The sequence below is a fragment of the Mammaliicoccus sp. N-M50 genome (assembly GCF_022386995.1).
GTDB lineage: Bacteria > Bacillota > Bacilli > Staphylococcales > Staphylococcaceae > Mammaliicoccus > Mammaliicoccus sciuri_A.
In genome coordinates, this window is the sequence record NZ_JAJNJA010000006.1 from 1 (window position 1) to 57,671 (window position 57,671).

Below are 57,671 nucleotides of genomic sequence, written 5' to 3' on the forward strand. Positions count from 1 at the left end.
ATTAATTTATCGGCCCGGAAACCACAATTTCGGGTCGCTAAATTTATTTATCGGCCTGGAAATCTCATTTTCGGGTCCCTATTATATTTTTATCGGCCTGGAAATCCCATTTTCGGGTCGATAATTATTTTTATCGGCCTGGAAATCCTATTTTCGGGTCGCTATTTTATTTTATCGGCCTGAAAACTCCATTTCCGGGTCTCTATTTTTATTTATCGGCCTGAAAACTACAATCCTACCTCCTCACTTTCTGCCCACACCCACATTCCTACATCCACCCATCCCAAATATCATTATCTTTGTGACTTTTACATGGAAAGTATACAATTATATTTAAAGAATGATTCATTATTTATAAGGGGATGAACAAATGGATACTTCATTTAATACAACAAAAGAATTTGCCGAAGCTTTGGATAAAGCGGATGTGTTACATCATGTTCGTGATCGATTTTATATACAACCTAACGAAATTTACATGGATGGGAATTCTTTAGGTCTTGCTTCTAAAGATGCTGAGGCATCATTACTCAATGCGTTAGAAGATTGGAAAAAAGAAGGCATCAAAATTTGGAATATTGAAGACAGCAAATATTATCATTATTCTAAGCACATTGCTTCAAACATGGCGCCATTAATTGGTGCGAGTCCTGAAGAAGTTGTAGTAGTTGGTAGCACGACATCCAATATACATCAAGCTATTAGTACTTTTTACGAACCGACTAAAGATAAATACAAAATATTAGTTGATGACTTAAACTTCCCTACTGATCGTTATGCAGTAGATAGTCAAGTGCGTCTAAAAGGATTAGATCCAAACGATGCAGTTAAAGTTGTTAAAAGTTCAGATGGTGTATTCATTGATGAAAATGCCATTATTGAAGCAATGACGGATGATATTGCACTTGTTCTATTGCCTACTGTACTCTATCGAAGTGCTCAAGTATTAGACATGGCAAAAATAACAATGGCTGCGAAGGAACGTCAAATCATCATTGGATGGGACTTATGTCATGCAATCGGTGCGATTGAAATGGACTTAGCCCAAATTGATGCAGACTTTGCTGTATGGTGTACATATAAATATTTATCAGGTGGACCTGGTTCAACTGCTGGCTTATATATCAATAAGAAACACTTTAATCGCAGTCCTGGTACTGCCGGTTGGTTTGGGAATAAAGACGAAACACAATTCCAACTTAATCATACATTTGAACATCAACGAGATGCTTCAGGGTGGCAAGTTGGAACACCAAATATTCTATCTATGGCACCATTAGAAGGTGTGCTTAACATTTTCAACGAAGTTGGTATGCATGCTATTAGAACGAAATCACTTCATATTACGTCATACTTAATGTATTTAATTGATGAAAAGTTAACTGACTATGGTTATTCAGTTGGGAACTTACGTGATGATTTTAAACGAGGTGGACATGTATGTTTAGTACATGATGAAGCATATAGAATCAGTTTAGCGTTGAAAGATAAAGGTGTGATTCCAGATTTTAGAGAACCGAATGTGATTCGATTAGCACCTATTGCTTTATATACATCATATGAAGAAGTCTATAAAGTCGTTGAGATTTTAGAAGAAATTGCACAAGATCATTTATACGAACAATATAGTACTAAACGTGGCCTGGTCGTATAATAAATTGCGTACTTAAGGAGTAGCTATATGTCCAAGAAACACGGAGAAATCATTCGATTTATACTTGTAGGTGGCATCAATACAGTTAATTATTACTGGATATATTTATTATTATTAAAAGTGTTCGACATTCAATATTTAGTGAGTCATATATTGAGTTTCATAATAAGCTTTATCATTTCATTTTATTTGAATTGTTATTTTGTTTATCGTGTTCAACCTACCGTAAAAAAATTCATTCAATTTCCTATTACACAAGTTGTAAATATGGGATTACAAACATTATTATTATTTGTGTTTGTACAGTTACTTCATGTAAACGAAACTTTTGCACCATTTATCGGATTAATTTTTACAATTCCAATAACATTTATATTATCTAGATGGATTTTAGTAGATAAATAAAACGAAAAGCGCCTGTAACATAAACATGTTACTGGCGCTTGTCATTTTTTCTATAATAAGAACATAACAAAGAATGGAACGACTGCTACGACTACGATACCAACAAGAACGAGTGAAATACTGGCCATTGATTCTTCTACTTCACCTAATTCTTTTGCTGCTGCGACACCGAGTGTGTGTCCACTTGTACCTAAGGCTAATCCTCTTGCAATCGGATTTGTAATATTAAAGAGTTTCAATAATTTATTTCCTAATGCCATAATAATAACGGCATTTAAAATCACGGCTAATGATGTGAGTTCTTTAATACCTGAAATACCTTCTGAAACTGGCAATGCAATTGCAGTTGTTGCTGCTTGTGGTAACATTGATGCGATAATATCATCACCAAATTGGAATGCTTTCGCTACAATATAAATAATAACAAGTGCTGCTACTGTTCCAATTGCAATACCACCCATGATATGATGCCAATGTTTTTTAAGTACTTCACGTTTTTTGTATAAAGGAATTGCGAAACAAATTGTTGCTGGTTCTAGGAAGAAATTAATAATATCTCCACCTATTTTGTAATTTTCATATGGTATGCCTGTCGCTTTTAAAAATACAATGCCACCAACCATACTGAAAAATAATGGCGCAAACAAGAAGAATCCATTTGTTTTTTTAAATAAATAAGTACCGACTAAGAATAATATTACAGATAATCCGATACCGAAATATGGTGTATTAAGGCCTAAATGTTCCATCATGCATAATCACCTGCCACGCGTTTATTGTTAATTTCTTTCGTACGTTTAGCTGATTTTTCACTTGGTTTAATGATCATTTGTGAAAAGATACCCGTACAAACAAGTAATAAAATTGTAGAAATAATAATTAGTAATATGATAAGTATTGGACTCGTACTTAAAATACCTAATGAGTTGATCACTGAAATACCCGCTGGAACGAATAAGAATCCGATATTATTCGTCAATGCTGTACCAACCGCTTCTACTTGTTCTAACTTGATAATACCTGTTGTCAATGCGATAAACATTAGTACTAATCCGATAACTGATGCCGGCATTGGTATAGGCATAAAGCTTTCTATGACATGTGAAATTAATAATACAATTGATATTGTTAATACTTGATGAAAGAAGTTATTGACTTTTTTCATTTTGACAACCTCCCGAAGTAATCTCTTAAGGTTATCTTAATATGAAAATCATTTTTTAAAGCGTTTTCAATGCGAAATGCAATAATTGACCTCTAAGTTACAAAATCTATGCTCTGAAAATTATACTAACCCTATTTCTGATTTAAACGACTTCATATATGATCGACTGACTTGTAATTTGATATTCCCCGTCAACGTCACTTGATACGTCGAATTAAACCAATGTTCAACCGATTGTATATGCCATTTATTAATAATACTTGCGCGATGAATACGAATAAATTTAGCGTGACTGAGCTTTTTCTCGTAGAAACTGAGTGGCTCGTTTGTCGTATATTCATTGTCAGTCGTATTAATCGTCGTAATACCTTGATTGACAGATATCGCAATAATATCATCTACATTCAATACATAAATACGATCATCAATTTCAATAGGCAAGACTTCATCGTGATTGACCGGTTTCGGCTCAACTGATTGTTGTGTTTCGATATTCGTAATTTTATTAATCGCTTGTTCAATTCTTGCTTTCTCAAAAGGCTTCAAAATATAGTCTGTTGCTTCTAATTCAAATGCTTGTACAGCATATGTGTCATGAGCAGTCGCAAAGATAATATGCGGAACATGTTTCATTTTGTTGATTTTCTTCGCTAAATCTAAGCCACTTTCTTCCATCAAATTAATATCTAAAAATATAACATCAAATTCGTGCGACAATAGTTGTTCCAAAGTTTCTTCAACATTTTCTGCTTCTTCAATTTGACTAAATGAACCAATTTGATTCAATAAATATTTCAGTTCATTACGTGCTAATGGTTCATCATCAACAATTAACGCATGCATTACATTTCCTCCTCTCGATATTTGTGTGGAATAATCGTACATACTTTCGTTCCTTTATCACTTGAATCAAATTGTAATTCTGCATGATTTCCAAATAATCCTGTTAATCTTCTATTTAAATTCTCTAACGCACTTCCAGTTCCTGACTGAGAGGCAACTGTTGTCTTACCTAAAATAGCAATTTTATCTTCATGTATTCCTTGCCCGTTATCTCTTACACATAGTTGAATCGATTGATGATTACGACTCACTTTAACCCAAATGCGATTGTCTTCTTTTCTACTTGTAAAGGCATGTTTAATTGCATTCTCTACTAATATTTGTATAACAAAAGGTGGCACAAGTGCAGAATAATGTTCTTCGGGTATATCAAATTCAATTTTGAAGTGATCGGGATATCTTGCTTGCTCTAAAGCAATATAAGCGCGTACTTGTTCTAATTCTTTTTCAATTGTAATCGTATTGTTTCTCGCACCTTGTAAATTCGAACGGAAGAAATGACTCAATTGTAATAACAATTGACGTGCTTTCTCATGATCAATTCGAACTAATGCTGAAATCGTATTAATCGAATTAAAGAAGAAATGCGGATTAACTTGAGCTTGTAACGACTTAATTTCAGCATCTTGTAATAATTTTCGTTGTGTTTCAACAGCACCGAGTTCTAACTGACTAGAGAATATTTTAGCTAAACCTTCAGCTAGTTGTTTCTCTACAAATGTTAAATCATGATGATCTGTAAAATACAACTTCAATGTCCCTACAATATCATCATGTACATATAATGGAATAACAATCGCCGCTTCAAGAGGACAGTTCGGATGTTGACACCCTATATCTTTACTAGAATAGACTTCTTTTTGTTGACCAGTTTCAATAACTGCTTTAGATAAATCAGTAATGATGGTCTTATCAGGTGTGTGATGATCACTAGCTACACCAACATGCGCCAATATATGCGTCTTATTTGTAATAGCAACAGCAGAAACTTTCATGAGATCTTTGATAACTTTTGCTGATTGATGTGCAGATGATTCTGTTAATCCTTCTTTAAAATAAGGCAATGTCTGATTGACGAGCTTTAATACATCATGCGTTTGGATGGCTCTCATTTGTTCTTCTTGTTTAACTGTCGAAATAATTATAGACATAAATATCGCAGTACCTAATCCATTAATGATAATCATCGGCAATGCAATAAGTTGAACAAGTTCCCATGCATCTGCTTTTTGCGATGAGAATATCAATATACAAATCATTTGAATAACTTCCGTAGATGCACCTACTAATGCACTTTGTTTCACGGATAAATAACTTTTTGACTTCATTGCTTGTGCACCAAAGTAACCTGCGACAAGTCCAATGACGATAGATGATATTAAATATGTATATGCATCAGCACCGCCAATATAAACTCTAAATATACCTGATAGCACACCTACGAACAGACCTACAAATGGTCCACCTATCAACCCTGAAACGCCTATTGTTAACACACGTGTATTCGCAAGTGACACTTCTGGTCCGAGATGTAAATAAATCATACTCGATACAATTTCACCATTATGAATCGCGACACCTGTAAAATTAGATAGCAATGCAAATGATGAAAATACAATGATCAATCGCCATTTTACATACCATTTTTCGCGTTCACCCATCATATTTTTAAAATACGTGGTATTCATTAATATGTAGGCAACGAGTATAATTAAACCAACACGTTCTAATAATAAGACAAATAAATTTAACATATAAACACCTATCGTTTCTTTACTTTTCTATACGTTCATACCAACAAATATTTTACCATATGATTGTTAGAAATCTCGGAATAATGTTTAAATGATATAATAAGGAGAACCATGCAGAAAGGGGATAATATCATGAATTTACAAACTGCATCACCAGAGGAAATTAGAGCAAGTATAAGACAAGGCGCATTAACACGACCAACTAGTGGGATGGCTAAAGGGTATGTCCAAGCAAATGTCGTCATCTTGCCTTCTAAATATGCTTATGATTTTTTGAAATTTTGCTTTAAAAATCCGAAGACATGTCCATTACTTGATGTATCCGAAGTAGGATCGCCGTCATTTAGTAAATATGGAAAAGAAGCGGATATTAGAACAGATGTTGGATTGTACAGACTTTATAAAGATGGCAAATTCGTACAAGAATACGAAGATATTAAAGCGTTGTATACAGAAGATATGGTCAGCTTCTTGATTGGATGTAGCTTTACATTTGAACATGCTTTGCTTGAAGCGGGCATTCCAGTACGTCATATAGAAGAAAATCATAACGTGCCGATGTACATCACAAATATACCAGCTGAACCAAGTGGTACTTTTAAAGGAAACATTACAGTAAGCATGCGACCTATGACGATGGCAGAAGCAATTAAAGCTACTGAAATCACAACACATTTCAAAGAAGTACACGGTACACCAATACATATTGGAAATCCAAGTGAAATCGGTATCGGAAACATTGACCAACCTGATTTCGGTGAAGCTGTAACAATTAAAGACGGAGAAGTTCCTGTATTCTGGGGATGCGGTGTAACACCACAGTCTGTCGCATTAGATGCCAAACCAGACATCATGATTACGCACGCACCAGGACATATGTTTATAACAGATGTTAAAGATAGCGAAATGAGCTAGACTTAGAAGGACTTTAAAAGCAGAAAGCTGAGGCAACGGTCATTGCCTCAGCTTCATTTTTGTTTCTGGACCGGTAATTGATTTTATAGGTCCATATTTTTCATTTCTGGACCGGTATTTATTTTTATCGGTCCATATTTCTCATTTCTGGACCGGTAATTTTATTTATCGGTCCATATTTCTTATTTCTGAACCGGTAATTTTATTTATCGGTCCATATTTTCTATTTCTGGACCGGTAATATTTTTTATCGGTCCATATTTTTCATTTCTGGACCGGTAATTTTATTTATCGGTCCATATTTTCTATTTCTGGACCGGTAATTTATTTTATCGGCCTGAAAATCCCTACACTCCTATTCCCAACTTATAATTCTGTACGCAATTCCCACAATTCTGGGAAGAAGTTCTGGTCAATAACCCGTTTTAAATAATTTACTCCTGAACTTCCACCTGTTCCTGTTTTGAATCCTATTATTCTTTGTACGGTCTTCATATGTCTAAATCGCCACTGACTGTATCTATCTTCTACATCTGTTAATTTCTCTAGTAGTTCATACAATTCAAAGTATGCGTCTGATTGTAAATATATTGCTTTAAAAGCTTCTTTCACTGAATCATTCCGCATATAATTTTGCGTAACTTCCCTATTTAACACTTCGGAATCTATGTTAAATCCTGCTCTATGTACTGCTTTAATTGTTTCATCATAAATACTTGGTCGTTCTAGTTGTGTTTTCAACTGCTGATATATATTTGGGTCTTTTTCATAGATTTTTAAAGCGTGTGTTGTTTTATATCCTAAGCTATATTCAATCATTCTATTTTGAAAAGATTGAAATCCTGAAGAATTCCCTAAGTCATCTCTAAATTTCAAATAATCACTTGGTGTCATGGTTGATAATACTTCCCATACTTGAATGAGTTGTTTTTGTATATTACCTACACGAGCTAATTTTTTAAATGCTTGTTTATATTGATCAGATTTAATATCATCACTTGCAGAATTTAATTCATGAATAATTAAGTTCATCCACAGTTCTGATACTTGATGGACAATTATGAATAATTTCTCATCGTGCGCATCTGTTAATGTATGTTGTGCTGATAATACTTTATCTAAACCTAAATATTCACTATAAGTCATGTCCTTCGAAAAATCCGTCTTCACACTTTCCCCTTTAAGTGATTCATCTTGAAATTCGCTCACAACTACTCCCCCTTTTTAGAAATGATCGCTCTTATTGGCGAACCGTCTGCACCTACTATATTTAAAGGTAATCCAATGAAGTTATAATAACCTTCTGATACATTTTCTAATAATAGATTTTCAATATTAATGATGTCGTATTGATTAAATGCATGATGATTGTCTAAAGTTTTAGAGTCGATATCATCTACTGATGGCACATCAATTCCAAATACTTTAATCCCTATTGAAGATAAATATTGAATGGCATCTTCTGTTAAGACAGGTACTGACTCTGGAAACACTTCAGAATGTGCTTCTGTTTTAGTCTTAATCATTATAATCGTCCCTTTAATCTCATATTTCTTGAGTATTTCCTGGGTGATTAAAGTTTCATCCATAATTTCAATCAATGTTGCATCGCCAATTAAACGATTGACGTCAATTTCATGAATCTTGATACCTTCTTCATCAAAGTGATATGGCGCATCCATATGTGTGCCTATATGTGTGCTTGTTGAAATACTACCAATATTTACAGAACCCGTTTCTTCTTTAGTCGCTGAAAGTTTAAAATGAAATGGCTCATCACCTGGCCAGTGTGCAATATTGTTCGTCAATTGTTGTGTAATATCAATCCACATAATCATGCTCCTTTATTAATGTAATCGCTACCATATTACCTTTTAATCCAACTTTTGTACATTAATTTGTAATAATGAAAAAAGTAAAAGCCGAGACATATTCGTATGTCCCAGCCTTTTTTAAAATTATACAATTAAATTGACGATTAATATTAATATCAAACCTAATACAGAAAGTACAGATTCTAGAAGTGTCCATGTTAAGAACGTTTCTTTAATTGTTAAACCAAAGTATTCTTTGAACATCCAGAATCCTGCATCGTTTACATGTGAGCAGAATATACTACCTGCACCAATCGCAAGTACGACAAGTGAAATATTCACATCTGATGCTTGTAATAATGGTAATACAATACCTACTGAAGATATTGCTGCTACTGTCGTTGAACCAAGTGCTACTCTTAATAAAGCAGCAGCTAACCATGCTAGAAAAATTGGTGACATTTCTGTACCGTGGAATATTTCTGAAATTGTGTCACCAACACCACCATCAATGAGGATTTGTTTAAATGTACCGCCCCCACCAATAATTAAAAGTAACATTGCTATTGGTCCAATAGCTTCTTCAAATGATTTCATAATCGTTGTCATATTCTTAGATTGTTTAATACCCATTGAATATATCGCAAATAATACAGCTAATAACATTGCTGTAACAGATGAACCAAGTAAGTACACGATAGATTCAAACCAGTTTGTTGGTTCTTGATCATGACCAGTTATAAGTTGGACTACTGTAGCAAATAACATTAAAATAACTGGGAATAATGCTGTTAATAAACTAATACCAAAGTTCGGTAATTTTTCATTACTAAAATCATTCATTTTACCTATACTTGCTGTGTTCCCTTTCTTTTCAAATGCTACAGGTGCAATAGCATAAGCAAATTTAGGGAAGATACCACCGACTACGATTGCTAAAGATACACCAATGATAAGACCATACATCAATACTTCTCCAATATTGGCATTAACCGCTTCTGATATCGCTACTGGACCTGGATGTGGCGGTAGAAATCCATGCGTTACAGCAATTGAAGTTGCCATTGGAATACCAACTTGTAAATTAGAAATTTTCATTCTTTTAGCCAACGTAAACACTAAAGGAATTAATAATACAAATGCAACTTCTAAAAATAAAGATATCCCGATAATAAATGATGCAATAATCATTGCCCAAGTTACATATTTTTTACCAAACGTATTAATCAGTGTATCTGCAATTCTTGTTGCACCACCACCGTCAGATAATAACTTACCTAAAATCGAACCTAATCCAAAAATAATCGCAATATGACCGAGTGTATCGCCCATACCTTTTTCAATGGTTTCCACAATTTTATCAAGTGGCATACCTAAAATAATACCTGTTAACATTGAAGTGATAATTAAAGCAACAAACGTATTTAATTTAAAGTACATAATAAGCGCTAATAAAATTAATACACCAATTACAACACTAACCAGTGGCCAGTACTCTCCCAACATTTAAATCCCTCTCTCTTTATATATTTAACGATTTAATTCATATACACTGCTTAAAGTTTCTTCATCTCCGACATTTCCTGGGAATATAACATAAGGTATATTTTGATATTTCGCTTCAGGACCTGTTAGCCATACTGGAACCCCTTGTGTAATTTGACCGATGACTTTTGCTTTTTCAATTTTTAATCCTTTTGTCGCAACATCGCTTGAAGTTATACCACCTTTAGCGATAATAAACTTCGGTTGTACATCTAAATTTGAAACGATTGATACTAAACTATTTGAAATAGCAGTAGAAATACTTAAATTATGTTGCAAGTTCTCAGTTCTAATAACATCTCTTGACGTATAAATGACAACATCTTCTCCGTTATCAATATATCGCTCAACGAGTTGTGTAATGTCATCAACATAAGCTTGTAAATTGGATGACGCTATTTGCGTAACGTCAAATTCTATTTCACTAATAAATGAATGGTCTAATAAATATTTCAGTTGGTCTGATGACTTTTTAACATGTGAACCAACAACAATAATGCCACCATTATCATTTTCTTTATAAGAATTTAAATTGATAATTTCTCCAGGTGTTTCACAAATTGCTTTAACAAAAGATGCCGCTGTTCTAAAGATAAAGCGTTTATCATGTTGTGCTAAAAATTCAGTCAGACAAGCTACAAAGAAATCCATATCCTCATCATTTACAGCATCTACTACGACTTGATCAAAGTCATTTAAATTTGAAAATACATTAAAAATCGTTTCTTTATCTCTTTGTCGTAAATATTCTAATGTGATGTGATAAACTTCGTCAGATTGAACTTCGCCATAACTTTTTTCGCTTATAAAGTCATTCATATGTTTAGACTTAAATCCAAATGTTGTATCTTGTGCAAATTCACTTTCAGATACTGGGATATATTGCTCGCCTTCTTTAAGGTAATGAATGCCTTCATATGTATATCTATTGCCTTCAAAGAAAGCTGGAATATAGAATACAGCATCAAAATCTTGGTCACTAGATTCACTTAACACTTTAGGTTCTAAATAGAAATGACCTCTTAATGTAGAATCTCCTCTACTAATAATTAAATAAGGTATATCCAATTTATTAGCTACTTTTTGTATGTTAGCGCTTACCTCTTGGTGTAAAGAAATCGTCTCTTGTTCATTTAACGCTCTAGAATTCGTCAAAATGTAAAACATATTATGGGATTGAAGAAAACCATCTTCAATCCATTCCTCAGTCCACTTCGTATATACAGGTAAATCTTTAACTGTTTGAGTGCCTGTAGGATCATCATCTAGTACAATAATTTTATATTTTAAATCTGGTAAATGTTTGTTTATATCATCATGTTTAAATTCATTTATTAAATCTTTTGTTAACATCATTATCACCTACATATTATTGATTTTTTCGAAGTATTGAATGATACCTGAATGGTCATTTAAACCATTACCTTGTGCAACTTCTGATTTATAAATTTCTTTAATTTGATTAACAACTGGTAAAGTTAAACCTGCTGTATCTGCTGTTGACGATACATTTTTTAAGTCTTTTAAATTAATGTTTAAAGTGCCACCTGGTTTATAATCTTGTTCAATCATTTTAGGGAATTTCGCTTCCATAACTGCTGAACCTGCTAAACCATTTTTGATTGCTTCATGCATTTCTGTCAAATCTATATCAAATTTCTTAGCGAGTACAACCGCTTCAGACAATGCTGCAATATTTGTATTCACGATAATTTGATTCGCCAATTTAACGACACTACCAGAACCAACATGACCAACTCTTACAACAGATCCAGCAATTGGACGAAGCACTTCTTTAATATCTTCTAATAAACCTTCATCACAACCAACCATTACAGCTAATTCTCCTGTAATCGCAAGTGGTTCTCCTCCACTAACTGGTGCATCTACATACTGAATATCTTTTTCTTCAAGTACTTTACTAATTTCTAAAGATTCATTAGGTGTTAAAGAACTCATATCAATAACCATTTTGACATTAATTTCACTTTGGTTTAATACGGTCGTTTCACCACTGTATAAAACTGATTTAACAATAGCGCCATTAGGCAACATTGTAATCATCACTTCGGCATCTCTAGCCATTTCTTCAATAGTTACAACTTTCGCACCTAATGCTTCTACCTCTTTTTCAGCTTCTTTATTTAAATCATTCACTAATACTTCTTTATTAGCTTTGATTAAGTTTTTCACCATTGGCTTACCCATAATACCTAATCCAACAAATCCAATTTTCATTTTTATGCTCCTTTTCTGTAAACGTTTACAGGTATTGTATACCAAAATTTAATAAATGTATACATTTTATTTCAAATTTTTTTATAGTAAGATGAAGTTAACGAGGTGAAAACGATGGCAAATAAGGAATTATCCATATATCAAAAAATAAGAAATGACATTATAAATGGTGACTTAACGCAAAATGAAAAAATAACAGAAAGTAAACTTGCACAAAGATATAATGTTAGTAGAACACCGATAAGAGAAGCTATAAAACAACTAGAATTAGAATACTTCATAAGAGATGGTTATATTTATGTACCAACAGTAGAAGAATATCGAAATATCTTTGAGATGCGTATTTTAATAGAAACACACGCAATCAAAAAAGCGAGTATCGTATTCACACAAGACGATATCGAAGAATTAAAAAGTTACGCAACAATCGGAGACGACAAAACAGAAGAAGAAATCATACAAATCAACGATCAATTCCATCAAAAAATCATGAGCGCCACAAAAAATAGTTTTATAATAGATACGTATAGTAAATTAAAAAGTTATATATACCTATTCAGCAAAACAGTTATCAATAAAAAACGCCCATGTCTTATAGAAGAACATCAAAAAATAGCAGAAATGCTAGAAAAAAGACAAACCGAAGCGGCAATAGAACTCATGAAAGAACACTTATTAAACGACTTAGAATTCAGTCTATACTATTTGAAATCGTAGGAAGATGTAGTGTGGGGAAGGGAAAAACAATATTCAACTATATTAAAATGAATGGAGTGCATCATATGACATTAAAAGAATTTAACATCATTGAAAATCAACTCATTAATGAATATGCAGGTTACTTTGATAAAAAAGAACTTATAACACAATTTCCATCTAAAATTTCTAATATTAGTGAAGAAGAATTTTATTTTTACATGACTAAATATTTGAATAAATTTCACGATCCACATCTTAAATTAGTTGAACTTAACGGACTTTATCCAAATATTAGAGTTCAATTACATAATGATCAATTATATGTGATAGACTCCAGAAATTCACAAATTCCTACGGGTACTGTTATTCATAATTTAGGTTCTTACTCAATCAAATATATACTTGAAAATGATCATGATTTATTAAAATCCAGTAACCCAGAAAGAATGGAATGGTCAGACGTACTTAAAAAATATAAATATATCGTATCCGATTCTAAAGAAATATCTATTTTACAAAAGGATAAACCGGATTTCTTTGAACAATCATACATTATCGAAAATAAACATACCTATATTTATTTAAAATTTACCGACTTTATTGATCATTTAAAAATCTCTAACTTAATAGATAAGCATAAAAAACTACTTTTAAATGCGAAACAAATCATTATTGATGTGCGAGGTAATCGCGGTGGTTCAGATTTAGCTTATTTAAAGTTATTACCTTATTTAACAAGCGAAAGTATTACAATAACTGATGATACGCCTTATTATCATAGATTTACAAAAGCATATTGCGATGAAAGAATACATGCAATTTCTGAACTCATAAAACAGATACCAGATTCAGATGATCTTGATGAATATAAATCATTTTTAAAATTATTTAAAGATAACTACGATAAAGGACTTGTTAATATCAATAACAATCCAGAACCTGATACGATTAAAGGCATTCAAGAAAATTGTCCAGATGTAAAGGTACTAGCGGACTTTGAATGCGGCAGTTCAGGAGATAACTTTGTAAAATTTGCACATGAATTTAAAAACATTGAAATTATAGGTAGACCTACTAAAGGTATGAACGATTATAGTAATGTTATGTTTGTCGATATTAACGGTAAATATAAATTAAGCGTCCCACACTCTAAAGACGGAAATGTAGATTTAGGTAAGAGTATGGGAAAAACAGGTATACCAGTAGACCACTATATTCCATGGACACCAGAAGAACTTGAAAAAGATATCATCTTAGAAACAGCAATAAATAGATTTACTTCACATTAAAGTTAAATGAAAAATGTTGCGCTAACGATCTTGTTTTATTGAAACATAAAATAAATGGTTGAAAATGATCAGTCTCTTATATTAATTATTAAGAGTTATTCATTTCCAACCATCTTTTTATGTCTTTTTATAAATACAAATGTAGCTAAAATTATGGTAATACTATTTATAATAATTGCAGCGTAAACTATGTTTAATATATCGACTAAGTAACTAAATATCATAACTATTATTGGAGGTGGTATTCTTAGTGCTAGTGACCTAAAACTACTAACTCTACCTATAAACTCATTACTTGTTTCTCTTTGAATAAAGGTATTAATAAATATGACACTTAAACTTGAAGTTATACCTGTTAAAAATATTAATAATATTACTAGTAATGTATTAGATATTAATACTGTAAATATCACAAATACTGAATACATCACGATTAATAAATAATTAACTTTACTTTCTTCTACTATTTTTAAAATATATGATGCGCAAATTGTTCCTATTATTGAGCCTATAGAAAAACTAATCATTAAAACAGATAAACCTATTGATCCTAATTTTAATTGATCAGACATTAAGACAAATATTAAACTAATAGGAGCAACAGATATATTAATAATGATTAAATAATATATAGATTGTTGTAATAAATTTGAACTTCTTCTTAAGTAACTAAAAGATTCTGATATACTTCCTTTAATTTTTTTATCAATGATTTGTTGAGAAAAAATTGGAATATATGCTATTTTCATAAGTATTGCTCCACCTAAAAATAATATGCCACCTAGAAAAAGTGTGTTAATTAATCCTAGTGAATCAACAAGTAATCCCCCTAATAGTAATCCGAAAATATTACAAATATGTTTGATAAATTCAACCGAGCTATTAGCATTTATAAGTTTTTGATTACTTATCGTTTTCTTAATTGTTGCTTGGAAGCTTGGAAGATAAAAAGAAGTTAGTATAGCCAAAATAAAAACTAATATGTATAACAATATAATGTTTAACAAATCACTTTGAATAGTATAAAAAAGTAGTCCTGATACCATTAAAAGAACAAAGCGTGATAGATTCGTTATAATTAAGATCGATTTATTATTATAATAGTCAGCCAGTGCACCAGAATAAAAAGAAAAGATTATAATTGGTAAAACTTGAAAAAGTGTTAATAAGCCCACTAAATACACTGAATCTGTATAAACATATAAGCTCCACAATACAGCTATTCCTAATAAAGATTCACTAATTCTTGTAAGAGCTAAAGAAGATAATATCAAATAAAAATCATTAATTTTTAAAAATTTCTTCATATATACTCGCTCCCTTTCTGATAAAAGTAAGTGTTACCAGCCTGTTGAATTCGTTAGACTTCTCTGTATTCCAACTATATATTTAATTTTACATATACGTTTGAATATAGCATAAAAAAATTATTTGATTATACATAAGCATATAAAATCGTTACTTCTTAAAAAATATAATAGACTAGAAACATGATTTGTTCAAATCATCTTAGAAACAGCAATAAATAGATTTACTTCGCATTAAAGTTAAACGAAAAATGTTGCGCTAACGATCTTGTTTCGGTTTCTTGAGCGTTAGAATTTCTAACGATCTTGTTTTGCAGTCTTGAGCGTTAGAGCGACATTTTTTCTGTTTTTGCGTTGGTTCGCATGAGCTAACGATCTTGTTTCGGTTTCTTGAGCGTTAGAATTTCTAACGATCTTGTTTTCCACTCTTGAGCGTTAGAACGACTTTTTTTCTGTTTTTGCGTTGGTTCGCATGGGCTAACGATCTTGTTTCGGTTTCTTGATCGTTAGAATTTCTAACGATCTTGTTTTCCACTCTTGAGCGTTAGAGCGACATTTTTTCATTTTTTGCGCTGGTTTACGTGCGCTAACGATCTTGTTTTCCACTCTTGAGCGTTAGCGGGTGCAAATTCGGCCCAAAATCAGATACAAAACCTATATATAATATGAAAAGCGACGCCTTTTTCGGGCGTCGCTTTATTTTTATTATGATAACTTCTCTTTTACGTAATCATAATTTCCTTCATATTTTGTTAGTTGTTTATCTTGTAGTAAATACGTTATATCAAATAGTTTATTTAAGAAATATCGATCATGTGATACGGCTATTACGGTACCTTCGTATTCTAACAGTGCTTCTTCTATTGTTTCTTTTGAATCTATATCTAAATGGTTTGTTGGTTCATCAAGTATGAGCACGTTAAAGTCTTGGTTAACGATTTGTGCCCATCTTAATCTCATTTTTTCTCCACCACTTAAACTTTCCACTTTGTTAAATACATCTTCTCCATAGAACATAAATTGTGCAAGTATGTGTCTTGCTTGTCCTTCTGTTACATGCACGACATCCCTAAAAGTTTCTATGACTGTTTGATTTTCTATATTTTCAAACGTATGTTGAGATAAGTAACCTATTCTTAAGTTTGAAGCGCAATGAACTTCTCCATCGTCTGGTTCTACTTGATGCATCATCATTTTTAATAGTGTACTTTTCCCAGTACCGTTGTTACCGATAATGGATACGTGTTCTTTTCTTCTAATAAGTAAATCGATATCTTCGAATAGTATATCTTCATACATTTTAGAAACGTTTTTGAATTCAATCACATCATTTGAGACACGCTGTCCTTCTGTTAAGTTTACATTCATTTTTTTATTTTCTAGTACTGGTTTATCTAGTCTTTTAATTCTATTTAATGCTTTTTCCATACTTTTCGCACGTTTATACATTGCAGCATTCGGTGGCTTTGCTTGACTCGCCCACAATCTTAATTGTTTAATGGAATCTTCCATTTTTTTAATTTTCTTCTGTTGTGTCTGATATGCTTCAAATTCACGTATAATGCGTGCTTCTTTTTCTTTCACAAAATAACTATAATTACCGTGATAAATGTGCAGATGCCCTTGATCGATTTCTAAAATTTGATTGACTGTTTCATCTAAGAAGTATCGATCATGCGATACGATCATAACTGCACCATTATATTGTTTAATAAAATCTGCTAGCCAATCAATTGATGAAATGTCTAGATGGTTCGTTGGCTCATCTAATAATAGTAGTTTAGGCTGTTGCAATAATATTTGTGCAAGTCCTACTTTAGTACGTTCTCCACCAGAGAGTTTCCCCCATGTTTGATTTAATAATTGATTGATTTTCAAACCATGACTAACTCTTCTAATAAGTGCATCTCTTTCATACCCACCTATTTCTTCAAATGTTTCTTGCAATGCGCCATATTGTTTTAATAAACGTTCTAAATCATCTGCATTATTTGCCATTTCATCTTCTAAAAATTTCATTTTTTGAGAGACGTGATTGATTTCTTTAAATACTTCTGATAAGCATTCATAAATTTCTTTATCTGCTTCATACTGTGGTAACTGGTTTAAATAACCAATTGAAATGTTCTTTTGCCAGCTTATTTGCCCCTCTGTCGGCACTTCGATACCAGCCATCAATTTCAATAATGTACTCTTACCCTCACCATTTCTTCCAACTAGTCCTACACAATCTCCTTCATTCAAGTCATATTTAATATTTTCAAAGATGAGATCACCTGTGTAAGACTTTGATAGTTTAGACATATTAATAACATTCATTTTGCTTCCTCCAAAATCGGTCTATAAGGAAGCTGGTGTTAGACATTCCTTATAGCTATATTTTTCTTCAAAAAAGACATACTCCGCCAATTTTGGAAGAACATCCGCAAATTTGTTGCGTACGATTACGAAAAATCTGCAACTTTGAGCTAAAAGAAACATCTAAAACACCTCCGTTCGTTTAAGTTAGTTTCATTATATAGTTGTAAAAATAATAATTCAATGTCTTTATGCTATTTTAAATTCTCACCAATATTAACTGTTGTGACGTAATTATCATCTATTGTAAATATGATAAGATTGCCACCTACTAGGAATCTATATTCATCTCCGTTACGAGTTTCTTCTATAGTATAATCATTTCCGTAAGCTTTAAGAATTTGTGCTTTTGAAATGTGATGCTTTTTCACCGGAAATTTAGCACTTGCAGCATATTCTTCTTCATATTTTCCACCAAAATAGAATGTTTGATCATATGAAGTTCTATGCGTATAAATATTTCCTTCATAAGATTGTGGTTGAACAATTCTATAATTATTCATTGTAACGTTCTTATACACTAAAGCATTGATGAAAGCTGAATCTAAAATAAAACTACCGTCATGACCGGTGTAACCTTTATAAGTGTAGTAAGGTGTTGTGGCTGCTTCAACTTCATGACTGTCTTGACCAGGAAAATCTACAATACCAAAAATTGTTCCGAAAGAAATTCCTGTTGCAATTGTTAATTTAGTTATTTTATTCATTATCATCACTCCCTTTTAGTATAATTGTACACCTTAATGTTACAAAAATATTACAATGATATCAAAAATATTACACAAGAGGATTGTAGGTATATCACTAGTAATATTACTGATAATTCAGTCTATTATCGTCAAAATTACGCTGAAACTTACGCGCACTAACTATAGAAGCATTATAAGAAACATTAAATTCTTGCTATGAACTTTTCATAATCAAAATATGATTGATTCATTTTACACATCTAAAATTTTACATTTTTATTCTATGACCTTATTTCCTAGTAATGAAATCGACTTTAAAATTTTATATATCTACTTTCAAAACCGTCATGAAAGGATTCTATTTCATTATATAAAATCCGACTATTTTATCATCCAATTGTATACAATCGGTAAACTTAGGTGTAATATTACAAAATATAACGAACGTAATTCATTATTACATTATTTCTTCTACATTGTAATCTTTTGTTATTTGACTGTAATTTACAAAGCCTCTATATATGTTATTGTTGTCTTGTCCCAAATTTAAGGGAAGAATTTTTAACTAACAAAGAAATTATCATCTTAAAAAAGATACTATAAATAAAAAAATTATTCGGAGGGTTTTAAAATTATGAAAAAAGCATTTTTAACTTCATCATTAGCAGTAGCAATCGGAGCAACAGGTGTTGCATCTACACAAGTAGCAGACGCAGCTGAACAGGACATAAATAAAGAGCAATTAGCTCAATTAGCTCAATCTAATTCACCAGAACTTAATGAACATGCGATTCAAGAAGGCGCATATAACATTAACTTCACATTAGATGGTTTCGAGTATAACTTCCAATCAGATGGTCATAACTTTACTTGGGAATACCATGCAACTAATGCAGCTGACTCTGAAAGCACTCAAGCTCCTGTAGCTGAGCAACAACAACCAGTAGCTGAACAAAACGTAGCTGAACAAACTCCAGCTCCAGCAGCAAACAACACAGCTAATGAACAAGCAACTCAAGAAGCACCTCAACAAGTAGAAGCACCAAAACAAGAAACACAACAAACTACTACACAAACAACTCAAACATCTACATCTTCAGCTTCTGAAGGTTCAAGTGTAAATGTTAATGATCACTTAAAACTTATTGCTCAACGTGAATCTGGCGGAGACTTAAAAGCTGTTAACCCAACTTCAGGTGCAGCAGGTAAATACCAATTCTTACAAAGCACTTGGGATTCAGTAGCACCATCTGAATGGGTAGGTAAATCTCCAACAGAAGCTCCAGAATCAGTACAAGATGCAGCAGCTGTTAAATTATACAACACTGCAGGCCCTTCACAATGGGTAACTGCATAATATATAAGCAGTATTAAAATTTTATTCAACACATTAATCCAACGCCCCCGGCAATAGCCAGGGGCGTTTTTTTGTATATATTTTATTTATGAAACATATCATTTACGATTTCAGCAACTTCTGGAAACTCAGTATAACCGTCTGAATCACAGAAATGCCCTTCATGTTCAACAATAACCTCTGTAGATTGAAGCTTTTCTGCCAATCGTTCACTTAAATTTCTCGGGACTAAACGGTCATTAGACGCTATGACACTCACAATGTTGGGTACTTGTTTAATAATCTTCTCAAAATCTACTTGTGTTTGATCCATGTAAGTATCAATTTTATTCAAGTTAGGAATCTTTTCATAAAAGCCTGCCACAAGAACAAGTCCTTTAACATTCCATTCTCCTTCATATCTAGATAGATAATCTAATACAGTCACAACACCTAAACTATGTGCAACGATTACATTATTACCACTCGTTATATCTACTTCATTTAGTAAAGTTGAATTCCAATCTTCTAACACTGGATTTGATGAATTAGGAAAGTCCAATATTTTACTATCTATATCGTCAACTTGTTCTGTTAACCATTTAAACCAATGCTTTTTACTGTTTGCAGTATAGCCATGTGCTATATATAAATGTTTATCCATATTCATCACCTATTCTATTTATTGTAAGAGCGCGTTAATGATACCTATTATAATACCTCCGAATGGAAATACGAGCCACCAAAATCTTGATAAGAACTCCCAACCATTCATCGGACGATCATAATAATTTTGATTATGGTTAGGGTCATTTCGATAAGTCTCAATAATCGTGTTTTTTAAATTTTTATCCCCTTTGATTAACTCATCTAAAGATACATCAAAGATATCGCTCATTTGTACCAATATATCTATACCTGGATATACTTTGCCGAGTTCCCATTTAGAAACACTTTGTCTTGTGACATGTAATTTGTTAGCAAGTTCTTCTTGAGACCATCCATTAATTTCTCTCTCTTCTTTAATTCTAGCTCCAATATTCATATCAACCAACTCCTTATGTTTACTATATAACGACTACTTTAAAATATCCCGATACTATACTTTGCACCCTGAGCAACTTGAAGTTGCAAACGCATGATACTAACCTTTAACACCATTATATACTTTTTTAACAATACGTCATTTATTTTTAGAGGTTACTCTGCCTTCTGTCTTATTTTCAAAAAATGCTATTAATCGTACATTCCGTAATTATAATTGTACTTTGTTATACTATATATATCATATCGATAAAGGAGCGAACAACATGACAATCCCGATTATTATTGACACGGACCCTGGAATTGATGATATTATAGCGATTTCTGCAGCACTACATAGTAAAGAATTAGATGTAAAATTAATCACAACTATTGGTGGTAATGTAGGCATTGAACGTACAACACAAAATGCATTAGATATTGTAAGTTACTTTCATTTAAATACTCCAGTTGCTAAAGGTGTAGACAAACCACTCATCAATACACTTGAAACAGCAGAACATGTACATGGTCAAAATGGTATAGGAAATGCTCACATCAAGACCAATTTACATAATGATATTTTAGAAGAACATGCTGTTATCGCAATGAGAGATACCATCTTAAATTCTGAAGAACCTATTACACTCGTACCAATTGGACCACTAACAAATATAGGACTGTTATTCTCACTATTTCCTGAAACTAAAAAGAACATTAAACAAATTGTATTAATGGGTGGCGCAGCAGTTGGAGGAAACGCTACGCCCGTTGCAGAATTTAATATTTTTGTAGACCCACATGCAGCAAAAATTGTCTTCGATCAAGATGTCCCAATCGTAATGTGTGGACTTGATGTAACGAGAGAAACTATGATCAATAAAGATGATTTAAATATCATTCAAACACAAGGAGACTTTGGAAACATCATTATAGATATGTTATCTTCTTACAACGATGTTAATGCCGGCGAAGAACATGAACATATCATTCATGACTTATGTACAATTTTCTACTTATTATATCCAGAAATGTTTACAACAGAGCGTGCCGATGTATCTGTCATAACAGAAGGACAAGCAGCAGGATGTACATACACAGAATTTAGCGATGAAGGTAAAGTAGAAGTATGTATGCATGCACAAAACGAACAATTCCGAGAAAAATTTGTAGACTTTATTAAAGCAATACATCAAGATCAATAACCATACTTGTTTATATAAAATAATGAGACTGGAATATTGCATTCCAGTCTCTTTCATATGGGAAATTTGAGGGAGACGAGCTCTATGTTGCTTGTTTGGAGAGTCTTGCAACATACGGTGGCTCTATGTTGCTTGTTTAGGCAGTCTTGCAACATACGGGTGTTCTATGTTGCTTGTTTGGGCAGTCTTGCAACATACGAGCGTTCTATGTTGCTTGTTTAAGTAGTCTTGCAACATACGAGCGTTCTATGTTGCTTGTTTGGACAGTCTTGATAAATACAAGGCTCCTATTTATCTTGTTTGCTCAGTCTTGATAAATACAATGCTCCTATTTATCTTGTTTGGGCAGTCTTGATAAATACAACGTTCCTATTTATCTTGTTTGCTCAGTCTTGATAAATACAACGCTCCTATTTATCTTGTTTGCTCAGTCTTGATAAATACAACGCCTCTATTTATCTTGTTTTGTCAGTCTTGATAAATACAACGCCTCTATTTATCTTGTTTGGTCAGTCTTGATAAATACAGAGCTCCTATTTATCTTGTTTGGCCAGTCTTGATAAATACAGAGCTCCTATTTATCTTGTTTGGTCAATCTTGATAAATACAAGGCTCATATTTATCTTGTTTGGGTAGTCTTGATAAATACAGAGCTCCTATTTATCTTGTTTGGCCAGTCTTGATAAATACAGAGCTCCTATTTATCTTGTTTGGTCAATCTTGATAAATACAGAGCTCCTATTTATCTTGTTTGGTCAATCTTGATAAATACAATGCCATAAGTATTGCTAGTCACACCCCACTCACAAGTTCCCCTCATCTAAAATATTCATCCCACCCCCATATTTCTGAAAATACGAAAAAGCGTCTAGAACTTTTCTGTTCTAGACGCTTTATGTTAAAGGCTTAATATTCACCTTTATCTTCTTTATGATAACCTCTTAAGAAGTATACAATTGTCATTACGGATAAGAATACAATACCGATAATAACAGAAACGCGTGTTTCTGAATTGAACAACATACCGATTAATACTAAGATAAAGAATCCTAATGTTAAATAGTTAGAGTATGGTGCAAACGGCATCTTGAATGGATGACCTTTAATTTCATCTGAATGATTTCTTCTAAATTGAATATGACTAAATAAAATCATAAACCAAGGAACCATACCTGGTAGTATTGATGCACTGTATACATACACAAAGATATTTTCAGAACCATCAATCACTAATGGTAATACAATATTTAAAATAACACCTACAAAAATACCAATTGAAATTGCTAATACTGCAAAGAATGGTACCCCTGTTTTCATAACTTTTGTGAAAATACGAGGCATTTGTCCTTTTTGAGCTAATGTATAAACCATACGGCTTGAACTGAATATACCTGAGTTACAACCTGACATTGCTGCTGTTATAACAACAAAGTTAATTAATCCTGCCGCAATTGTGATACCTACTTTTGCGAATGTTGCAACAAATGGACTACCTACGTTACCTAATTGATCCCATGGATAAACTGTTACAATAACGAATATTGCACCTATGTAAAAGATTAAAATACGCCAAATTACACCATTAACGGCTTTTTTAATATTTTTCTGTGGATCTTTCGTTTCACCAGCTGTAATCCCTATTAATTCTACCCCTTGATAAGAACCTACAACCATTGATAATGCAAAGAAGAAACCTACGATACCTTTAGGGAAGAATCCACCATGTTCTGTTAAGTTTCCTAAACCTATAGCATTCCCGCCATTTCCAAGTCCAAAGAAGATTAGACCGAAACCAGCTATAATCATTAAAATAATTGTTACTACTTTAATCATTGCAAACCAGAATTCAAATTCACCGAAAGCTTTAACTGACGTTAAATTTGCTGCAGCTAAAGTTACTACTACTATTACCCCTGGTATCCATGTTGGTAAATCTGGCCACCAGTATTGCATATATTGACCAACAGCGATTACTTCACTCATACCTACTACTATCCACTGGAATATGTTACTCCAAGCTGTTACATAACCAGCTACTGGATGTAAATAATCACTCGCATAGTTGGCGAATGATCCTGTAGTTGGATACAAATAAACTAATTCTCCCATTGCTCTCATTACTAAATACAAGAAAAGGCCTGCTACTAAATAAGCGAATATTGCAGATGGTCCCGACCATTTAATAGTGCTTGAAGCACCCATAAACAAACCAACACCTATTGTTCCACCAAGTGCAATCATCTGTACTTGACGTGAACTCAGACCCCTTTTTAAATGATTGTCTTCCATTCTTTCATGTCACTCCTCATTACAAACTTTTCAGTTAAGATTTATCTATTTAATTTTATTCAAACTTCATGGGACAATTATACTATAAATAATCAGAAAATAAAGCACTACTAGAAAGCGTTTTCCTTTTTTTATAAAATTATATGTATTTTGTTCATAATATTGTAATTTATTTATAATTAATAAATAGAAATAAAGAAAACGAGACATTAATTTAATGTCTCGCTCCCAAAGTTTGTTCTATTGTAATATTTCTACCAGCACGTGATCCTATAATCATAATGATAATTGACGTAACAAGCAGTATGCCAAATGACGTATTCCAACTATTTGTAGCATCGTGCAGTATACCGAATAGTAATGGACCAATCGCAGCAAATAAATACCCTACTGACTGTGACATACCTGATAATTTAGCTGCCGTTAAACCATTTTCTGTTCTTAATCCAAAGAATGTATTAACAAGTCCAAATGCTAAACCACTGGCAATACCAATCAATATAATACCTAAAAATGCCCAGTTAGGTTGTAACATTAACGTTAGTATACCTAATACGAAAAGTAATCCTGTCACAAAAGTAATCAGAACTTGGTTCTTCATTTTTTCAGCAAATATAGGTGTGACAAAAGTTAGTGGAATAATGGCTAATTGAAGAATCGATAAATAAATACCCGCTTCATTAATCGGCGTACCATGACTTAATAAAAATTCAGGTAACCAATTTATCAATGAATAAAATATCATTGATTGACCACCCATTAATAGTGTAATTTGCCATGACAATGGTGATTTCCAAACATTTATATTTGTCGTTGTTTGAGAACTATTAACTGTTTCATGTTTGTTTAACTGGAATGACCATATAATAATACCTATAAACGTTACAATACCAATTAAACTGATTGCTATGTTGTAATTAAAATGTTTAACAAGTGGTGCTGTCACATATGATGAAGCACTTCCGAATATATTCATCACAACTGTGTAATAACCTGTCATGATACCTATACGTAACGGGAAGTTCATTTTAATGATACCTGGTGTTAACACATTTCCAAACGCAATCCCTACACCTATTAATATCGTACCGACATATAACCAAGAGACTCCAGTAATCGCCCTTAAAGCAATACCTATACAAATTAATATGAGTGCACCAAAAACTGTACGTTCTAATCCAAATTTATGACTAATTTTAGCAGCGAATAGTGAAATTACTGCAAATGAAAGCAATGGAATAATTGTGATTAAACTGACAGATGTATTGGATAAATTTAAAGTTTCTTTAATTGAAGGTAATGCAATCCCTACTGAAGTTATAGGTGCTCTTAAACTTGCTCCAATTAGTAAGATACCAATAAATAATATTAAAGTTTGTTTTTTACTTCTATTTATATGATCCATCTTTTTATTATCTCCCTAAATTGAATTTCTGTTATACTGTTCTTAACGTTCGTTATAAAGAACACACTATATTGTACAACGCGTTCGTTATAAAGTAAATAGGAGTGTTTATATTTATGAAAGATATCCATACAATTGTTGCGCATAATTTGTCACAGTACCGAACATCGCAACAATTAAGCCTAAGCACAGTATCTAAATTGACAGGTGTTAGCAAAACAATGCTCAATCAAATTGAGAATGGACAATCTAATCCTACCATTACAACTTTATGGAAAATAGCAAATGGCTTACATTTACCTATATCCGATTTAATTTCTAACAAAGAAGATAACATTAATTGTGTGTCTAAATCAGACATTACACCTATATATAACGATAATCAATCCGTCACGATATACCCATATTTCCCATTTAATATTGATAAAAATTTTGAAATGTTTAATATGATTTTACAAAGTGGAGCTGAAATGATATCAGAAGGCCATCACAATGGATCTGAAGAGTACATTATCGTTCATAGCGGTACACTTGAAATCGATATCAATGGCGTTAAACACATAGTTCGTCAAGATGATGCTATACGTTTTGAATCTGACGTAACACATACTTATCGTAATATAGGTGAAGATAATGTTCATTTAACAGCAACTATACAATATCAACACAATAAATAAAGGATTGGGATAAATTTTTATCCCAATCCTTTTACTTATCATTTAATATGTCATCCATTGTTCTCTGAACACTACCTGCATACATTGAACCAAACTTCACTAAGTGCACCATCAATAAGTATAGTTCATAAAATTTAATTCTTTCATTTGCACCTTTACTTAAAGGTAATGCTTCATCATAAGCTTTATAAAATGCATCCGTGAAACCACCAAAGACTCTTGTTGCTCCTAAATCAAATTCACGATCTCCATATAATGGTGAAGGGTCAAATAATGCTGGTTCCCCGTTTGATAAGAACATATAATTACCTGCCCACAAGTCTCCATGTAGTAATGACGGTTTACTTTTATGTTCTGTTAAGGCTTCAATAATGACTGTACGTACTTGTTCAAATTGTTGAAGTTCGTCCTTAGACCAAAGTCCTCTTCTTACAATTTCGTCTCTTAATTGATCTAAACGTTGCTCGACAAATATATTAATCCATGTATCTTTCCAACCATTTTCGAACGTAATATCACTACCATGATAAGGTAAATGAAATCCAAATTTACCATCTTGTTGATAATGACTATGCAATTTCGCTACCAGTTTGCCGAGTTCACTTTGACTACCTCGACGACCTTCTTCAAGATAACTTAGTATTAAATACGCATCTCCATTAATTTGACCGTAACCTTTAACAACAGGCGCTGTAACACCCGCTTCTTCAAATGCTTCTAAACCAGCAATTTCGGCAGCGTAAAAATCTTCGCTTCTATTATGTTGAACAAGTAGAAAATCCGTTCCACTCTGTCTTTCAATTCTATATGCTTCATTCACATCTCCACCACTTACTGGTATGAGCTCTTTAATATCATCTATAGGTAATTGCGATTGCCAATCTTTATTCATGACGATCCCTCCTATGTGTTATTGTATTAAAAATTATTCAAAGTTCAAAACAACAGCTATTTATTATTGTGTAACCTACTCAAAGGTTAATGACTCAAACTTATAAATCATCTGCAAAATCAACTCGCCATCTTTCGTAAGATGATAATAGATGTTTGGGGGCATAATCTCTTCAGTTCTAACATTGATAAGATTATTTTGCTTCAACAATTCTAGAGATGCTTTAATAATATGACTATCCACTTTCTCAAACGCTGAAAGTATTGCTTTTTCTTCTCTTTCACAATCACTCATATAATTTAATAGTTGAATACCGTAATTTTGAATAAGGTGATTCATATTTTGTTCAATCTTCACTTCATTAATTGAAGTCACTTAAATAACCCCATTTCATATTAAGTAAATTGATACATCCAAATGTTAGCTTTTTAAATTATTTTTATACGATTTCACAATTTGCTCTTTCGCACCTTTATCTGCTTCGAAATACCAAATACCATCACTCTCTACTTGATTCACACCATCGATAGATATCTTCTCAAAATGTTCTGTTGCACTTTTATAGTCAGTAATTAGTTTTCTTGTGTCATTTAAATTAAAGCTTGTTGTAATGTTATCTTGAGCAACATTCATCAACTCATTGAAATTATTGACATTCAAATTATTTTTAAGCTTTTTACTTGTTGCTTCTATTACAATACGTTGTCTTTCTTGTCTTCCTTCATCATCTCCAGCGCCCGCTTCTTTACGACTGCGTACAAAGTCTAATGCTTCTTGACCATTTAATTTCACTTTCTCTCCAGCTTTAAATTTTGTACCGTTAAAAGTAAATGATTTATTACTTTTAACATTTACACCGTCTAAGGCATCGATTGTCTTTTTAAAGCCATCCATATCTACTGTTATATACCCATCTATCGGTATATTGAATTCATTTTTTAATGTTTGTACTGCTGTTTTTGATCCACCGTATGCATATGCATGTGCAACTTTATCATGACTACTATATCCAGGAATATTTACTGCCATATCACGTGGAACACTAACGAGTTTCGTTGTTTTAGTTTTAGGATTAATTGAAGCTAACATAATTGAATCCGTTCTTTCACCTATATTTTCTGATTCTCTTTCTTTGTTAGAATCTACACCAAAAATTGCGATAGAAATCGGCTTATTGTTATTAATTTTTTCTTTCACATGTTTTGTATCTTGTTTATTGATGGGTTGATAAACTTTGTTATTTATATTAATCGCCTTTACTGTTACAAATATACCAGCAATTAAGACAATAGCTGCAATAATAATAGTTACTTTACCTTTTCTTGTTAGCTTCATAGTCACACTCCTAGTTTTTATTTATAATTACTATGATAGCACTTTTAAGTATATTACTAAATGATATTTAGGTAGTCCTAAAGTCCTATTGTTTAAAATTATTTTTATATTTACAATAGAAAAAAAGTCTAAATATTTACGTTCAAAGGAGCTTTAAGCACAATGAAGAAAGATTCCAAGCTCATTATTTGTTATGCTATTTTATTAATTTTAATCGTGTCATTGATTTTTACAAATTATATCAATCCTATTGATCAGTATGTCTATCAATTTATACAAACCGAAACATTAGCATTTAGATTACATAATTATCTATCCATTATTTCATTTATATTTTCACCTCTACATAGTGGTATATTAATATGCGTATTATTAATTGGATTATACTTTTATAATAGAAGAAATTTGCTACAGTATTTAATATTCTCTTTCTTATCACTATTTATCGGAACAGCGTTAAAGTATATTATTCAACGACCAAGACCTTCTGATTTAATTGATGGATACAGCTTTCCAAGTATGCATACACTAACATTATTTGTAGCTATTTTTCTCATACTTGCGTTATACAATCATGTAACAGTTAAATGGATTACTGCGATATTAATTTTGTCTATGATGTGTTCAAGAATTTATTTAAGTGCACACTTCTTTTCTGATACTGTCGCAAGTTTAATCATTGTTCATTTAGTTTATTTAAGCGTTACTAAATTTATGCATAGGTACTCGCGCTCGTAAATTTCACCTCCTTTATTTTATGCTATGATAAAAATAAAGGAGGATTTTTTATGAGATATAATACTTTTAATCAACCAATTGGTGATGAAGTCGAATCATTTAAAGAACCGAATATGCCTAATGTTGAATTACTTGAAGGTAAGTACAGTAAACTTGAACATTTAAACGAAAGTCATATCGATCAGTTATTCCCTTTATTATGTTCATCAGAAAATGATGCAAACTGGACGTATTTACCTCATGAACCGATTCACGATAAAGCTTCATTTACGCAATTAATCGAAGAAAGAATCATTTCTAAAGATCCTTATTTCTTTGCGATTGTCGACAAAGAAACACATCAAGCATTAGGTATAATGTCACTTTTAAGAATTAATCCTAAAGCTTCAACGATAGAAGTTGGCCACATTCATTATTCTTCACTACTTAAAAGAACGCGCATTGCTACTGAAGTACAATATTTACTTGCTCGATACGTTTTGGAATCTTTAAAATATATACGTTATGAATGGAAATGCGATAGTTTAAACGCACCTTCAAAACACGCTGCCGAAAGACTTGGTTTCAAATATGAAGGTACTTTTCGACAAGCACTCGTATATAAAGGAAGAAGCCGTGATACAGATTGGTTCTCTATCATTGATAAAGAATGGCCATCTATCAAAAATCATTATGAAGAATGGCTAGATGAAAGTAATTTTAATCATGATGGTACACAAATCAATAAACTCTCAATGAACTAAATGTTTATATTTATAACGATGGGTATAATAAGTAAAAAGGATTGAGGAGATGAAGAAATGAATAATCAAAGAATTGTTCCGCATTTATGGTTCGATAACGAAGCGCAAGAAGCCGTCGATTATTATATGCAAACTTTTCCAGAATCAGAAATCATTTCAGATGTAACGTTTACAGATACACCATCCGGAGATGCAAAGCAGCTCACTTTTAACGTTTTTGGTTATAAATTTATGGCAATCAATGCTGGTCCCTATTTCACGAAAAATCCTTCCATATCATTTACAGTACTTTTCAATCAATCTGAAGCAGCGTTACTCGACAAAGTTTGGACTGCACTCGCACATAACGGGAAAATTATGATGGAACTTGGTGCTTATGACTTTAGTGAAAAATATGGCTGGTTAGAAGATCAGTTTGGTGTTTCATGGCAACTCCTCATCACAGACCAACCATTCGATGATCGTATTAGACCATCATTTATGTTCATTAATGATAATGTTGGTAGAGCTGAAGAAGCGATTAACTACTACACAAGCGTATTTAAAAACAGTGGTGATATTAGTAAATTTTATTACCCAGAAGGCATGGAGCCAGACAAGCCAGATACACTCGCTCATGCAGAATTTAAATTAGAAGACCAATATTTTGTCGCACTTGATAGTGCACATAAACATGAATTCAACTTAAATGAAGGTATTTCATTAATGCTATTTTTAGAAGACCAACAAGAAATTGATTATTATTGGGATAAATTATCTGCTGTACCAGAAGCAGAACAATGCGGATGGGTCAAAGATCAATTCGGTGTCTCTTGGCAAATTGTCCCTAAAATCATGGATCAAATGGCAGAAGAAGGCACACCAGAACAAATCAGTAACGTTACAAAAGCATTCCTTAAGATGAAAAAATTCGATGTAGAAACTTTAATAAAAGCCTACGAAGGCAAATTATAGTATTAAAAAAGACAGAAGCGTTGTGCATGCTTCTGTCTTTTTAATTTATTTAACCGGTACTGGCCATGTTTCTAAATGTTCAGCCATATCCCAGAACATATATTCATAGTAACTCGTTTTAACAATAATGTCTTCTAAGCGTTGTAATTCCGCTTCTGTCTTACCTTCTGCAACTTGATCCATCAACTGAATACAACCTTCTTTGTACTGACTAAATTCATCTGAAGCATACATATTAATCCATTCTCCGTATAAAGGATGGTCCGATGCTCCTTTAATTTCAGCTAATTTTAAACCTATATAATTATAACTCCAAGTACATGTCAAAATAGCCGCAATTACATTCTCTATACCACCTTGTTGTGCCATATTCAACATATAACTCGTATAGCCAACAGTCGTTTGAGCCGGTTCTGTTTCTTCTAATTCCGCTTCTGATATACCAAATTGCTTAGCATAACCTCTATGTAATGACATTTCAGTATTTAATGTACCATTCGCTAAATCAGCATAAGTCGCCATCATTTTTAAATCAGTTGATTTAGATGCACCAATTGAGAATAGTCTCGCATATTCTATTAAATATATATAATCTTGCTTCAACCAATGTTTAAATTTTTCTTGATCTAACGTGCCATCACCTAATCCTATAATAAAAGGATGTTCCATATAAGATTGCCAAATCGGTTCAACTCTATTGAATACTCTATCTGTAAATTTCATTTATAAATCCTCCTTATAATTAAAAAAAACGCTATTTTCATTAAGAAAATAGCGTCATGAGTACCTTAAAATCAATACGCCACTTTCCTACGCCAGTATAAGCTGGATCAGGTTCAAGGAATTTTAAAGGTATCACTTTAATCTCAGCCTTTATAAAGGCACTTCCAGTGGTTTAAAATTATTTAATTTCTATACTCTTTCAACATATCTGTTTTATCCTAGGATTGCAAATAAAATTACATACAACTTTTATTACATGATTCTAAATAAGCTTTAGCCTGTTTATTCACTTCTTTAAAATCTATACCTTGCTTCATAGCTGCAAACACACAACCACAATAGCATTGTCTAAAAATTTCATACTCATTGCACATTTTAATCGATCTTTCATACCCTTTGTTCTTCTTAAAATCACTCGGTAAATAATAAACATGATATAAATCTTGAACATCCATACCAAGTTCGTTAATCAATTGTGCATTTTTCTTAGGTGATAACGTTAACGCACTCGCAAAATAATCATATCCAAGATCAGCTGCCGCTTCTGCAACGAGTTCTAAACGCATTTCGAAACAAGCCGTACATCTTAGCCCACCTTCATTTTCATCAGCTAAATCTTTACTTTTAACCATTTTCATAAATTTATGAGGTTCATAGGCTGCTTCAATATATTTAACATTAGAATTTGTACGCTCATTAAACTGTTCAACAAACGTTTCTTGAACTTTCGCCCTACGTTCATATTCACTTTTCGGATGAATATTTGGATTCGCAAAATAAATCGCAACATCTGCATATTGTGTTAATAACTCTAACGTATAAGTACTACAAGGCGCACAACAACTATGAATTAAAATAGAAGGTCTTGTTTCAGAACGTTCCCATTCAGAAATCATTTTACGCATAACCTTATCATAGTTAATCTTTTGATTTTTCATCTTAGCAATAATACCATCAGCTGAAATCACCATATCCCTAACCATTCCTTTATACAAAAATTGTCATTTTTACAATATTTTATAACATTCAAAAGGTGATAGCAATATGATGATTAGAGATAGTATAGGGATTTTAATAAATGACTTTTGCAATATTATCTTCACTTTGAGATTGTCCAGTTTTTAATAAAAATTGTGGCTAGGATAAACTATGTTACCCCGGCCACAATCAAATTTAAGCACTTATTATTCTTTTTTACGATTTTTTCTTCTATTAAATAGCATAATAGATCCTAATCCTGCGAATAATGTTGCGAATAAAGTACCATTATTATTGTTATTTTCTCCAGTATCAGGTAACTTACCATCGTTATTTTCATCATCCGATATTTCTGTTTCTGTATCAGCGTTCGCTACAAAATTTGTAGTAGTGTCATGATTACTTGAACTAATATTTATCAGGTCTTGATTATATTCATTGCTATCGTTACCTAAACCAAAGTCCTTATTTAAGTCATTCACTTCTGCTGTTTTGTTATCAGCATCTATTACAGAATCACTATCAACCGTTTCTGAATTTGTGCTTTCATCAGTAGCATTATTTCCTTCTAGATCTTCCTCTACATCCGAATAATTATTTCCGTTTGCATTTGTATCTTCACTTGGAACTGAATCTCCAACAGCATCTGGGTTATTATCACTTTCCGAATCAGTACCTTTTTCATCTTCAGTGTCTTCACCCTTATTGTTGTCTTCATCAGAACCAGTATTAGAACCATCTTCTGATTCTTCAACTGTATCATTATTTTCTTCAGCAGGATCTGTTTCTCCTTCGTCTACATCCGAATCTTCTTCTGTATCTTCTGAGTTGTCGTCTCCGTCAGCATCTTCGTCAGTATTTGGATTTTCTTCTGAGTCTTCTTCCTCGTCTACATCTGAATCAGTATCATCGTTCTCATCCGAATCTTCGTCTGGTTCTTCTGGGTTGTCGTCTCCGTCAGCATCTTCGTCAGTATTTGGATCTTCTTCTGAGTCTTCTTCCTCTCCTACATCTGAGTCAGTGTCTTCTGTATTATCTTCCTCTTCGGATCCAGTGTCAGAATTATCCTCAGAATCTTCATTTTCACCAGTACTGTCGTCTCCGTCAGTATCTTCTTCAGTATTCGGATCTTCTTCTGAGTCTTCTTCCTCACCTTCATCTGAATCAGTATCTTCGTTCTCATCCGAATCTTCTTCTGATTCTTCTGGGTTGTTGTCATCCTCAGGATCCGTTTCTTCTGAGTCTTCATTTGGTTCTTCTTCTGGGTCTTCATCCTCGCCTACATCTGAATCAGGGTCTTCTGTATTACCTTCGTCTTCGGATCCAGTGTCGGAATCTTCATCGTTATCCTCACCTGGTTCTTCTTCTGGGTCTTCATCCTCGCCTACACCTGAATCAGGGTCTTCTGTATTACCTTCGTCTTCGGATCCAGTGTCGGAATCTTCATCGTTTTCCTCACCTGGTTCTTCTTCTGTGCCGTCATCATTATTGTCTTCTTCGGATCCAGCATCTGAATTGTCATCCTCTGAATCCGTTTCTTCTTCGTCTACATCCGAATCTTCTTCTGTATCTTCTGAGTTGTCGTCTCCGTCAGTATCTTCTTCAGTATTCGGATCTTCTTCTGAGTCTTCATCCTCACCTACATCTGAGTCAGTGTCTTCTGAATTATCTTCCTCTTCGGATCCAGTGTCGGAATTGTCTTCTGCATCTTCACCTGGTTCTTCTGTGTTGTTGTCACCATTGTCTTCTTCACTATTTGGTTCCTCTTCTGAGTTTTCATCCTCGTCTACATCTGAATCAGTATCATCGTTATCATTCGAATCTTCGTCTGGTTCTTCAGTACCGTTTTCTGCGTCAGTATCTTCTTCAGTATTCGGTTCTTCTTCTGAGTCTTCATCCTCGCCTACATCTGAATCAGGGTCTTCTGTATTACCTTCGTCTTCGGATCCAGTGTCGGAATCTTCATCGTTATCCTCACCTGGTTCTTCTTCTGTGCTGTCATCATTAGTGTCTTCTTCGGATCCAGCATCTGAATTGTCATCCTCAGGATCCGTTTCTTCTGAGTCATCATTTGGTTCTTCTTCTGGGTCTGGTTCATCACCAGTGCTGTCATCGTCATTCTCGTCTTCTGCTTCTGGGTCAACTTCAATAATTATAGAATCTTCATTACCATTTTTTGTTAATAAATCAAGATTTATTATTCCTGTTCCAACATCAGATTTAAAGTTATACTCGTGACTACCTGGTTGGTCAGAACCTGGTAAAATACCATCATCTGTTAATTCATTTAAATCTAACGTTAAAATATACGCCATATTAGTACCAATACTAAGAGAAACTAAACTTGATATCTTGCCGTATATCACACCAGTATTAGGATCAATATTTAAATCATTCCCCATAATTGATTTATTATCCAACAACTTTAAATTCAAAACATCACGTGCTTCATAATCAATTCGTACTGCGTCTCTAAAATTAGGATTTGACATTAAATCTTTAAACTGAGAAGGCAACTGGAAAGTAGGGTAAGTACTTCCAATTCCCAGATTTACTAACGATCTACCTTTCATTTTTAATTGCAATTTACCATCGCTATGTGTAGCGTCAAGCTTCTTATTACTAAGAACTTCTACGTCTATTAAAGCATTGATGCTAATGTTCTCTTCTTTCGAATTTAAAGATTCCGGTTGTACGTTATCCGTTATATCTTCCGAATATGGTACATCTTCACTAATTTTTTCATCCACTTTAATATTTGTTTCTGAAGCGTTATTTGTTGTATCTACTTCATTATTTGATCCTTCTGTATTATCAAGTTCTGTTTTTTCTAGACTGTCTTCTACACTACCTTGTGTATCTTCAGATTCTTTAGCAACTTCTGATGAACTGTTTCCATCTGTATCTGTAGCATCTTCAACTTTCTCACTAGTATCTGAAGATTGATTAATGTCTACTACATTTGGTTCATCTGTTGAAGAAACTTCTTGTTCACTCTGTTGTTCTGTTTGTACTTCTGTTGCTTTTTCTGTATTTTGTTCTATTAAGTCACTATCTTTAACTGGATGCTCTTGAGACGATTGGTCATCATATGTAGCTTCCTCTTGTTCATTTGTTATTTTTTCATTATTTTCAACAATAGAAGCACCTTCTGAAACACTAGTATCTTCTTTATGCTCTTGTTCTAGAGTTGATTCTTCACCTAAAGATTCATTTGAGTTATTTCCCGTATTATCAGTTGTTTCATTAACTTTTGTATCTTGACCAGTTGATTTTATTGGTGTTTGTACTTGTTCAGTATTTAAGTCATTATCTTTTATGACTTCTTTTTTCTCTGAAGTTCCATCATCTTCTGATGAATTATTTGTAACCTTAATTGATGTTTCAAAATTATTTTCACTTGCTTCTACTGTATTTATTCCCGAATACAGCGTTAAACCTATTAAAACTGATCCTGCTCCAACTGTAAATTTGCGTATTGAGTATCTTCTCTTTTCTCTCATGTCTTACTCCTCCCAAATTAATTAAATACACTTTTATAATACTACATAATTTTAATTTTGCACTATTTTTCTTTTATTAAAATCTAATAATATACAATCGATTTATATTTATATAAGATTTTAGTAATGTTATAAAATTACATTTAAGGCAATGTTAGAATATATTTATCCATTTAATAGTATTTATTTGTTTCGTAATATACACCGTTTTATATAGCTATAAAGAATTGTTGTATTATACAAATTATTAGTGAGACATATTTTGTACGAGTGCATACTAGATTAATAAATGGAAAAGTAATAATCACACTATTTCGAAAACTTTATTTAAATAATAAAATTTACGCAAAAAAAAGAAACAGATTTACTGTTTCTTTACTCTCGTATTGTTCCTAAACCGATATTCATTTCAAATATAAATTCAATAAGACTATTCCTATACGGAATAAATAAACCTTCTTTAATCATGCCTAATAATTCATCTTTTGTAACCCATTTTACTTCTTGTACTTCTTCTGTTGGAAAGCTTAGTTTTTCTATATTTACTTCCTCGTGAATAACAAAGAAATCATCAAATGCATCATAGTAATTAATTGTGAAATGTGGTCTTTGATTAGACAAGTCTAATTGAATACCTAGTTCTTCATATGTTTCTCGTTCTGCTGCAACTCTATTTGTATCACCTTGAACAGCACTACCTCCTGCTGAGAAGTCCCACTTACCTGGCCATCCTTGTTTGTCATCTCTTCTTTTTTGTATTAGTAATTGTCCCTGCTTATTAATAATACAGACATGAATCACAAGATGATATCGATTAGCAGGTACTTCATTTCCTCTTGTCATCGTTTCATTTAATAACTGCCTATTTTCATCGTATAAATCCCAAGTCTCCATTCTCACCACTCCGTAATCATAGTAATTTTATTTTATCATATTGAAATTAACACCTTGTTATAGCTATTCATAAGTTATGTGTATTATTACAACTATCCATTTAGGTGTATGGTGTAAGGAAAGGGGATGATATTTTGAATAATATATTTCATGATGAGCATAATAAGTATATGTATAGTGGACGAAAGGTTGATTATAATTGGGTAACTTTGATAAGAAGCATCATCAAACAATCTAATATTGATAAGGATAATGCACTAGACATCGGTTGTGGTGGCGGCATTTATACAAATCAATTAAGTGAATTTGGATTCAAGCATGTCTTAGGTATAGACCAATCTGAAGTAATGATCGCATCAGCTAATGAACAAGCTTACAATAACCATATAGAATTTGAAGTTGGAGATATATTCAATAATCATTTAGCCAACCAGTCACAGAATTTTATCCTTTCAAGAGCGCTCATTCATCATATTAAAGATTTACAAAAAGCTTTTTTAGAAACAAAGCGTATTCTAAAAGATAACAGCATATTTGTCATTCAAGATCGAACTATTGAAGATTTAGCGATTCCCGCTTCTTCAACCAATCTACGCGGATATTTATATGAGCACTTTCCAAAACTGCGGGATTTTGATTCAAAGAGAAGACATTCAGAAGCAGATGTTACAAAGGCATTATATGATGTTGGATTTAATAATGTTGAAACTTTAAAAATTAATGAAATTAGACAAACATATGCAACGATAGAATCATTACAGCATGATTATTTATCAAGAAAAGGTCGTAGTATTCTATTTGAATTATCAGACCAAGAATTAAATTCATTTGTAGCACAATTCCCTAAATATGTAGGAGACGATTCTCCGATAATAGAAAAAGATCAGTGGACACTTTGGGTAGCATATCATTAAAAAAGCATGGGAGATTATCCCATGCTTTTACTTTATATTCACCTAAATATGTTTTCTTTTTTCTTACCTCTCGCTAACTCATCTATTAATTTGTCTAAGTATCTAATTTCTTGCATAAGTGGTTTTTCGATTTCTTCAACTCTTATGCCACATATGATGCCTTTGATCAGTTTACGATTTGGATTCATATTTGGTGCTTCTTCAAAAAATGTTCTAAAATTAGTTTTGTTCTCTAACTGCTGATCTAATGATTCTTGACTATAACCTGTTAACCAAATGATGATTTCATCTACGTCTGCTTTTGTTTTACCTTTTTTCTCAGCTTTTGTGACGTAATGTGGATAAACATTTGATACTGGCATGTCGTATATTTTTTCATTCTTCATTATGCATCCCTCATTTTTATCTTTACTTTATTATAAAGGGTAACAGCATTTATTGACTAATTTTAATCGTTATTCATCATCTTCGTCTAAGTCTTGTAGTAAATCATTTACTTTTACGATACTTTTTTGCGTTTCATTAATGATGTCCACCTCTTGATTCAACATTTCTCCATTTAGATATGCAATAACCATAGGCAAATTCATTCCGGCATATAAATCAAACTGCTTTCCATTCATTAAAGTTTTAGAAATGACATTGGCTGGTGTACCGCCTAGTAAATCTGTAAATACAGTTACTTCTTCATCATTGATTGCTGCTAGAAATTTCTTTTCAAAGTCTTCTTGTCCTTCATCTGGTAAAAGTGCAACAGTTTCAATATTATCTTGTGGTCCTAATATCATTTCGACACTTTCTTTTAAACCTTCACACATTGAACCATGACTTGCTAAAATTAATTTTCCCATTGTGAAAACTCCTATTGATTAAATTTTCGCTAATACGCCTAGTGCAGATAATATAACCGTTACAATGATAACGATAAAGATTGCACGTGTTGAATTCATATGTTTTTTACCTAATAACCAATAAATACCTAGTACAATTGCTAATGGTAATAATTTTGGCAAGATCATATCGACATTATTTTGAATATTAACCGTTAAATCACCAATTTTTGGTTCCCAAGCAAATTGAACTTTAACCATCGTGGCGACGAGTGCTCCGACCATAAATACCCCAAGCAATGTAGCGGCATTTGTTAATGATTCAAGCTTATGTTGCATCGTTGTTACTAAAGATATACCCTCTTTATATGCAAATTCTAATTGTTTCCATCTGAAGACCATAACGGCAATTTGTGCTGCTAACCATATAAAAGCACCAAACGGATTTCCGTTAATCGCCATATTGGCAGCTAACGCCCCAAAAATTGTTGGAATTAATGAACCGAATATAGAGTCACCTACTGCGGCGAATGGTCCCATTAAACCTACTTTCATACCACTTACAGATTCTTTAGATTTAATTTGTTCTTGTTCTTCCATCGCGATATCAATACCCGTTACAATTGTGTTGAAAAAGTTACTCGTATTGAAGAATTGAGCATGTGTATGCATCATTTCTTTTAATTCTGGTGTATCGTCACCATAAATTTTGCGTAATTGTGGAAGCATAATAAATAAATAGCCAGATCCTTGCATACGTTCATAGTTCCATCCGGCTTGGAACCCTAATAAACTTCTTCTATTAATTTGTCTAAAATCTTTTTTAGTTAATTTATACTGACCTTCTGTTGTGACATTTTGTTCTTTAGGATCAACATTTTGATTATAGTTCGTCATCTTCAATCTCCCCTTCATCATCATTTTGAGAATTAGAAGTATTCATTTCTCCAGGTTGTACTGGTTTTGCTAAAGAAGTACGTTTGTATTCCATTGCAGCAAATGAAAATCCGATTAACGCAATGGCTAACATAGGTAGAGGATTGAATACCGCATCAAATTTCTTATCAAGTCCTGATACAGCTGTACCTAAACCACTCATACCATCAAATACTGTAGCTAATAATGCTGTTAATACAAATCCTAAAATGAAATACATATAATGTTTCTTAATAGGTAAGTATCTCAATAAGATTGCAAAACCGACTGCTGGTAGTACAGCTCCAGCAGTTGTTAATCCATCTCCAAGCCACTTTAAGTCAGCATTCAAGTAATTCACAACTGTTTTAACGACAGAACCACCAAAAGCTAATGCTAAGAATACTGGAATCATTCTTGATAATGCCCATGGAATAATACCTGCAATATAATAACGTTCAATTCCTTTATAATCCATTTGTTCGATTTTAGCGTCTATACGATGTGCAAAGAATGTATTTGTAAATCGAGCTAGAATATCTGTTTGAATCATCAAACTCGCAACAGGTACGGCTAATGTAGCAATTGCTTGCGTCGGTTGCATACCTAATGCAACTGAGAAAGCTACCGCTAAAATTGTACCTGAGTTCGCATCAATTCTAGATGCACCTCCGAATGTACCAACCCCTAAAATTGTTAACTGCATACTACCACCGATAATTAAACCAGTTGTTACATCTCCCATTATTAACCCTGCAATTAAACCTGCGAATACGGGTTGGCTTATTGAAGAATAAAGATGAAGCTCATCCCATATTTGATAACCCGCATATAATGTTAAAAGCAGAACTTGCCACCATAATATTTCCATAATTAAAAACCCCTTTTTGTTTAAATATTATTTAATCAATGACATGAAATCTTCACTATTATCATTTGGAACCATTTGCGAAATAATTCGAATACCTTTGTTGTTAAGTTCTTTAAATGTTTCTATATCTTTATCCGTAACATTAATCGAACGTTTAATTGATCTTGTTTCATTTGTTTGAGACATATTACCAACATTTAACTCATCAATTTTTACACCATAGTTTACAAGTTCTAAAAATTGTTCAGGTCCTTTGGCAATCACCATTAATCTTTGAGAGTCATATTTACCATTTAGTATGTTATCAGCTGCCTTTTTAACAGGTAATACACTTAATTTAACACCAGCTGGCGTTGCTAATTTAAGCCCGCTTTTATCTACTGTACTTTCTGCGACTACATCATCAATAACCATAAGTCTTGTAATATCTAGCTTTGTCGTCCACAAATTTGCTACTTGCCCGTGAATCAGCCTACCATCAATTCTATTCGCTATAATTGTCATTTAAATCTCTCCCTTTTTTTGAATAAATTTAGGTTCTTTCACCAAATTAATTTCTTGGTTATATGTCCCCTCAGTATCAAAAATAATAATTTCGTTTTCCCCTTCATGAAGCAGTGCTTTTGATATATATAAGGATGCTGTTGGTCCAACATTCCAATATCTACCTATGTTCACGCCATTCACTAATACTACACCTTTCGAGAAAGCGCTTACATCAATATGCGTATTGTTTGCTTCATTTAACGTAAACACATACCTGTAAAATGCAGGTGTCCCTTCAATCCATTCCTTTTCAAAATGCTCCTTGTTTAGTTGCTCTAATTGAATATGGAATTGTTCATAGTCTTGAACAAAGTGCAAATCTTGCATTAAACCTTGTCCTAAACCTTTTCTTTGTGTACTCGCGAGCAATTTATATCCATAATTGACACGCCCCATATTTTCAACGAGTATATCGATCTGAGGTTCTTCTGAGTGTAACTCAACTTCAAAAGCATCGCCGATTTCTTGTTGATAAGCCGTATAAACATGTTTACCATCGATATACATCTTTACTCTATCTCGTGCATCAACAATTCTAAATTTTTCAACTGGTGAATCTTTGTGTATTTTCGTACGATAAAGCATGTAACCAAGTCCATCGCCCGCTTCTTCCATCGTCTCTGGATATTTAGAAGTCGTCTTGTACGATATTTCATCTAGAACATTAAACAAACTGACTTTATCTTGTAGTTGAATGTGATCCAATTCAATAAAATCTTTTATTAAAGGTTCTGATTGCTCGATATGTGGTATTTCTTCTTTGAGCATTTTCTGCAAATCATAATACTTTTGAGTCGGATTGCCCATTTCATTAAGTGGTGCATCATAGTCATAAGAAGTAATTTGAGGTAAGTCTACCGTACCTCTAGCTGAGCAACCGTTCCAGAATCCATAATTCGTACCACCATGGAACATGTATAAATTGATATGTCCTTGTTGAACGCAAGTTCTTACTTCGGCAACTAAATCATCACTTTCTCGTTTAATAATGTCATCGCCCCATCGGTTAAACCAACCATCCCAAAATTCCATACACATGAGTGGCCATTTTTTCTGAAATTCATCATGGAATGATTTTAAATTTTGAAAGTTTAAATCAGTCTTAGATCCAAAGTTTGCGGTTGGTAAAATATTATCTTCAGCCATACTGCCCGCTCTCAACGTTTGTGCCCATCCACCATCAGAAGTAAATAGCGGCACTGTTGTACCATGTTTAATCACTAAATCTTTAATCATATTTAAATATGATTTATCTTCACCGAATGAGCCATATTCATTTTCAATCTGCATCATGATAATCGGTCCATTATGATCAATTTGTAACGGCTTTAAAATTTTAAATAATTGTGTATAATATCGGTCTACTTTATCGATAAATCGTTGGTCTGACGAACGAATTCTCATGTCTTTGTAATTGAGCAACCATGAAGGTAAACCACCAAATTCCCATTCTGCACATATAAATGGAGATGGTCTTATAATCACATACAGACCTAATTCTTCAGCTAATTGAATAAAGTGTTGAATATCTTTTTCGCCACTAAATTCAAAGTGTTCTTCCCGAGGTTCGTGATAATTCCACGGAATATAGGTTTCAACTGTATTAAAACCGAGTGCTTTCAAATTGTATAACGAATGATACCAGTCATCTTTAGGAACTCTAAAATAATGAATGGCACCAGACAATATTTGAATAGGTTTATCGTCTAATAAGAAATCAGTGTCAATTTCAAATTTATGCATCTTTACACCACCTGTTCTTTGTTTATCTTATTGGAGTTGCTGTCTTCTGTATGATGTCATTGAGCGTTTTTAAATTATGAATGCCTTCACTGTTCAACCATTCTTTAGCAGCTTCTTGACCTTGTTCTTTAAGTACAACAGTTCCACCTTGCCATGTTGCACGTCCGCACAATACACCATTGAAATGCGCACCACTTTCATGTGCAAAGACAAGTGTATCTTTAAATTGTTGTGAAGTTAAGCCCCCACTTAAATATATGTAAGGTATTGAAGTTGCATTGTCTTGTTCTTTAAAATATGATGCCGCTTCATCCTTACTAAAGACATAGTCTTCTGCAAAACCTTCGACATAGTTCATATTAACGGGTGTTTCAACTTTAAGTACATCGACGTTATACTTTTCATCGCTAAATGCTTTCATCGCCTCTATCACTTTATGTGGTCTAACTTTAGCATACGATTGACCTTTTTCATCACCTATTTGATCATCATAAGTTAAGATTTCTAATAGGAACGGAATATTCTCTTCGACCGTTTCTTGTCCAACTTGTTGCACTAAATCTTTCTTTACATCATTAATATCATCCGGTTCATCGACGTCATAATAGATGAGTAATTTAATACCGTCAGCACCCATCTCTTTTAATTGTTTAACAGATAAACCTTCAACTAATCTTGGTAATCTACCGACTACTGATTTATCGTATCCAGTTTGTTCATAAGCTAAAATTAATCCAGCATCTTTAGCCTTAGCTTGTATGCCATCTTTACCATATTCAGGGTCTAATAGAATACTAGAACCACTTGGTGAAAGTGTTTCAGATACAAGCTTTTTAAATAATGCCACATTATCATCCGTTCCTTGTTCACCTAGTAATCTTTTGAGTGCACCTCTTTGGTCAACAGCAATTGCAGCGAATATCCCTTTGTCATCGACGAGTTTATTAATATCTTTATTTGTCATCCTAATTTCTCCACTCCCACTTTTTTGATTAAATCATCCACATCTTGTTGAATGATTTTTCCCGTTGCAGCTTGCATCGCATTTGAAGTACCACATGCTAATGCTGTTTGAATTGTCGTTACAGGATCTAAATCATGCTCCACACTATAAGCGATACCTGCTACAGTAGCATCTCCTGAACCTACAGGATTAACCGCATTTATATTTGGTAAAGATGCTTTGTAAATTGTCTCTTTCAATTTAATAATCGCACCTTCAGAACCAAGCGTTACAAATACATCCACATCTTTAAACAACTGATTTGTTTTTAGAATCTTGAAAATGTCTTGGTGACTTAACCCCTTTTGATTAACTAAGTCTTCAAATTCTGATTGATTAGGTTTTATCGCATGAATATGAGCATTCTGTCCTAAAATAGCTTTTAACGATTGACCATCTATATCGACTATGTTGTAACTATTCGTTAATGTATTTAAAATTTTAATCATATATTCAGTCTTTGACTGATTCATTAACTTTGGTGTGCTTCCGCTGATGGTTACAACTTTGTATTGATGGGCAATATCCGTCAATTGTTTAAGATACAACGCTTGCGATGCTTTAGATACTTCAGGTCCACCTTCAAGAATTTCAGTTTGATGTTCACCATCGTTAATGGCGATACACTGTCTTGTATTACCTTCTATATCTATAAATTGAAGTTGAATATTTCTTTGTTCGAGTTGTGTTTGAATCCATTGTCCATTCGTTCCACCTAAATAACCTGTAGCTGTCACGTCTGCACCTAAATCATCTAGAACTTTCGTCACATTTATTCCTTTACCGCCAGCATTTTTAATCATTTGCGTTGGTCTATGCACCGCCCCAATTTCAAGACTTTCAACTTGATAGCTGATATCGATAGATGGATTTAATGTATTGGTCAAAATCATTCTTCTCACCCTTTAGCTATATGAATATATTGTTACCCCTTTAACAACACGATTGATAAAGCCATCTGGACTCGGATTATCAGGATTCAAGCCAAGTTCGACAGATTTTTTACTTGCTAATAATTGACCAAACATTAAATAAATCAGCCCTATTTCAAAGTCGTTATAATCCTCGATATTCGGTATTTGTGTACTTTCATCTGAAGATTGACCATCTAAGATAAGCAACTGATACTTATCTTTAACTTTGTTCACTTCATTTAATAAGTCACTTTCATAGTCACGTTTATACGTTTCATTACTTCTAAGCAATATAAAAATAGACCCTTTCTTTAGTCCTGCTTTTGGACCATGTCTAAATCCTAATGTCGTTTCTCTAGCAATCTCAACATGACCGCCTGTTAGTTCGTTTAATTTCAAGCTAACTTCTTTAGTAAGTTCACCTAACAAACCAGTTCCTACGTAGAATACTTTTTCAAATGATTTTTGTAATGTTTGATCTGCTAGTTCTTCCAAATATTCAAATAGCGAATCTGCAGTATCATAAAAGCCATTCGTAATCGATCCATTAAATAATAAATAACCTGCGACAAGCATTGAAGAAAAGCTTGATGTCATTGCTAATGATTTATCATTTGTTTGTTTAGGTAGAATCACTTTAAAAACATGTTTTAAACTTTCTTCAGTTGCTAAATAACCACTTTTATTATTTGTGATAAATAAATGATGTACGTTATCTGATAATTGTTCGACTAAATCAATCGTTGCTTTCGTTTCAGGACTATTACCAGATCTAGCAAATGATACAATTAAATACGTTGTTTCTGAATCTATATACGCTTCAGGACTCGTCACAAAGTGTGTCGTTGGCACAGATTCAAAATCCCACTTAGGCATATGTTTCGTATCAATTGCTGTTCTTAAAATATCTCCGACATATGCTGATGACCCTGCTCCCGTAAATAGTACCTTTAACTTCCCAGTTACGTTTTCCTCTATATCTTTAATGAATTTGTCAAAATCTGATTTAATATCTTTAATAATCTCTTCTGTTAATTGCCACATTTCAGGTTGTTGTTTTATCTCTGAATATGTGTCCGTTGAGTTTAACAATACTTTCCCCTCCAATATTGGTAATGTTGTCATAACCAGTTTGTATATATAAAGACTATATTAAGTCTACTGTGTACTTATAGTCTTTACCGCTTGTAACACTCTCTGTGTACTCAATAATCTCATCATTTACAAAACTATATCTTTCTATAAACATACATGGATCATTAACATGCTTTTCTAAATGTTGCGCTTGTTCTTTAGTTATATTTTTTGCTGTTAATGTTTCATAAGCATGATTGATTTGAATATGGTAATGCGTATTTAATGTTTCATATAATGAAACTTCATTAAAATCAAATCGATCTAACCCTTCGCAATTCTTTAAAGGTAAGTAACTAGTCTCAAACACTAACGGTTTATCATTGGCTAATCTTAACCTTTTAAGTTCATACACTTCTTGAAATGATTTGAGCTGCATTTTTTCTTGAATATAGATACTTGGCTGTATTCTTTGAATACTTAACACCTTTGTACTTGCTTTGTCGCCGCTTTTTTCAACTTCATCTTTGAAACTATAAAGATTATTCATCTTCTGATTATATTGATTACCTAATACAAAAGACCCTTTACCATGTTCTCTTTGAATTAAGCTTTCCGCTTCTAAGTTATCTAGCGCTTCTCTAATTGTAATTCTGCTAACATCATATTCATCGCAAAGCTTTCGTTCTGACGGTAACTTGTCGCCTTCTTTGTATTCACCTGAAATAATCTTATCTTTAATCTTTGTGTAAACTTGATAATATAAATGTGTATTTTTTAACATCTCAATCATTCCTATTCCAACTGGTTATAACCAGTTTTAATTATAAATCATTCTCTTTAAAATGTAAACGCTTTATAAAAATGTATATTTGCACTACTCTAACTTTTAGGTCGATACGGTCTTATGCTCATAAATATTGCGACAAGAGCGAGTATTAATAATGAAGAGGCAAATATCAACGCGCCATTATAGTTATTAGAACTTCCGATAAGAATACCTGCAAAGTAAGGTGCCACAACTTGTCCGAGACTATAGATAAATGTTAGTAAAGCGACTAAATTTCTTCCTGAGACAGCACTCATAAGCTGGCCACGCGACATAAATAAAGTCGTTAAGCCTAAGAATGTCCCACCAAACAGACATGAACTTATGACTAAACTTATAATATTATGCGAAAACACTGGTAAAATCACGCCAATAATTTGAAGAATGAATGCTAAATATATCGCTTTAATAAATCCAATTTTATTGCCTAAAATAGACCATAATACACATGACGGTATTGCTGCCATACCCACAAACATCCAACTAAGGGCCGCATATTCTTTTAAATCAGGAATTGATTCAACAATCGCAACTAAGAACGTACCTGTCACAATATATCCTGCACCTTCTAACAAATAAGCAATTGAGAAACATACCATAAACCATTTTGTATATAATGTGCTATTTTGATCATTTATATGTATTGTCTTTTGTTTTAAGATAACAGGTTCTTTAATTTCTTTCATAAAGAATATAACAATAAAACCTAGTACCAATGAAGCGATACCTAAGATAATCCATGTTGATGCCCAAGTATTATAATCCGTATAAATTTGAATAAATATACTACTTGTAAAGATACCAATCCCTACACCACTATATAAAAATCCAGATAAATGAGATTTCCCGCCTTTATTTAAAGACTCGAGCACAACATTTGAAGCTAACACAAATACAGTACCACTTGTAATGCCAGCAATGAATCTTAAAATATTCCATACAAGAAAACCTTGTGTAACACCCATCAATAGAACAGAGATAATATTGATTAATAAATAAATTTTCAAATCTACGACTTTACTTTTAATAATTAAAAAGGTCGGAATCATCGCACCAATTAAATATCCTAAGTAATTGACCGTAGCCAGTAAACCAGCATTTTCGTTTGTTAAATGAGTCGCCTTTTGCATAAAAGGTAAAATAGGCGTGTACGAAAATCGCCCAATTGCCATGACAATAAATAGTGATAACATTCCTAGTAGTAATTGTTTATATGCTTTATTTGCTGACAATTTATGCACCTCATTTTCTATATTTAAACATTATTATCCTCCTCATAGTATTAATATACAAGATGAATTTATAGTAAAAAGATATGGAGGATGAGTGTGATGAGGGTTGTTGCGGGTTCTTATAAACATTTCTGGCTAAACTTGTTCGTAACGGGGCTCTTGCGAACACTTTCGCCTAAACTTGTTCATAACGGAGGTGTTAATTACAAAACTCGGCTGAAGTGTTACTATGGACCCTCTTAGTTACAAAACTCGGCCGAAGTGTTACTATGGACCTCCTTAGTTACAAAAGTCGCCTGAAGTGTTACTATGGGCAGCCTTAATTACAAAACTACTAAGAATTGTAATTACTGGTACCCTTATTTGCACTTCTCACCAAAACTGCTAATAACGCACTCAGTATTTGCACTTCTTACCAAACTTGCTAATAACAGCACTAGTATTTGCACTTCTCACCAAACTTGCTTATAAAAAAACGGGACATGCTCAATGTCCCGTTTCAAATCATTACTTTTACGCGTGTGTTCGCTTAAATCTTAAAGTATATTCTTTAAAAGTAATGAAGCATTTATTTTTCTCATCATATAATTTATATTTCAGTGAGTCTAGACATTTTTAAATTCTTTGAAAAATTTAATAGTTTGTTCTAAATCATCATTATCATCATAAATATCTAATTTACTCCCCATTTGTATTGCAAAATCAACATACTTATATGGTGGTGCTGCTAAAATATTTTTATATTCAACCAATTCATTCGTATTTATCAAATCTAAATTTATATTTAAAAGACTTGAAATTATATAATTACCTCCACAAATAGAACCAATTTGATACTCTTCATTATCATAAAGTACATTTAATATCTCAGCTAATTCATTATTACCTTTAAAATTTGAAGGATTACCACCAGTAATTACTAGAGATTTTAATGCTTTGATATCAATCTCATTGATCAGATAATCTGCATTCACTGTAAAACCTTCATGTGTTTTGACAACTTTTTGATCTGAAACTATTGAAACATCTAAATTTTTACTTCGCAAGAACTTTGCTAATAAGACTACTTCGAACAGAGAACACTCTTCAAATATTACAATGTAGTTTTTCATAAATACCTCCATTTACAATGTTCTGATACTAAATACTAGGAGACCAGTATATTCTTTGTTTTAAAACTTATAACTTATTAGAAAATTACTTTCTACATTATTGCAGAAAATTTCAAAAAATTCTGTTAATTACAATATTATTTACCTTCTTATCTTTTTCAATACAAAAAACTCTTGATAATTTTTGGCAATAAAAATATCAAGAGCTTTATTTATATTAACTTTTACGCATGTGTTCGCTTAAATCTTAAAGTATATTCTTTAAAAGTAATGAAGCATTTATTTTTCTCGTCATATAATTTATATTTCAGTGATTCTAAACTCTCTTTAATTGTTATGGTTGTTGCGTGATGTAATGGTGGTGTCTTTTCGTGTGCTTGTTCTAATTGATAGTTTGGAATTCTTGGACTTAAATGATGAACGTGATGGTAGCCGATATTCCCTGTCATCCATTGAAATACTTTTGGTAATTTATAATATGAACTGCCTTCTATAGCAGCTTTTACATAATCCCACTCTGATGATTCTTCGAAATATGAATCTTCAAATGTATGTTGAATATAAAATAACCAAATACCTAACATACCTGCAATGAACAACATTGGTAGAAATACAAGTACAAACGGAACTGCACCAACAATAAAGAAAATACCGACATAAAGAACTAGCAAGATTATATTATGCAACCAAGTGTTACGTTTTTCTTTAGCTTTCGCACCTTTAGCATTCATTCTGTTTGAAATAAACATAAGAAATATTGGTCCTAAAATAAACATTACAAACGGATGTCTATACATTCTATATTTAAATTGAGTGAATTTTGAAGCTTCATGATATTCTTCAATGGTCATGACCCAAATATCACCAATACCACGTTTTTCTAAATTTCCGCTACTCGTATGATGTATAATATGCTCTCTTCTCCACTTTTCATATGGGAAGAATGTTAATAACCCAGTTATATTTCCTAACAAATCATTGTTCTTTTTCTTACTCAAAAATGATCCGTGGCAACAATCGTGAAAAATGATAAATGTTCTAATAATAAAACCAGATGCCAATACACCACATAGGACTGATAATGACCAATGTAATTGATAACTCACCAAGCCACCAACAATAAGCGCAATTAATGGGATGATTGTGTTTATAATTTGAATTGTACTTTTCTTTAAATTGTTATTTTCAAATGGTTTAACCATTTTTCGAAGTAACTTTTCCTTTTCTTTTTCGATGATTTACACTTCCTTTTTATTCAATAAATATAAAAAAAGAAGCACTTGAATGAATCAAGTACTTCCATCTCTATTAATCATGATATAGCATATCTACAAGCTTTACAAACAAAAAATAAACCCAATAAAACGATTACTATACTACTAAAATTTATTTTATTATAATAATAAATTGCAACTTGGTCATAATAGTTGATAATAATGAATTTTACTAAAAATTCATTTCTACCTTTTTGAAAGAAATATTATTTTGATGTTCATAATCCAATTGATAAATATCAGGCATTTTCATACCTCATTCTCTCCGTAAACAAAAGACAAACCAAATTGTTATTCAACTTGATTTGTCTCTTGTTTAGGTTATACCTCTTTAATTATATTTCGATTCCTTACCACATAATATTTTTAACTGTTTCATCGTTTAATGCTTTTACGATTTCAGCTACTAATTTTACTGCGTTTAAGTAGTCTTCTTTATGAAGGATTGATACGTTTGAGTGCATATAACGTAATGGAACGCCGATTGAGATTGTTGGTGTACCTTCGTTTGCTACGTGAATACTACCTGCATCTGTTCCGCCACCTGTTATATTATCCCATTGAACATCAATGCCTTTTTCGTTTGCTACGTTTTTGATAAATTTTCTAAATCCAACGTGACCGATATTCGTACCGTCCATTAACAATACAAGTGGTCCGTTACCTAATTTCGTATCGTGATCTTGCCCTTTCATACCTGGTGTATCATAAGCAATACCTACATCCACTGCGATAGATAAATCTGGCTTAATTTTGTTAGCAGCAACTTTCGCACCACGTAAACCAACTTCTTCTTGTACAGTTGCACCTGAAACTAAGTTAATACCAAGGTCATCATCTTTAAGTTCGTTTAATACATCAACACTTAACGCACAACCGAATCTGTTGTCGAATGCTTTTGCTGTTAAGTAGTTTCCATCACCTAAAGTTTCAAACTCAGAATAAGGCGTCACCATATTGCCGATTTCAATGCCTAGACCTTCAACCGCTTCTTTATTATCAACACCTATATCAATAAACATGTCTTTAACATCGACAGGTTTTTTACGTTCTTCTGGACTTAAAACGTGTGGAGGTTTAGAACCAATAATACCTCTAATTTCTTTACCTTCATCTGTAGTAATCGTAACTTTTTGTGAAAGCATCACTTGGTTCCACCATCCACCAATAGTTGTGAATTTAATGTACCCATCTTCATCGATACGTGTAACCATAAATCCAATTTCATCTAAGTGACCCGCTATTAAAATTGTTTTAGAACCATTTTTAGCGTTCTTTTTCCCGAAAATACCACCTAGGTTATCTTCAATAATTTCATCACTTACAGGTTCTAAGTATTCTTTCATTTTAGATTTAACATTATACTCAAATCCCGAAATACCATTAATATCTGTAAGTGTTTTTAATAATTTTACTGAATCTGCCACAAAAAATCCCCCTTAAAATTAATTAACACTTTTACTATATCATTCTATTTAAAAAATGTATCAAACAAAGGTTTAATTTAATTGATTTTTCAGTATTTTAAACAAATTATTTGAATGATCAATGACAATATCAAAATTTTCAAGAAGAGGATGCATGAATAATTCATATTGAATACGTCTTTCATCTTGAGATGCCTTTAAAAATTCTATATCTATTCCTCTTACATGTACATCACGATCAAATCTTCTTTTCAGCTCAGTTTCATTATCCGTATAAATGTAGATGGATAAATCAACCCATTTGGAATCTATAAATGTGGTAGTCATACCTTCTAAGATTGTTACTTTCTTTGTCGCATCTAAACGTTCAGATTGTTGCCATGGTGTTTCAATCGTCATGATATCTATACCATTACGTAAAGCACGTATATCGCGTTCCAGAATATCAACATTATGCGCTTCAGGCATACAAGCCGTTACTTTCGCTTCATGCTCTATACCGTTATACATATATTTCGCTTTTGTATGTTTTCTTAAATTCGAATTTACTATATAAGTATCTGTGCTGATCAAGTTGTAGTCTTTAGGGTCTAGACATTTTATTAATTCCTGACAAAATGTACTTTTTCCTGAACCACCATGTCCACCAATTCTAATCATAATTTGATGGTTAGAACGCTTTATAAATTCTACGACTTGTTCAATCACAGCATTCATATTCTCATTACCTTCACTCATCATTTAGCCCTTTGCCATCCAATATATGATCGATATATTTTTCTACTCGACTAACGCGTGTTGCTGGGCGCTTTGCTTGGCTAATATAGTAAATATATTGGCGTTGTCTTCCTGGCGTCAAATTATAGAAAGCTTCTTTCAAGTTACTATTTTGATCAAGTTGTTCTTGTAGTTCAACTGGCATTTCATATTCTTCTGTTTTCTTTAATTCTACTTTAGCACCTGACTTTTCAAGCTCGATTGCTTCTTCAACATATGCTTTAATAATATCTCGTTGTTCTTTAATTTGATCTACATTGGTAAATCTCAATTGTCTAGCGGCTTGAACATTTTTCGTTTGTTGAATCAATATTTTTTCAGGATCTTTAAGTAATGAACCTTTATGAAATAAAAGTGCACAATATTCTTTAAATCCGTGTATCAATACAACATTCTTACCTTTCAATGTATAACATGGATGCATCCACTTATAATCTTCTTCTAAATCACATTCACGTATAATTTCTCTTAATAGTTCAAATTCATCTTTCCACTTTTTTTCACGTTGCATAAAAGCTTCAACTTTAGGATTTTTCTCCATTTTTTCACTCCTCAATATTATTTCCTGAATGATTTTAATTTATTATATACTAAATGATTAAAAAAGAGCAGATATCCTTAAATCTAAGAAATTTCTGCTCTTCTTTGTGCCAAATGTATTAATTTTTGTCTATTTTTATCATACTTTTATTCGTATCATGATAGATTTCATCATTCATTTCTTGCATTTTGCGTTCTACATTTGTTATTTCTATTGAACATTCTTTTAACTTTTCTTCATATTGTTCAGTAGATACATGAGAATTCTTATATCTTAATTTATGTTCCAAACTTGCCCACATATCCATTCCAATTGTTCTAATTTGAATTTCAACAGGTATCATTTGAACACTTTCCGCCAAAAATACAGGAATAGATACAACTAAATGTAAACTTTTATATCCATTCATTTTAGGATTTTCTATATAGTCTTTTCTTTTTAACAATTTTACGTCTGTTTGTCTAAGTAATAATTTTTCAATTGTATAGACATCTTCTAGATAATTACAAATCACTCTTATTCCCGCGATATCTTGAATATTCTCTTTTGCTGAATTCGCATTTAAAGGAAATCCTTTGCGTCTTAATTTCTTAATAAGACTTGGAAATTCTTTAACACGCTTTTCCATATGGTGAATTGGATTATGTTTATAAGCAACTTGGAATTCATCGTCCAATATTTTCAACTTTGTCCCGATTTCTTCTAAAGCTGCAGCATATTGATGTTGTAGTTCTACAAAATTAAACAACTCTTCTAGCGCTTGTTCAGAAGACTGCGCATATTCAATTTCACCTAAATTATTCGTAAATTCCTTCTTTAATTCTGCTAAATTGATTGTTGGTTTTCTTTCTATATACATAGATATGCTCCCTTATATTTTTAAATAAAAAATATATATCACTTCATCTAATTATATCATTTAAAAGTTTGCGATTAAAGAAAGTCGATATACGATATAGTGTTCTTAAACGTTTGTAAGACAAAGAAAAACGCGCAAGACTCGTAAGCCTTGCACGTTATATATACAAATACATTTCTCAATGCTACTTTAATTCTGGCCAGTATTCTTTATTTGCTTCAATTAGGTCATCTAGTATATCTTTAGCTACTGATGCACTCGGAACTGTGCGAGATAACGTTAGTGCTTGCCATAGTTTTTGATAAGATTGTTCTTCATAAGCTTCAACTGTTAATTTCTCAACACCTACTTGTTGTTCCATTAAACTTTTTTGGAATCTTGGGATTTCACCAACTGATAATGGTTCTGGACCTTCGCTACCAACTAAACATGGAATTTCAACCATCGCTGTTGGTTCAAAGTTTGAAATGGCACCTTTATTCTCAACAATCATCAACATTCTTTCTTTCGTATTAAACGCAATCGCTCTTGCTAAGTCTACGATATAAGATGCATGTTCATCTATTGTTAATTCCGTTCCTTTAGCTGTGCCTTGATCAATAATTTTTTGACATTCACCGAACACAAATTTTTCTCGTCCTGCCATTACTTCATTTGCTCTTGTATAGTCTTTATTTGAATGTTCCACAACATAATCAGGGAAGAAGTAATATTTTAAATATGTGTTAGGTAACGTATCTTTATCAAGCGCTTGTACATCACGTGCTTTCTTGAACGTGTCATTCCAACTTGCTTCTTGTTCAATATCGCTGCCCGTATCAGTCGAATACCCAAATTGTTCAACGTGTTTAATGATACTTGGCATTAAATCATTACCTGACTTATCTCTTATATCTGTCCACCAACCGAAGTGATTTAAACCATAATATTTAACGACCATTTCTTTTCTAGATTTCAGCCCAATATTTGTTGCCATCAGTTCTTCAATACCGATTGGCATATCACAAATATTTAAAATTTTAGAGTGAGGTCTTAATTTTCGAGTTGCTTCAGCTACAATTGCTGCTGGATTTGAATAATTTAACATCCAAGCATTTGGTGAATATTGTTCCATGTAATCTACAATTTCTAATACGCCTGTAATAGAACGCATACCATAAGATATCCCACCAGGTCCGCACGTTTCTTGTCCAACTACACCGTGTTTCAATGGAATCTTCTCATCTTGTTCTCTCATCGCATATTTACCAACACGTATGTGTGCCATAACGAAATCTACATTTTCAAAAGCTGTTTTAGGATCCGTACTCGCCAGTAACTTAACACCAGGCGCTCTTTCACTAAGAAGTATTTCACAAGCATCCGCAATGGTTTGTTGTCTATCACTATCATTGTCGTATAGTTTAATCGTATCAATCGGAAAATCTTCTAAATGGTCCAGTAACATTAATATAATACCTGGCGTAAATGTACTTCCGCCACCTGCTATTGTGATGTTAAATTTCTTCATTATTTATGACCTCCATATATTTATATCATCGTTTCAAATGAATCTCTTACTTGAGGTACACTTAGTCCCACAATTACTTGAACATTTGTACCACTTTTCGCTACACCATGTGCCATTTGATTATGCGTGAAATAGTCATTATCTTTTACTAAACTTGGATCTTTAACCGTTACTCTTAATCGTGTCGCACAATTTGTAACGTCTTTAATATTGTCTTTGCCACCTAATCCTTCTAAGAAATAAATAGCTTTCGTATCGTATTCTGATGCATTGTCATCCATCTGTGTATCAGCACTTGCTTTCTTAGACTTATAATCTTCTTTCGTATAAAGCTTAGCTTCTCCATCATCAGGTACACGTCCAGGTAATGGAACATTAAACTTCTCAATAATAAACTTAAATACAAAGAAGTAAATGACAACAAAGATGATACCAATGATAAATTGTGCAACGTAAGTCATACCGTGATTAGAGAATAATGGAATCCAGTTTATAGCCGCGATTTCTATCGCGCCACCACCTTGAATACCGACTACACCAAATAGGTACATAATTGTAACCATTGTCGCACCTAATAATGCATGAATTAAGAATAAGTATGGTGCTATAAATAAGAACGTAAACTCTAATGGTTCTGTAATTCCTGCGAAAATTGCTGTTAATCCAGCTGGTAATACTAATGCTAATACTTTTTTCTTGTTCTCTTTCGGTGTTGAAGCATACATCGCTAACGCAATACCTAAACAACCAAATATTTTAATGTTACCTTGTAACAAGAATCCATATGGATAAAGTTCTTTAAGAGATTTAGCAGAATTTGAGAATTCTGTTAAGTGTTGAATCCAATAAGGTTTCAATCCACCGTTGACCGCTGCAGGTCCATATTCAAATGGTGTGTATATGAAATGATGTAACCCTGTAGGAATCAATATTCTTTCTAAGAAGTGGAATAGCCAAACCCCTACAAATCCTGATTTCAACATGACACCTTGTAATGAACCGATACCTGCTTGTACTGTTGGCCATACCGCACATACGATAAAAGCGATTGGGATCATAACAAAGAATCCAATGATAACAACGTATGGTAGACCTTGGAAAATACCAACCATTTCAGGTAATTTCTTATCATAGAAACGATTATGTATCCAAATAACAATTGCTGATATGAAAATTGCACCAATAATACTTGTGTCTAATGTTGGAATACCAGCTATTTCTTTTACACCCGTTAAATTTTCAACACCCTTTGATAAATCTACACCGAACGTCTTTGGCCAAAGGGTTAAAATTGCATTAATAAAATTGTTAAATACTAAATAAATCATTAAAGCTGCTAGTGTTGCTCTACCTTGAGCTTTTTTAGCAAGTGAGATTGGAAGTCCAATCACAAACGCTAGCTCCATATGGTTGAATATTGTCCAACCACCCGCTTCAATTAAACTCCAAATTTTAAACCACATTGTGCCATCTTCAGCTATTGAACCCATAATATTTGGATTTTTAAATAATGTTGCAAATCCTACAACAATACCAAAAAATGCAAATAGTAATACCGGAACAATCATGGCACTACCAAATCGTTTAATTGCATTCATATTTTAACCCCTTTTCCTCATCAATTTATCTCAACAATATAGGAAGCGCTTACATTTGCCAATAGGTTTGACGTAAATAGAAATCACATAGTAAACTTAGATTATATTTTCATAACATGAAAATTTTTTCACTTCGAATGGAGGATTATAATGATTTTGGATAAACTGATTAATGAACATTATCAACAACTTAATGACAACGATATACATATCATACAAATGATTAATCAAAATATTCACTTGATTCATCGATTAAAAATACAAGAAATCGCCGATATATCACACACTTCAATTTCTTCTATTCACCGACTCGCTCGCAAACTTGGCTTTGA

The 57,671-nt window shown here is 32.6% G+C and carries 55 protein-coding genes and 1 riboswitch (1 of these 56 running past the window's edge); of the genes, 13 read left to right on the plus strand and 42 right to left on the minus strand.

Annotation, left to right across the window (positions count from 1 at the left end; genetic code table 11):
• Positions 1-370 precede the first annotated feature (370 nt).
• Both kynU and LQ622_RS09870 read left to right on the plus strand, forming a co-directional pair.
• Complete coding sequence (kynU, locus tag LQ622_RS09865) at positions 371-1,654, plus strand: kynureninase (RefSeq protein WP_239763395.1); 1,284 nt, start codon at positions 371-373, stop codon at positions 1,652-1,654.
• 27 nt (positions 1,655-1,681) lie between these two features.
• On the plus strand, positions 1,682-2,059 hold the full coding sequence (locus tag LQ622_RS09870) for a GtrA family protein (protein ID WP_107576659.1): 378 nt from the start codon (positions 1,682-1,684) through the stop codon (positions 2,057-2,059).
• A 50-nt stretch (positions 2,060-2,109) separates the two neighbouring features.
• On the opposite strand, the gene lrgB is transcribed toward LQ622_RS09870, so the two are convergent.
• The 4 genes from lrgB to LQ622_RS09890 all read right to left on the minus strand — a co-directional run bounded on the left by lrgB (position 2,110) and on the right by LQ622_RS09890 (position 5,821).
• Positions 2,110-2,811: an antiholin-like protein LrgB gene (gene lrgB / locus LQ622_RS09875; RefSeq protein ID WP_025906914.1), complete on the minus strand. Its 702-nt coding sequence runs from the start codon at positions 2,809-2,811 to the stop codon at positions 2,110-2,112.
• Positions 2,808-3,224: an antiholin-like murein hydrolase modulator LrgA gene (lrgA, locus tag LQ622_RS09880; protein ID WP_037590236.1), complete on the minus strand. Its 417-nt coding sequence runs from the start codon at positions 3,222-3,224 to the stop codon at positions 2,808-2,810. The genes lrgB and lrgA overlap by 4 nt, the downstream gene beginning before the upstream one ends.
• A 120-nt stretch (positions 3,225-3,344) precedes the next feature.
• On the minus strand, positions 3,345-4,067 hold the full coding sequence (locus tag LQ622_RS09885; RefSeq protein ID WP_025906916.1) for a response regulator transcription factor LytR: 723 nt from the start codon (positions 4,065-4,067) through the stop codon (positions 3,345-3,347).
• Positions 4,067-5,821 carry a sensor histidine kinase gene (locus tag LQ622_RS09890; RefSeq protein WP_239763393.1) on the minus strand — a complete coding sequence of 585 codons (1,755 nt, stop codon included), beginning with the start codon at positions 5,819-5,821 and terminating at the stop codon, positions 4,067-4,069. Before LQ622_RS09890 ends, LQ622_RS09885 begins: the two co-directional genes overlap by 1 nt.
• A 132-nt stretch (positions 5,822-5,953) precedes the next feature.
• On the opposite strand from LQ622_RS09890, the gene LQ622_RS09895 reads away from it, so the two are divergent.
• Positions 5,954-6,736 carry a putative hydro-lyase gene (locus LQ622_RS09895; protein ID WP_239763391.1) on the plus strand — a complete coding sequence of 261 codons (783 nt, stop codon included), beginning with the start codon at positions 5,954-5,956 and terminating at the stop codon, positions 6,734-6,736.
• Between the two features lie 366 nt (positions 6,737-7,102).
• Here LQ622_RS09895 and kynA read toward each other — a convergent pair whose 3' ends face one another.
• The 5 genes from kynA to LQ622_RS09920 form a co-directional block, all read right to left on the minus strand.
• On the minus strand, positions 7,103-7,945 hold the full coding sequence (gene kynA, locus LQ622_RS09900) for a tryptophan 2,3-dioxygenase (protein WP_025906919.1): 843 nt from the start codon (positions 7,943-7,945) through the stop codon (positions 7,103-7,105).
• A gap of 2 nt (positions 7,946-7,947) precedes the next feature.
• Positions 7,948-8,568 (minus strand): cyclase family protein, encoded by a 621-nt coding sequence (locus tag LQ622_RS09905; protein WP_239763389.1) that lies wholly within the window; start codon positions 8,566-8,568, stop codon positions 7,948-7,950.
• A 126-nt stretch (positions 8,569-8,694) separates the two neighbouring features.
• Positions 8,695-10,056 (minus strand): gluconate:H+ symporter, encoded by a 1,362-nt coding sequence (locus tag LQ622_RS09910; protein WP_239775081.1) that lies wholly within the window; start codon positions 10,054-10,056, stop codon positions 8,695-8,697.
• Positions 10,057-10,080: 24 nt separating this feature from the next.
• Entirely contained in the window at positions 10,081-11,451 is a 1,371-nt protein-coding gene (locus LQ622_RS09915; protein WP_239775082.1) for a four-carbon acid sugar kinase family protein, read from the minus strand.
• Positions 11,452-11,457: 6 nt separating this feature from the next.
• The gene (locus LQ622_RS09920; protein WP_239763380.1) at positions 11,458-12,333 is read right to left on the minus strand and encodes an NAD(P)-binding domain-containing protein; all 876 of its coding nucleotides are present in this window, start codon (positions 12,331-12,333) and stop codon (positions 11,458-11,460) included.
• A gap of 114 nt (positions 12,334-12,447) precedes the next feature.
• Between LQ622_RS09920 and LQ622_RS09925 the strand changes: the two genes are divergently transcribed.
• Both LQ622_RS09925 and LQ622_RS09930 read left to right on the plus strand, forming a co-directional pair.
• Positions 12,448-13,050, plus strand: coding sequence for a GntR family transcriptional regulator (locus tag LQ622_RS09925; protein ID WP_239763377.1), 603 nt, complete (start codon positions 12,448-12,450; stop codon positions 13,048-13,050).
• 65 nt (positions 13,051-13,115) lie between these two features.
• Positions 13,116-14,321: a S41 family peptidase gene (locus LQ622_RS09930; RefSeq protein ID WP_239763374.1), complete on the plus strand. Its 1,206-nt coding sequence runs from the start codon at positions 13,116-13,118 to the stop codon at positions 14,319-14,321.
• A 95-nt stretch (positions 14,322-14,416) separates the two neighbouring features.
• Here the strand turns inward: LQ622_RS09930 and LQ622_RS09935 are convergent, their stop codons facing one another.
• From LQ622_RS09935 to isaB, 3 genes are all read right to left on the minus strand, one after another.
• Positions 14,417-15,628 (minus strand): MFS transporter, encoded by a 1,212-nt coding sequence (locus tag LQ622_RS09935; protein ID WP_239763371.1) that lies wholly within the window; start codon positions 15,626-15,628, stop codon positions 14,417-14,419.
• A 705-nt stretch (positions 15,629-16,333) separates the two neighbouring features.
• A complete protein-coding gene (gene abc-f / locus LQ622_RS09940; protein ID WP_239775085.1) occupies positions 16,334-17,947 on the minus strand; it encodes a ribosomal protection-like ABC-F family protein in 1,614 nt (537 codons plus the stop codon).
• Positions 17,948-18,180: 233 nt separating this feature from the next.
• Entirely contained in the window at positions 18,181-18,693 is a 513-nt protein-coding gene (gene isaB, locus LQ622_RS09945; RefSeq protein WP_051575469.1) for an immunodominant staphylococcal antigen IsaB family protein, read from the minus strand.
• A gap of 616 nt (positions 18,694-19,309) precedes the next feature.
• On the opposite strand from isaB, the gene LQ622_RS09950 reads away from it, so the two are divergent.
• Positions 19,310-20,032, plus strand: a complete 723-nt coding sequence (locus LQ622_RS09950) for a transglycosylase family protein (protein WP_239775087.1) — start codon at positions 19,310-19,312, stop codon at positions 20,030-20,032.
• 82 nt (positions 20,033-20,114) lie between these two features.
• Here LQ622_RS09950 and LQ622_RS09955 read toward each other — a convergent pair whose 3' ends face one another.
• Positions 20,115-20,675 (minus strand): RBBP9/YdeN family alpha/beta hydrolase, encoded by a 561-nt coding sequence (locus LQ622_RS09955; protein ID WP_239763365.1) that lies wholly within the window; start codon positions 20,673-20,675, stop codon positions 20,115-20,117.
• 18 nt (positions 20,676-20,693) lie between these two features.
• Positions 20,694-21,056: a helix-turn-helix domain-containing protein gene (locus LQ622_RS09960; protein ID WP_206166687.1), complete on the minus strand. Its 363-nt coding sequence runs from the start codon at positions 21,054-21,056 to the stop codon at positions 20,694-20,696.
• A gap of 265 nt (positions 21,057-21,321) precedes the next feature.
• On the opposite strand from LQ622_RS09960, the gene LQ622_RS09965 reads away from it, so the two are divergent.
• Positions 21,322-22,239: a nucleoside hydrolase gene (locus LQ622_RS09965; RefSeq protein WP_239763358.1), complete on the plus strand. Its 918-nt coding sequence runs from the start codon at positions 21,322-21,324 to the stop codon at positions 22,237-22,239.
• A 906-nt stretch (positions 22,240-23,145) separates the two neighbouring features.
• Here LQ622_RS09965 and LQ622_RS09970 read toward each other — a convergent pair.
• Positions 23,146-24,528: an amino acid permease gene (locus tag LQ622_RS09970; RefSeq protein ID WP_126477317.1), complete on the minus strand. Its 1,383-nt coding sequence runs from the start codon at positions 24,526-24,528 to the stop codon at positions 23,146-23,148.
• Between the two features lie 214 nt (positions 24,529-24,742).
• The gene (locus LQ622_RS09975; protein WP_037590545.1) at positions 24,743-25,933 is read right to left on the minus strand and encodes a CynX/NimT family MFS transporter; all 1,191 of its coding nucleotides are present in this window, start codon (positions 25,931-25,933) and stop codon (positions 24,743-24,745) included.
• 116 nt (positions 25,934-26,049) lie between these two features.
• Between LQ622_RS09975 and LQ622_RS09980 the strand changes: the two genes are divergently transcribed.
• Positions 26,050-26,610, plus strand: a complete 561-nt coding sequence (locus LQ622_RS09980; protein WP_239775089.1) for a helix-turn-helix domain-containing protein — start codon at positions 26,050-26,052, stop codon at positions 26,608-26,610.
• Between the two features lie 31 nt (positions 26,611-26,641).
• On the opposite strand, the gene LQ622_RS09985 is transcribed toward LQ622_RS09980, so the two are convergent.
• From LQ622_RS09985 to LQ622_RS09995, 3 genes are all read right to left on the minus strand, one after another.
• On the minus strand, positions 26,642-27,502 hold the full coding sequence (locus LQ622_RS09985) for a fructosamine kinase family protein (RefSeq protein WP_239762711.1): 861 nt from the start codon (positions 27,500-27,502) through the stop codon (positions 26,642-26,644).
• 75 nt (positions 27,503-27,577) lie between these two features.
• On the minus strand, positions 27,578-27,877 hold the full coding sequence (locus tag LQ622_RS09990; protein ID WP_037590548.1) for a winged helix-turn-helix transcriptional regulator: 300 nt from the start codon (positions 27,875-27,877) through the stop codon (positions 27,578-27,580).
• A 45-nt stretch (positions 27,878-27,922) separates the two neighbouring features.
• A complete protein-coding gene (locus tag LQ622_RS09995; RefSeq protein ID WP_037590549.1) occupies positions 27,923-28,837 on the minus strand; it encodes an LCP family protein in 915 nt (304 codons plus the stop codon).
• 162 nt (positions 28,838-28,999) lie between these two features.
• Here LQ622_RS09995 and LQ622_RS10000 point away from each other — a divergent pair, with 162 nt between their 5' ends.
• The 3 genes from LQ622_RS10000 to LQ622_RS10010 are packed head-to-tail and all read left to right on the plus strand — an operon-like array spanning position 29,000 to position 31,272.
• On the plus strand, positions 29,000-29,575 hold the full coding sequence (locus LQ622_RS10000) for a phosphatase PAP2 family protein (RefSeq protein WP_239762710.1): 576 nt from the start codon (positions 29,000-29,002) through the stop codon (positions 29,573-29,575).
• 50 nt (positions 29,576-29,625) lie between these two features.
• Positions 29,626-30,318: a GNAT family N-acetyltransferase gene (locus tag LQ622_RS10005; RefSeq protein WP_239762708.1), complete on the plus strand. Its 693-nt coding sequence runs from the start codon at positions 29,626-29,628 to the stop codon at positions 30,316-30,318.
• A gap of 57 nt (positions 30,319-30,375) precedes the next feature.
• Positions 30,376-31,272: a VOC family protein gene (locus tag LQ622_RS10010; protein ID WP_204173727.1), complete on the plus strand. Its 897-nt coding sequence runs from the start codon at positions 30,376-30,378 to the stop codon at positions 31,270-31,272.
• A gap of 45 nt (positions 31,273-31,317) precedes the next feature.
• Here LQ622_RS10010 and tenA read toward each other — a convergent pair whose 3' ends face one another.
• The 4 genes from tenA to LQ622_RS10030 all read right to left on the minus strand — a co-directional run bounded on the left by tenA (position 31,318) and on the right by LQ622_RS10030 (position 37,370).
• Positions 31,318-31,995 carry a thiaminase II gene (gene tenA, locus LQ622_RS10015; RefSeq protein WP_239762706.1) on the minus strand — a complete coding sequence of 226 codons (678 nt, stop codon included), beginning with the start codon at positions 31,993-31,995 and terminating at the stop codon, positions 31,318-31,320.
• A gap of 67 nt (positions 31,996-32,062) precedes the next feature.
• Positions 32,063-32,171: riboswitch (TPP riboswitch) on the minus strand.
• Between the two features lie 60 nt (positions 32,172-32,231).
• Positions 32,232-32,963 (minus strand): epoxyqueuosine reductase QueH, encoded by a 732-nt coding sequence (locus LQ622_RS10020; RefSeq protein ID WP_037590558.1) that lies wholly within the window; start codon positions 32,961-32,963, stop codon positions 32,232-32,234.
• Positions 32,964-33,179: 216 nt separating this feature from the next.
• Positions 33,180-36,476 (minus strand): YSIRK-type signal peptide-containing protein, encoded by a 3,297-nt coding sequence (locus tag LQ622_RS10025; RefSeq protein ID WP_239762703.1) that lies wholly within the window; start codon positions 36,474-36,476, stop codon positions 33,180-33,182.
• A 375-nt stretch (positions 36,477-36,851) separates the two neighbouring features.
• Positions 36,852-37,370, minus strand: a complete 519-nt coding sequence (locus LQ622_RS10030) for an NUDIX hydrolase (protein ID WP_239740128.1) — start codon at positions 37,368-37,370, stop codon at positions 36,852-36,854.
• A 134-nt stretch (positions 37,371-37,504) separates the two neighbouring features.
• Here LQ622_RS10030 and LQ622_RS10035 point away from each other — a divergent pair, with 134 nt between their 5' ends.
• Positions 37,505-38,284, plus strand: a complete 780-nt coding sequence (locus tag LQ622_RS10035; RefSeq protein ID WP_206166674.1) for a class I SAM-dependent methyltransferase — start codon at positions 37,505-37,507, stop codon at positions 38,282-38,284.
• 38 nt (positions 38,285-38,322) lie between these two features.
• Here LQ622_RS10035 and LQ622_RS10040 read toward each other — a convergent pair whose 3' ends face one another.
• The 19 genes from LQ622_RS10040 to LQ622_RS10130 all read right to left on the minus strand — a co-directional run bounded on the left by LQ622_RS10040 (position 38,323) and on the right by LQ622_RS10130 (position 57,339).
• Positions 38,323-38,670 carry a DUF2200 domain-containing protein gene (locus LQ622_RS10040; RefSeq protein WP_239762701.1) on the minus strand — a complete coding sequence of 116 codons (348 nt, stop codon included), beginning with the start codon at positions 38,668-38,670 and terminating at the stop codon, positions 38,323-38,325.
• Between the two features lie 69 nt (positions 38,671-38,739).
• Positions 38,740-39,135, minus strand: coding sequence for a PTS sugar transporter subunit IIA (locus tag LQ622_RS10045; RefSeq protein ID WP_206166673.1), 396 nt, complete (start codon positions 39,133-39,135; stop codon positions 38,740-38,742).
• Positions 39,136-39,153: 18 nt separating this feature from the next.
• Positions 39,154-40,011, minus strand: a complete 858-nt coding sequence (locus LQ622_RS10050) for a PTS system mannose/fructose/sorbose family transporter subunit IID (protein ID WP_037590374.1) — start codon at positions 40,009-40,011, stop codon at positions 39,154-39,156.
• A complete protein-coding gene (locus LQ622_RS10055; RefSeq protein ID WP_025906947.1) occupies positions 39,998-40,900 on the minus strand; it encodes a PTS mannose/fructose/sorbose/N-acetylgalactosamine transporter subunit IIC in 903 nt (300 codons plus the stop codon). The genes LQ622_RS10050 and LQ622_RS10055 overlap by 14 nt, the downstream gene beginning before the upstream one ends.
• 27 nt (positions 40,901-40,927) lie before the next feature.
• Positions 40,928-41,404: a PTS sugar transporter subunit IIB gene (locus tag LQ622_RS10060; RefSeq protein WP_037590373.1), complete on the minus strand. Its 477-nt coding sequence runs from the start codon at positions 41,402-41,404 to the stop codon at positions 40,928-40,930.
• Entirely contained in the window at positions 41,405-43,189 is a 1,785-nt protein-coding gene (locus tag LQ622_RS10065; protein WP_239775091.1) for a glycoside hydrolase family 35 protein, read from the minus strand. It lies immediately after the preceding gene.
• 22 nt (positions 43,190-43,211) lie between these two features.
• Positions 43,212-44,153: a tagatose 1,6-diphosphate aldolase gene (locus tag LQ622_RS10070; protein WP_239762697.1), complete on the minus strand. Its 942-nt coding sequence runs from the start codon at positions 44,151-44,153 to the stop codon at positions 43,212-43,214.
• Positions 44,150-45,085, minus strand: coding sequence for a 1-phosphofructokinase family hexose kinase (locus LQ622_RS10075; RefSeq protein ID WP_239762695.1), 936 nt, complete (start codon positions 45,083-45,085; stop codon positions 44,150-44,152). Before LQ622_RS10075 ends, LQ622_RS10070 begins: the two co-directional genes overlap by 4 nt.
• A 12-nt stretch (positions 45,086-45,097) precedes the next feature.
• Complete coding sequence (locus tag LQ622_RS10080; protein WP_037590369.1) at positions 45,098-46,198, minus strand: SIS domain-containing protein; 1,101 nt, start codon at positions 46,196-46,198, stop codon at positions 45,098-45,100.
• A gap of 55 nt (positions 46,199-46,253) precedes the next feature.
• The gene (locus LQ622_RS10085; RefSeq protein WP_037590368.1) at positions 46,254-46,964 is read right to left on the minus strand and encodes a GntR family transcriptional regulator; all 711 of its coding nucleotides are present in this window, start codon (positions 46,962-46,964) and stop codon (positions 46,254-46,256) included.
• Between the two features lie 98 nt (positions 46,965-47,062).
• Entirely contained in the window at positions 47,063-48,241 is a 1,179-nt protein-coding gene (locus tag LQ622_RS10090; protein WP_239762693.1) for a YbfB/YjiJ family MFS transporter, read from the minus strand.
• A gap of 605 nt (positions 48,242-48,846) precedes the next feature.
• Positions 48,847-49,353, minus strand: coding sequence for a DJ-1/PfpI family protein (locus LQ622_RS10095; RefSeq protein WP_196308207.1), 507 nt, complete (start codon positions 49,351-49,353; stop codon positions 48,847-48,849).
• Positions 49,354-49,577: 224 nt separating this feature from the next.
• On the minus strand, positions 49,578-50,588 hold the full coding sequence (gene desA / locus LQ622_RS10100; RefSeq protein WP_239762724.1) for a Delta(5) desaturase DesA: 1,011 nt from the start codon (positions 50,586-50,588) through the stop codon (positions 49,578-49,580).
• Positions 50,589-50,977: 389 nt separating this feature from the next.
• Positions 50,978-52,054 carry a M42 family metallopeptidase gene (locus tag LQ622_RS10105; RefSeq protein WP_239762691.1) on the minus strand — a complete coding sequence of 359 codons (1,077 nt, stop codon included), beginning with the start codon at positions 52,052-52,054 and terminating at the stop codon, positions 50,978-50,980.
• Positions 52,055-52,126: 72 nt separating this feature from the next.
• Positions 52,127-52,792 (minus strand): uridine kinase family protein, encoded by a 666-nt coding sequence (locus tag LQ622_RS10110; protein ID WP_239762689.1) that lies wholly within the window; start codon positions 52,790-52,792, stop codon positions 52,127-52,129.
• Positions 52,785-53,372 (minus strand): YdeI/OmpD-associated family protein, encoded by a 588-nt coding sequence (locus LQ622_RS10115; protein WP_239762687.1) that lies wholly within the window; start codon positions 53,370-53,372, stop codon positions 52,785-52,787. Before LQ622_RS10115 ends, LQ622_RS10110 begins: the two co-directional genes overlap by 8 nt.
• 118 nt (positions 53,373-53,490) lie before the next feature.
• The gene (locus tag LQ622_RS10120; RefSeq protein ID WP_037590362.1) at positions 53,491-54,231 is read right to left on the minus strand and encodes a GTP pyrophosphokinase; all 741 of its coding nucleotides are present in this window, start codon (positions 54,229-54,231) and stop codon (positions 53,491-53,493) included.
• Between the two features lie 184 nt (positions 54,232-54,415).
• On the minus strand, positions 54,416-55,741 hold the full coding sequence (locus LQ622_RS10125; protein WP_204255703.1) for a 6-phospho-alpha-glucosidase: 1,326 nt from the start codon (positions 55,739-55,741) through the stop codon (positions 54,416-54,418).
• 20 nt (positions 55,742-55,761) lie between these two features.
• Positions 55,762-57,339, minus strand: a complete 1,578-nt coding sequence (locus tag LQ622_RS10130) for an alpha-glucoside-specific PTS transporter subunit IIBC (RefSeq protein ID WP_037590360.1) — start codon at positions 57,337-57,339, stop codon at positions 55,762-55,764.
• Positions 57,340-57,489: 150 nt separating this feature from the next.
• On the opposite strand from LQ622_RS10130, the gene LQ622_RS10135 reads away from it, so the two are divergent.
• Positions 57,490-57,671, plus strand: partial view of a MurR/RpiR family transcriptional regulator gene (locus tag LQ622_RS10135; protein WP_037590359.1) — the beginning only. The gene runs 568 nt beyond the window's last position; only the first 182 of its 750 coding nucleotides appear in the window; it begins with the start codon at positions 57,490-57,492; the stop codon falls past the right edge of the window.

Coding starts and splice junctions, on each gene's coding strand:
- lrgB (WP_025906914.1), bottom strand. CDS start 2,811: ATGATGGAACATTTAGGCCTTAATACACCATATTTCGGTATCGGATTA.
- LQ622_RS10065 (WP_239775091.1), bottom strand. CDS start 43,189: ATGCATAAATTTGAAATTGACACTGATTTCTTATTAGACGATAAACCT.
- LQ622_RS10050 (WP_037590374.1), bottom strand. CDS start 40,011: ATGACGAACTATAATCAAAATGTTGATCCTAAAGAACAAAATGTCACA.
- LQ622_RS09895 (WP_239763391.1), top strand. CDS start 5,954: ATGAATTTACAAACTGCATCACCAGAGGAAATTAGAGCAAGTATAAGA.
- LQ622_RS10120 (WP_037590362.1), bottom strand. CDS start 54,231: ATGTATATAGAAAGAAAACCAACAATCAATTTAGCAGAATTAAAGAAG.
- LQ622_RS10075 (WP_239762695.1), bottom strand. CDS start 45,085: ATGATTTTGACCAATACATTAAATCCATCTATCGATATCAGCTATCAA.
- LQ622_RS10010 (WP_204173727.1), top strand. CDS start 30,376: ATGAATAATCAAAGAATTGTTCCGCATTTATGGTTCGATAACGAAGCG.
- LQ622_RS09920 (WP_239763380.1), bottom strand. CDS start 12,333: ATGAAAATTGGATTTGTTGGATTAGGTATTATGGGTAAGCCAATGGTG.
- isaB (WP_051575469.1), bottom strand. CDS start 18,693: ATGAATAAAATAACTAAATTAACAATTGCAACAGGAATTTCTTTCGGA.
- LQ622_RS09890 (WP_239763393.1), bottom strand. CDS start 5,821: ATGTTAAATTTATTTGTCTTATTATTAGAACGTGTTGGTTTAATTATA.
- LQ622_RS09960 (WP_206166687.1), bottom strand. CDS start 21,056: ATGAATATTGGAGCTAGAATTAAAGAAGAGAGAGAAATTAATGGATGG.
- LQ622_RS09970 (WP_126477317.1), bottom strand. CDS start 24,528: ATGGAAGACAATCATTTAAAAAGGGGTCTGAGTTCACGTCAAGTACAG.
- LQ622_RS09950 (WP_239775087.1), top strand. CDS start 19,310: ATGAAAAAAGCATTTTTAACTTCATCATTAGCAGTAGCAATCGGAGCA.
- kynU (WP_239763395.1), top strand. CDS start 371: ATGGATACTTCATTTAATACAACAAAAGAATTTGCCGAAGCTTTGGAT.
- LQ622_RS09870 (WP_107576659.1), top strand. CDS start 1,682: ATGTCCAAGAAACACGGAGAAATCATTCGATTTATACTTGTAGGTGGC.
- LQ622_RS10040 (WP_239762701.1), bottom strand. CDS start 38,670: ATGAAGAATGAAAAAATATACGACATGCCAGTATCAAATGTTTATCCA.
- LQ622_RS09935 (WP_239763371.1), bottom strand. CDS start 15,628: ATGAAGAAATTTTTAAAAATTAATGATTTTTATTTGATATTATCTTCT.
- LQ622_RS10125 (WP_204255703.1), bottom strand. CDS start 55,741: ATGAAGAAATTTAACATCACAATAGCAGGTGGCGGAAGTACATTTACG.
- LQ622_RS10085 (WP_037590368.1), bottom strand. CDS start 46,964: ATGTTAAAAAATACACATTTATATTATCAAGTTTACACAAAGATTAAA.
- LQ622_RS10110 (WP_239762689.1), bottom strand. CDS start 52,792: ATGAGTGAAGGTAATGAGAATATGAATGCTGTGATTGAACAAGTCGTA.
- LQ622_RS10130 (WP_037590360.1), bottom strand. CDS start 57,339: ATGAATGCAATTAAACGATTTGGTAGTGCCATGATTGTTCCGGTATTA.
- LQ622_RS09955 (WP_239763365.1), bottom strand. CDS start 20,675: ATGGATAAACATTTATATATAGCACATGGCTATACTGCAAACAGTAAA.
- LQ622_RS09915 (WP_239775082.1), bottom strand. CDS start 11,451: ATGATGTTAACAAAAGATTTAATAAATGAATTTAAACATGATGATATA.
- LQ622_RS09930 (WP_239763374.1), top strand. CDS start 13,116: ATGACATTAAAAGAATTTAACATCATTGAAAATCAACTCATTAATGAA.
- tenA (WP_239762706.1), bottom strand. CDS start 31,995: ATGAAATTTACAGATAGAGTATTCAATAGAGTTGAACCGATTTGGCAA.
- LQ622_RS10000 (WP_239762710.1), top strand. CDS start 29,000: ATGAAGAAAGATTCCAAGCTCATTATTTGTTATGCTATTTTATTAATT.
- LQ622_RS09975 (WP_037590545.1), bottom strand. CDS start 25,933: ATGGATCATATAAATAGAAGTAAAAAACAAACTTTAATATTATTTATT.
- lrgA (WP_037590236.1), bottom strand. CDS start 3,224: ATGAAAAAAGTCAATAACTTCTTTCATCAAGTATTAACAATATCAATT.
- LQ622_RS09980 (WP_239775089.1), top strand. CDS start 26,050: ATGAAAGATATCCATACAATTGTTGCGCATAATTTGTCACAGTACCGA.
- LQ622_RS10095 (WP_196308207.1), bottom strand. CDS start 49,353: ATGAAAAACTACATTGTAATATTTGAAGAGTGTTCTCTGTTCGAAGTA.
- LQ622_RS10025 (WP_239762703.1), bottom strand. CDS start 36,476: ATGAGAGAAAAGAGAAGATACTCAATACGCAAATTTACAGTTGGAGCA.
- LQ622_RS09910 (WP_239775081.1), bottom strand. CDS start 10,056: ATGTTGGGAGAGTACTGGCCACTGGTTAGTGTTGTAATTGGTGTATTA.
- LQ622_RS10070 (WP_239762697.1), bottom strand. CDS start 44,153: ATGACAAATAAAGATATTAATAAACTCGTCGATGACAAAGGGATATTC.
- LQ622_RS10060 (WP_037590373.1), bottom strand. CDS start 41,404: ATGACAATTATAGCGAATAGAATTGATGGTAGGCTGATTCACGGGCAA.
- LQ622_RS09985 (WP_239762711.1), bottom strand. CDS start 27,502: ATGAATAAAGATTGGCAATCGCAATTACCTATAGATGATATTAAAGAG.
- LQ622_RS09995 (WP_037590549.1), bottom strand. CDS start 28,837: ATGAAGCTAACAAGAAAAGGTAAAGTAACTATTATTATTGCAGCTATT.
- LQ622_RS10055 (WP_025906947.1), bottom strand. CDS start 40,900: ATGGAAATATTATGGTGGCAAGTTCTGCTTTTAACATTATATGCGGGT.
- LQ622_RS10005 (WP_239762708.1), top strand. CDS start 29,626: ATGAGATATAATACTTTTAATCAACCAATTGGTGATGAAGTCGAATCA.
- LQ622_RS10030 (WP_239740128.1), bottom strand. CDS start 37,370: ATGGAGACTTGGGATTTATACGATGAAAATAGGCAGTTATTAAATGAA.
- LQ622_RS10045 (WP_206166673.1), bottom strand. CDS start 39,135: ATGGGAAAATTAATTTTAGCAAGTCATGGTTCAATGTGTGAAGGTTTA.
- LQ622_RS10115 (WP_239762687.1), bottom strand. CDS start 53,372: ATGGAGAAAAATCCTAAAGTTGAAGCTTTTATGCAACGTGAAAAAAAG.
- abc-f (WP_239775085.1), bottom strand. CDS start 17,947: ATGAATGTTATTAATATGTCTAAACTATCAAAGTCTTACACAGGTGAT.
- LQ622_RS09885 (WP_025906916.1), bottom strand. CDS start 4,067: ATGCATGCGTTAATTGTTGATGATGAACCATTAGCACGTAATGAACTG.
- LQ622_RS09905 (WP_239763389.1), bottom strand. CDS start 8,568: ATGTGGATTGATATTACACAACAATTGACGAACAATATTGCACACTGG.
- LQ622_RS09965 (WP_239763358.1), top strand. CDS start 21,322: ATGACAATCCCGATTATTATTGACACGGACCCTGGAATTGATGATATT.
- LQ622_RS09925 (WP_239763377.1), top strand. CDS start 12,448: ATGGCAAATAAGGAATTATCCATATATCAAAAAATAAGAAATGACATT.